Below are 57,671 nucleotides of genomic sequence, written 5' to 3'. Positions count from 1 at the left end.
CGACGCGGTCGAGCAGCAGCCAGCGCACGCGATCGAACTGGCGCTTCATCGGCTGCAGCATTTCCCACACGTGCGGCCGGCCCGCGAACGCGAACATCCGGCCGTGCATCGCCTCGTCGAGCTCGAAGAACGCCTCGACGTCGCCGGCGGCCACCGCCTCGCGCTGCGCGTCGATGATCCGCGACAGCTCCGCGAGTTGCGCCGGCGTGATCTTCTGCGCGAGCTCGACGTGGTTCGCGCATTCCAGCGTGCTGCGCGCGAAGCGCCCTTCCTCGAGGATCGACACCGGAATCGGCGCGACCAGCGTGCCGACCTTGCGGATGATCTGCACGAGCCGCTCGTCGGCAAGCTGCGCGAACGCCTCGCGCACCGGCGTGCGGCTGACCTTGATCGTCGTGGAGATCACCGCCTCCGACAACGCGGTGCGCGGCGGCAGCGCGCCACGCACGATCGCGTGGCGCAGCAGCGCATGCACCTGCTCCGTATATGACCGGCTCTCGTCCAGCGAGAACCCCTGCAACGCCGTGACCACGACGTCCGCTTCTTCCAGTGCTGCCGTTTCGCTCATGGTTGCGATGAATCCGACTTGATATCGATAATTACCATGGTACATAAGCGGTCAAATTCAGGCGATCTAGCGTTTACACCGATAACTTCGCCGTCTTACTCGAAATAACCTGCATGCATTCCGCCATCTACCATGGTACAAACCGTTACCTATCGTCATGCCATCCGCCCCCGATTTCCTGCGCACCGCACCGCCCGGCACGCGCCACCCCGGTTATGACCGGCAGGCGGTCCGCACGGGCATCGTCCATCTCGGCCTCGGCGCGTTCCATCGCGCGCACCAGGCGCTGCACACCGAAACGGTGCTCGAACAGGGCGACCTCCGCTGGGGGATCGTGGGAGTCGAACTGCGGCGGCGCCATACCGTCGACCTGCTCGCCGCGCAGGATCATCTGTACACGGTGACCGAGCGCGACGGCCACGGCGCGCGCACGCGGATCGTCGGCGCGGTGCACGGCGCGCTGTTCGCGCCCGAATCGCTGCCCGCGCTGCTGGCGCTGATCGCCGATCCGGCCGTGTCGATCGTCAGCCTGACCGTCACCGAGAAAGGCTATTGCCGCCGCCCCGGCGGCGGGCTCGACGCCGACGATCCCGCGATTCGCCAGGATCTCGCGACGCCCGACACGCCGCGCACCGCGCTTGGCGTGATCGCGGCCGGCCTGCGCCTGCGGCCGGCCCATGCGCCGCTGACCGTCGTGTGCTGCGACAACATGACGTCGAACGGCGACACGCTGCGCGCGCTGCTGATCGACTACGCGGAACGCATCGACGGCGCGCTCGCGCGCCGCATCCGCGACGACGTCGCGTTTCCGAACAGCATGGTCGACCGGATCGTGCCGGCCGCGACGCCCGAATCGCTCGACTGGGCGCACACGCATCTCGGCGCGCCCGACGCGGCTGCGATCGTCTGCGAGCCGTTCTCGCAATGGGTGATCGAGGATCGCTTCGCCGGCCCGCGTCCGCGCTGGGAAGACGCCGGCGCGCACCTCGTCGGCGACGTGCGGCCCTATGAAACGATGAAGCTGCGGCTGCTGAACGGCTCGCATTCGGCGATCGCGTATGCGGGGCAGTTGCGCGGCCGCGCGACCGTGTCCGATGCGATGGCCGATCCGGCGATCGCGGCGCTCGTCGATGGCGTGATGACGCACGACCTGCTCGCGACCGTCGACGTGCCGTCCGGTTACGACGCGCGCGGCTATTGCGCGACGCTCGTGCAGCGCTTCCGCAATCCGACGCTCGCGCATCGCACCGAACAGATCGCGATGGACGGCACGCAGAAGGTGCCGCTGCGCTGGCTGCCGGCGCTCGGCGAAAGCGTGGCGGCCGGCGTCGAACGTCCGTATCTGGAACGCGCGCTCGCGCTGTGGCTGCACTACCTCGCGACCGCGCATGACGAATCGGGCCGGCCGCTCGCGATCAGCGATCCGCGCGCGGCCTCGCTCGGCGCGACGCTGTCGGCGGCCGGCGATGCCACCGGCGCGGTTCGTGCCGCACTCGGTAGCACCGCGCTCGCCGGTTCGATTGCATGGCCCGACGCGTTGATCGCGCGCGTCGGTGCGCATCTGTCGACGCTGCGCTCAAGCGGCACCGATGCGCTGCTCGCGCGATTGCACGCGCGCTGAACGACCGCTTACCCCGGTTCGCAGGAACCCTAAGCGAACCGCGCAATGCCCCTGCCCGCCGCGCTCCGTCACGACGCGGCGAACGATCGACAAGACAAGACATGACGGCCGGCTCACCGGCACGAAGGAGACAGACATGAAGCAGAAGTCGCAGGCGTGGTTCACGGTATTCCTGCTGTTCCTGGTGTACGGCATCAACTATCTCGATCGCGTCGCGCTGTCGATCGTCGCGCCGATCGTGCAGACCGATCTCGGCATCGACGCCGCGCGGATGGGCCTCGTGTTCAGCACGTTCTTCATCGGCTACGCGCTGTTCAATTTCATCGGCGGGCTCGCGTCCGACCGGCTCGGGCCGAAGCTCGTGTACGTGCTGTCGGTCGGGCTGTGGTCGATATTCTGCGGGATGACCGCGCTCACCGTCGGCTTCGTGAGCCTGCTGATCGTGCGGCTGCTGTTCGGCATGGCCGAAGGGCCGCTGTGCTCGGCCGCGAACAAGATGGTCAACAACTGGCTGCCGCGCGACGGCGCCGCGACCGCGATGGGCCTGCTCAGTGCCGGCTCGCCGCTCGGCGGCGCGATCGCCGGGCCGATCGTCGGCCTGCTGGCCGCGCAGTTCGGCTGGCGGCCGGCGTTCTGGATCGTGTGCGCGATCGGGCTCGCGTGGGCCGTCGTGTGGATGATGTCGACGTCGGACCGTCCGGCCACGCCGGCCGGCGATACAGCGGCCGCGGCCGCATCGCCCGCCGACGCGCCTGCCGCCATCGGCGCGGCAACGCCCGCGCACACGCTGTCGCACTATGTACGCCAGCCGCGCATCCTCGCGACGGCCGCCGCGTTCTTCAGCTACAACTACGTGCTGTTCTTCTTCCTGAGCTGGTTCCCGAGCTACCTCGTGCGTGCGCACCATCTGAACATCAAGGAGATGAGCATCGCGACCGTCGTGCCCTGGCTCGTCGGCACGGTCGGCCTCGCGTGCGGCGGCGCGATCTCGGATGCGCTGTACCGGCTCACCGGCAACCTGCTGCTGTCGCGCCAGATCGTGCTCGTCACCTGCCTGCTCGGCGCCGGCGCGTGCGTGGCCGTCGCGGGTGCCGTGCAGTCGACGCAAGGCGCGGTCGCGCTGATGTCGGTATCGCTGTTCTTCCTGTACGTGACGGGCGCGATCTACTGGGCGATCGTGCAGGACGTCGTGCATCCGGCGCGCGTCGGCGGCGTCAGCGGCTTCCTGCATTGCATGGGCAGCCTGTCGGGCGTGATCGGGCCGGCGGTTACCGGCTTCATCGTCGAGCGCAGCGGCTCGTTCGCGTCCGCGTTCGTGCTGGCCGGCGCGATCGCCCTCGCGGGCGCGGTGCTCGCCGGTGTGTTCGTGCGTAACGCGCGGCCGTCGGAGGTGCTGCGCGAGCGCACCGCGCACTGATCCTTTTCGGCTGGCGAAGGCCGCGCGGCGCCGCAGGAGTCGGCGCCGCGCGGCGTTTTTGTTTTGGCCAATCATCGGACCCTCGAATATCTCCCATCCGATATCGCGATTTCCGGGATCGATCGCGCGCCTCTAGACTGGCTACGCGATGGCGACGCATCGCCACGGCACGGCGATGCGGCACGCCCCCCACGAAAACGATATGGGAGAGTTCGATGTCCGACCGGCATGCGCGCCGCGGCGCGCTCAAGACACTCGGCCTCGCGGCCGGCACCGCGCTGCTCGGCGCCGCGCGCGCCGCCCAGGCGGCGACACCCGAAACCGGCACGCTGCTGGCCGGCGGCGCGACGCGCCTCGCCGACCTCACCCGCCGTCTCGCGGCCATACCGAGACGGCGCGACTTCAAGACGGTGCCGATGATCGTCGAGCATTCCGATCAATGGGACCACGCGGCGCTGATGGAAGTGCTCGGCTATCGCGGCGGCCCGAAGCAGGTGTGGGACAACACCGAGCTCGGCGGCCCGTGGCTGAACCTGATGCGCAATGCGCTGAACGCGCAGATCTGGGCGTTCGGTCATCCTGACTTCCTCGTCGTGTCGGCCACGCATGGCGCCGCGCATCTCGCGCTGTTCGACCAGGCCGCGTGGGACAAATACGGCCTCGCAAAATTCGCCGGCGCCGCATTCGCGACCAACACGCTGCTGGCCGCGAAACCCGCGCAATCGAAGGACGCGAACGATCACGAACTGCCCGACGGCGCGTTCTCGTCGCACGACAACAGCATCGCCGCGCTGCAGCAGCGCGGCGTCGTGTTCCTGTCGTGTCACAACGCGATCTGGGAGCTCGCGGAACGGCTCGACCGCGCGAACGCGAACCCGGACAAGCTGCCGCTCGACGCGCTCGCCGCCGACCTGACCAACCACGTGATGCCGTCGGCGATCGTCACGCCGGGCGCGGTCGGCACGCTGCCCGAGCTGCAGCACGCCGGTTTCACTTACGCGAAGTGAGGCGCGCCATGACACCGATCCGCACGCGTTCTCCATTGCGACGCCGCTGGCGCACGGCGCTGCATGCCGCGCTGGCCGCGCTTTGCTGCACGTCGGCGCTGTCGCTCGCCGCGCCCGGCGACACTTCAACCGGCGTCTTTCCGCCGTGGCAGGACGGCCGCAACAACGACGCGACCCACCACGGCCTCGAATTCACGGTGCCGCAGGTCGACGTGCTCGCCGATTTCCACGGCGACCTCACCGCGCCGAAGCTCGTGCTGTACGTCGGCGGCAACTACTTCTTCGCGATGGCGCCGCTCGTCGCGAAGTTCGAGGCCGACCATCCCGAATACCGCGGCCGCATCTACTGGGAAACGATCCCGCCCGGCCTGCTCGTGAAGCAGATTCACGCGGGCGGCACGATCACCGTCGGCAACATGACGTGGACGGTCAAGCCCGACGCGTATTTCGCGGGGCTCGGCAAGATCAACGACCTGGTCGCGGACGGCACGCTCGAAGGCCCGGCAGTACCCTACGTGACCAACCAGCTGACGATCATGGTGCGCGCCGGTAATCCGAAGCACATCGCGTCGCTGAGCGATCTCGCACGGCCCGACGTGAAGCTCGCGATGCCGAACCCGGCATTCGAAGGCGTCGCGCGGCAGATCCGCGCGTCGCTCGTGAAGGCCGGCGGCGATGCGCTCGCGCGCACCGTCTACGACGACAAGGTGCGTGCCGGCACGACCGAACTCACGCACATCCATCATCGGGAAACCGCGTTGTTCCTGATGCAGGGCCGTGCGGACGCCGGTGTGCTGTGGCAATCGGAAGCGGCGTTCCAGGAACAGGTCGGGCATCCGCTGATGCACATCGACATTCCGGCCGCGCACAATACGACGGCGATCTATGCGGGCGCGACGGTGAAGCACGCACCGCATCCGGAGGCCGCTCGCGCGTGGCTTGCGTTCATCCGGTCGCCGGATGCATTCCGGATTTTCGCGCGCTACGGCTTCGGGCAATACGACGCGACGGCCCCGGCGACGCAGCTTGCGCCACGGCAAGACCAGCCCGACGCGGGCTGACCGCACGGGTGCGCACACCACAAGACAGACAGCCAGGAGGGGACACGTGAACGATTCGGTCGACAACCCGCGACGCCGGTTCGCGCCACTGCTGCTCGCCGCGGCGGCACTGCTGACCGGCAATGCCCACGCGGACGACATCGCGCTCGGCAAGGCCATCGCCACCCAGGGCACGACGACGGGCGTGGCCGCCTGCATCGGCTGCCACGGCGCGCAGGGCGAAGGCAACGCGGCCGCCGGCTTCCCGCGCCTCGCCGGCACGCATGCCGCCTATCTTTCTGCTCAACTCGCCGCGTTCGCCGATGGCAGCCGCCAGAACCCGGTCATGCAGCCGCTCGCGAAACTGCTGTCGCCGCACGATCGCGACGTGGTCTCCGCGTACTTCGCGAGCCTGCCCGCGCCGCCCGCCATTGCCGCTTCCGACGCCGGGTCGATCGACCCGACGAACACCGGCGCGTGGCTCGCGACGCGCGGACGCTGGTCGCAAGGCCTGCCCGCGTGCGCGCAATGCCACGGTGCTGGCGGCCTTGGCGTGGGCACCGCGTTTCCGCCGCTCGCCGGCCAGCCGGCCGCGTACATCGCGGGCCAGCTGAACGGCTGGAAGCACGGCACGCGGGCGCCGGGCCCGATGGCACTGATGCCGATGATCGCCGGCAAGCTGTCCGACGCCGATATCGACGCGGTGGCCGCCTACTATGCGCGCGGCGGCGCCGCGAACGGAGAAAAGCAATGATCGACCGCACGAAGCTGATCCGCGGCGCGCGTGCCGCGCTGCTCGGCGCGGCCTGGATGCCCGCGCTCGCCGGCGCGGCCGCGCCGCAGGACGCACCGGCAGCCGCTTCCGCGTCCGCTGCGGGGGCCGCCCTTCCCGCTGCGACGGCGAAGCCGTTCGCGCCGCCCGCCGAATCCGCGATACCCGCCGACGAGTTCGGCAAGACCGTGAAGCTCGGCGAGCAGATCTTTCTGCACACGCCCGCGTACGCGGGCAAGTACGTCGGCAACAAGCTGACCTGCGCGAGCTGCCACCTCGACGCGGGCCGCCGGCCCGATTCGGGCCCGATGTGGGCCGCGTACCTGCTGTACCCGGCCTACCGCAGCAAGAACGGCCACGTGAACACGTTCGCCGAACGCCTGCAGGGTTGCTTCAAATACAGCATGAACGGCAAGGCGCCGCTGGCCGGCGACCCGATCCTCGTTGCGCTCGAAACCTATTCGTACTGGCTCGCGAAGGGCGCGCCGGTCGGCACGAAGCTGCCCGGGCAGGGTTTCCCGAAACTGCCGCCGCCCGCGCAGAAGGCGGACTACGCGCGCGGCGCCGCCGTCTACACGCAGCATTGCGCGCTGTGTCACGGCACGGATGGGCAGGGGCAGTCGAGCGGCGGCAAGCCGGTCTTTCCGGCGCTCTGGGGCGCGCGCTCGTTCAACTGGGGCGCGGGGATGGGCGACATCCGCAACGCGGCCGGCTTCGTGAAGGCCAACATGCCGCTCGGGCTCGGCGGCACGCTGACCGATCAGGAAGCGTGGGACGTCGCGACCTTCATGGACAGCCACGAACGTCCGCAGGACCCGCGTTTCACCGGCTCGGTGAAGGACACGCGCGCGAAATTCCACGACTCGCCCGACTCGATGTACGGGCGCGAGGTGAACGGCCGCGTGCTCGGCGCGCCATGACACCTGGCCAGCCCGAGCGGCGCGGCCCGCGCGATCACGGATGCCAGCGATACACGACGAGGCTCGACCCGTTGTAGTTGTCCTTCGTGATCACGTACTCGCCGGTCGAGCGCAGGTAAGCGCGAATGCCGTACATCGAGTCGACGTCGTTGCCGACGTCCATGGCCGGCGTGTTCGAGTTCGTCAGCGTGGTGACGAGGCTGCCGGTGTTCAGGTCGAACACGTCGACGTTCGGCACCGTGTGCACGTAGCCGACGAACAGATAGTGGCCGGCCGCCGCCATCGATTTCGGATTCGCGCTCGTCAGGTTGATCGCGACGTTGGGCGTGGTCGTGTTGCCGGCCTTCCAGCCGCGATACACCTCGATGTGCCCGTTCATCGCGGTCCAGTCCCAGCTGCCCGAGATGCCCTGCGCGAGAATCATCGTGTCGCTGTCGGCCTGGTAGATGATCCGCGTGAGCGGCAGCACGGTGCGCGGAATCGGAATCTGCACCGGCTTGCCCCACGTCGGTTTTCCGCTCGCGTCGAAACCCGTCATCGGATAGTGCGAGATGTTGTTGGTGCGATCGAGCCCGGCCCACACGTCGCCGTTGTCGTCGAGCGAGAAGCCGGCCGTCACCTGCAGCGTCGTGTTGAACGGCTTGCCGGGTATCGAGCCGTCCGGAATCGCGATATAGCCGCTCGCGTTGCTGAAGTGATAGACGTTGTAGTTACCCGGGTTCTGCCCGGTCGCGACGAGCATCCGGGTGCCCTTTACCAGCGCGAGCTGGCCGAAATGCTGGCCGCGCTGGTAGTCGTTCATGTCGAGGCGCGGATCCTTTGGATAGGTGAACGGATCGATCGTGTTCGCGACGAACGTGCCGCCCGCCGTGCCGGTGTACACGTTGTTGCCGCTGTAGAAGAACGCGCCGTCGGTCGCCGGATCGGGCGCGGCGGCGGCCTCGAAGTTCAGCGCCTGCAGCTTCCATTGCAGCATGCCCGTCGGGCTGTACGAATGGAGGTCGGTGCTGCCGTTGCGCCCGAGATCCCAGCCGCCGCCCCACGCGTTGTTCAGCACGTACAGGTTGCCGGCCGCGTCCTTGCCGATGCCCGCGACGCGCGTGAAGCGCTTGTCGCCGACCTGCCCCTTGATGCCCGACGTCGTGTCGAGATAGCCGCCCTGCACGCCGAACGTGCCGACCTGCACGGGCTGGCCCACGAGCGTGTAGATCTTGACGTTCATGTCGGGGCCTTCGTCGCCCACCAGCAACTGCCCGCTCAACGCATCGAAATACAGCGACGCCGGCCGCGCGCGGGCCGCCATCTGGATCGTGTTCATCGCCGTGCCCGTCGGGCTGAACTGCGCGACGACGCCCGCGCTCTTGCGCGCGACCCACAGGTTGCCTGCCGCGTCGAGCGTCAGCGCGCCGGGCCCCGATACGCCGATGTCGCGCTGCCACACGCCGTCCGTCGTATAGACGCGCACGCGGTTGCCGTAGAAGTCGCTCACGTACAGCAGGTTGCCGGTCGTCGCGAGGCCGGTGATCACGTCCGCGTACTGGATGCCCGTCCACGTGCTGACCGGAATGCGCAAGTCGCGCTGGTTCGTGCTGCGGTTGTAGCGGCCGACCGAGCCGCTGCCGAACGTGCGGTTGTAGCCGAGCGCGACGAACAGCGAGTTCGCGTTGCCGGTGATCGCGCCGCCCTGGAACTCGTCATGGATGCCGATCGTGCCGAGCGTCTGCCCGTTCTGGTAGATCGCGACGCCGCCCGCGTTCTCGTCCCAGCGCGACGACGTGTAGATCACGCCCTCCGGGGCCACCCACAGCGAGCGGGCGCCGTTGCCGACGTGCGCGGCGAGCGTGCCGAACGTGTTCGCGAGCCAGTCCGTCGTGTATTGCGCTTGTGCGTGACTGACCGGTGCCAGCATTGTCATGCACAATCCAAGCAATGCCGCGCGAATTTGTTTCGATAACATGAATGATGCTCCCGGACGATCGTTTTTCGACACTCTAATTCGCCGCGTATGAAATATTGGTGATTTTTTCAAAAGCCGGTTCAATTCCACTGCGAATGATTCATTACATTCCCTTACCGGGAAAAACGGATTGGACGGCGCCGCGACATGCCGGGACCAGCACCGCAAATCCCCCGTCAGACAGCGCTGTCGCGATCCGTCATTGCCGGTACTTTGTTCCGAGTTTCCCAATGCAAGCACGTCATTTTTTCTGATGCGCATGCATTGATTTTCATTACCGGCAACTCGATTCAATGATTACAAATCGAAATTGAAATGAAAGAGAAAAAATATTATCCGGCTCATGCTGCATTGCCGGGGAAATCCTGAAGATCTGAAATAAGGCGATGCACGACGAAACGCCGTTGCCGATGAGGAAGGAGATAAAGACGAGCCGGGCGTGCGGCGAAGGATGATGCGGGCCGTGGCAAACGAAGAAGGTCGCACACCGGCCGGGTATGCGGCCGGCGGCCCGCATCGCGCACGGCCGCCGGTCACATGCGTGACGTCAGAACTTCTGGCGCAGGCCGAGGCTGACGATCGCCTGCGATCGCGAGTCGGACGAGTGGCCGTTCGCCTTGTCCGACACCGATGCTGTCGCGGCCACCGGCCGGCCCAGCGCGTCGAGCGTCGTGCCGGACGCATGCTGATACGCGCCGAGCAGGTACACGCTGGTGCGCTTCGACAGGTCGTAGACCGCGCCGAGCGTGACGTTGTGATATTGCGCACGGTTGTCGATGCCGTCCACGTCGCTGCCTCGCGTATAGCTGTAGCCCGCGAACAGCTGCGTCTGCGGCTGCACGTTCCAGCGCGTGAACACACCCGCGACATTGAAGGTCGCATGGCCGCTGAACAGCGACTGGGCACCGCTGCGGTACTGCACGTTGCTGTAGTTCACGCCGACCACGGCCGGGCCGAAATCGTACGTCGCGCCGGTCGCGATGACCTGCTGCGACTGCGCGCTCGCATAGCCCTCGTTGATCGACGAGTTGAACAGGCCGTCGTCGGTGCTCCGCCACTTGCCCGTCGTCGGGTCGGTCGCGCCCGTCTTGCTGTTGTCCGAGCGCTCGTAGCCGACGCCCACGCGCAGCGGCCCCGCCGCGTATGCCGCGCCGACGCTCCACGTGTTGCGCTGCTTCATGCTGCCCGGCTGGCCGCCAAAGCCGTACAGCGCACCGAACGTGAAGCCCGAGTAGTTCGCGCTCGTGTACTTGATCGCGCTGTCGACGCGCGCGGTCTGGTCGAGATCGTCGATGTCGCCCGGGTGCGCGCCGAAGCCGCCGATGAACGACGACGGGCCGACCGGGCTCACGAAGTCGTCGAGCGACGTGTACTGGCGGCCGAGCGTGATCGTGCCGTAGCGGTCGCTGCCGACGCCGACGAACGCCTGACGGCCGAACTGGCGACCGCCCTGGCCCGACGTGCCGTTGGTGATGTCGAACCCGTTCTCGAGCACGAACAGCGCGCGCATCCCGCCGCCGAGATCCTCGGAACCCTTGATGCCCCAGCGGCTGCCGGACAGGTTGCCGGTCGTCAGGCCGACGTCCGATTGCCCGGTATAGGCACCCGGCGAGCCGACCCGTTCGTTGCTGCGATAGGTCACGCCCGCGTCGACGATGCCGTACAGCGTGACGGAGCTTTGCGCGAATGCGATGCCCGCGAGCGAGAGCAGCAGCGGTGCTGCGATCAGTTGCTTGTTCATGGTTTCAGCGTCTCCGGGTGGTGAACCCGTTGTTCTATGCGAGTAGCACGTGCGGTCGGCGAGATCCGCCGGCATTGCGAGGCCGGCGGCGCCCGCACGCGGGAACGCACGCGCGACACGCGCGCGCGACGTCGCGGCCAGCATGCCCGCCGCGGCCGCCATGGTAGTTGGAACCGGTTCCGGTCGATAGCGCAATAATGAAAACAGCTTCTTGCCAATATCGAGATAATCGGGCGAATCGGGCGGGCGGCGAACCTCCCTGTACAGCCCGGGGCCGCGCGCCCGATAATCGAGCGCGCACCTGCCACCGGGAGCCTCCGTCATGCATGAAATGCCCCTGCTGATCTTCGCCGCCGTCGCGTTCGTCGGGATCGCGACGCCCGGCCCGGCCGTGCTGCTCGCGCTGCACCGGCGTGATGCCGCGTTGGGGGCATCGGCATGCGCGCCGCATCGTTCGCGACGACTACCCGATGAGAATCGCCGCGCCACCCCGCTCCGGCTTCCCCGGCCTGTCTCTCCGGCAGCTCGACCGCACGGACCTCGACGCGTGGTACGCATACCTGTCGAACCCCGACGTCGTCCGGCACACGAGCTGGAACCTGCATTCGCGCGACGATCTGCTGCCGCTGTTCGACGGCATCGAATCGGTCCAGCAGGATTCGATTCGGCGTCTCGCGATCGTCGATGACGCATCGGGCGCGCTCGCCGGGACGATCGGACTGCATACGGTGTCCACCGCGAACCGGTCGGCCGAGATCGCATACGACCTCGCGCCGTCGCACTGGGGGCGCGGCATCGCGAGCGCGCTGTGCGCGAGCGTCACCGCGTGGGCGTTCGCCGAAGGCGGCTTCGTGCGCATCCAGGGCATCGTGCTGACCAGCAACGCCGGCTCCGCGCGCGTGCTGCAAAAATGCGGCTACCGCTTCGAAGGGTTGCTGCGCGCATACCGGATCGTGCGCGGCGTGCCGGGTGATTTCGCGATGTACGCGCGCCTCGCGACCGACTGACGCGCAGGCCGGCTGACGAGCCGACACTCGACACGCGCCATGCGTGCGCCGTCGTCGATGCGATTGGACGATCCGCGCCGAATTCGCGACAATCGCCATTCCCCGCATCGACTTCTTCACCATGAAAATCGCCGCGCTGTCCGACATCCACGGCAACCTCGCCGCGCTCGACGCGGTGCTCGACGACGTGCGCCGCCGCGGCGCCGACGTGATCGTCAACCTCGGCGACATCGTGTCGGGCGCGCTCCATCCGGCCGAAACGGCCGACCGCCTGATCGCGCTCGACCTGCCGACCATCAAGGGCAATCACGAGCGGCAACTGCTGACCGGCGATCGCGAAGCGATGCGGCTGTCCGACCGCTGGGCGCACGACACGCTGCGCGACGGCCACCGCACGTGGATCGCCGCGCTGCCCGAACGCCTGACGCTCTGCGACGACGTGCTGATGGTGCACGGCACGCCCGCCAACGACCTCGTCTATTTCCTCGAAACGGTGACGCCCGACGGCTGCCGCGCGGCGACGCCCGATGAAATCGCGCAGCGCGCGGGCGACGAGCCGGCGTCGCTGATCCTGTGCGGCCATACGCATGTGCCGCGCATCGCGAAGCTCGACGACGGCCGGCTGATCGTCAACCCGGGCAGCGTCGGACTGCAGGCGTACACCGACGATCAACCGCATCCGCACCGGATCGAAACGGGTTCGCCGCATGCGCGCTATGCGATGGTGTCGCGCACGCCGGCCGGCTGGCACGCCGAGTTCCATGCGGTCGAATACGACTGGCATACGGCCGCCGCCACCGCGGCAGCGCGCGGCCGCGACGACTGGACCGTCGCGCTGCGCACCGGCCGGTGCTGACGCAGCATCGCGCCTCGTTCAACCTGCTTCGTTCACCCGAGAACCTCCCCGTCATGCCCGTTCCGTCACAACTGCTCTTCCTGCCTGGTGCGTCGGGCAGCACCGCGTTCTGGCAACCGCTCGCGAGCCACCTCGCGCATCCGGCCGAGCGACGGATCGTCGGCTATCCGGGCTTCGGCGACACACCGCGCGATCCGGCCGTCGACGACTTCGACGGCCTCGTGCGCCAAGTGCTGAGCGCGATCGACCGGCCGACCGCCGTGATCGCGCAATCGATGGGCGGCGTGATCGCGATGCGCGCGGCACTCGAACGTGCGGCGCTCGTCACACACCTGGTGCTGACGGTCACGTCGGGCGGTCTCGACATGGAAGGGCTCGGCGCGCAGGACTGGCGCGCCGGCTTCGCGGAAGCGAACCCGCAGTTGCCCGACTGGTTCCTGACGTTTCGCGCCGACCTGTCGCAGGACATCGGCCGCATCGCGCAGCCAACGCTGCTGCTGTGGGGTGACGACGATCCGATCAGCCCCGTCGCGGCCGGCCGGCGCCTGCTCGAACGGCTGCCCGATGCACAGCTGCATGTGGTACCGGGCGGCCGTCACGATCTCGCGGCAGTGCATGCGGAAACGCTCGCGCCGCTCGTCGACGCGCATTTGCAGCGCGTGTGACGCGGCCTGCTTCAACGCGAAGCCCGCGACACGCCTGACGGTGCCGCGCGCGGCATCGCGTCACTCGTCATGCCGCATTCACCAGCGTCAACCGCGCTTCGAGGCCGCCGCCATCCGGCCGGTTGCGCAACGTGAGCGTGCCGCCCATCGCGAGCGCAAGCTGCCGCGCGATCGCAAGGCCGAGCCCCGTGCCGCCCGTCTCGCGATTGCGCGACGTCTCCACGCGCCGGAACGGTTCGAACACCGCGTCGAGTTGATCCTCCGGAATGCCCGGCCCGCGGTCGCGCACCGCAATGACCGCGCCGCCTCCCGGCGCCGCCTGCACGTCGATCTCGGCCGCGCCCGCGAACTTCAGCGCGTTGTCGACGAGGTTGCCGACGATCCGGCGCAGCGCCTTCGGCCGCGTGACGAGCGCGAGCGGCCCGCCGCCATGCAGCGCGACATCCTGCCCCGCATCCGTGTAATCGCACACGATGCTGTCGAGCAGCGCATCGAGATCGATGCGGCGCGCGGCCTCTTCCGTGCCGTGCAGCGTGCGCGCATACGCGACGCCTTCCTTCACCAGATGCTCCATCTCGAGCAGGTCCTGGCGCAGCTTCGCGCCCTGCACGTCGTCGTCCATCGTGTCGACCCGCAGCCGCATCCGCGTGATCGGCGTCTGCAGGTCGTGCGAGATCGACGCGAGGATCTGCATGCGTTCGGCCATGTACTGCGCGATGCGGTCCTGCATCGCATTGAACGCCCGCGCGGCGCGCGCGACTTCGGACGGCCCGTCCTCGTTCAGGCGTTCGCCCTTCAGGTCGGGGCCGAGCGCGTCCGCCGCCTGCGCGAGCTGGTTCAGCGGCCGCGTCGCGAGCCGCACCGCGAGCCAGCAGCATGCGGCCAGCACCGCGAGCTGCAGCGCGAGGACGTAAGGCAGCCAGCCCGACAGCGGCACTGTCGACATCGGGTGGATGTCGATCGTCAGCGGCGAGCCGTCGGTCAGGCGCAGATGCACCTGCAGATGCTCGCGATCGCCGGGGAGCGCGTTCGCGGTCAGCGGGTAGTCGCCGCCGATGCCGTCCGAGATCGACCGCTCGACACGCGCCGACAGCCGCGCCTCCGGCGGCGTGCCCGTCTCGCCGGGCCCGAGGATGAACGCGTAGCTGCGCCGTGCGAGACGCGGCAGCCACGCGGCGCGCTGGTCGGGCGGCAGGTGGTCGAGCAGCGCGACCGAACTCGCGACCTCGCGCTCGATGTAGCCCATCATCAGGTTGGTGGTCGCCTGGTCGCGCTCGGTCACCGTGAGCCAGAACGACAGTGTCTGGGCGAGCGCGAGGCCCACGCACAGGATCAGCGCGAGCCGTGCGAACAGCGAGCGCGGCCAGTGCCACAAGGTGCGCGCGCTCATGCGTCGCCTTCGACGGCGGTGACGGCCGACGAGAACACGTAGCCCTCGTTGCGCAGCGTCTTGATGTAGCGCGGCTCGCGCGCGCCGTCGCGCAGCCGCTGCCGCAGCCGGCTCACGAGCAGGTCGATCGACCGGTCGAACGGATCGGACTGCCGGCCCTGCGTAAGGTTGAGCAGCTGGTCGCGCGTCAGCACGCGCTGCGGATTGTCGAGGAACACGCGCAGCAGCCGGTACTCGGCGCCGCTCAGCGCGACCAGCGTGCCCTCGGTGTCGAGCAGGTGACGCCCCGTCGTGTCGAGCCGCCATTCGCCGAACGCGAGCATCGCGGCCGTCTCCGACACCTGCATGCCGGGCGGCAGCATGCGCGCGCGGCGCAGCACCGAGCGGATCCGCGCGAGCAGCTCGCGCACCGCGAACGGTTTCGCGAGATAGTCGTCGGCACCCATCTCGAGGCCGATGATGCGGTCGGTTTCCTCGCCGCGCGCGGTCAGCATCAACACCGGCACCGTGCGGAACTTGCCGGCGCGCAGATCGCGGCACAGCGTGAGGCCGTCCTCGCCGGGCAGCATCAGGTCGAGCACAATCAGGTCGGGCGCGCCGTCGTCGAGCACGTTGCGCATCTCGCGGCCGTTCGCGGCGAGCGACACGCGCATGCCGTTCTTCTCCAGATAGTCCGCGATCAGTTCGCGGATCGCGCGATCGTCGTCGACGATCAGTACGTGGTCGATCTTGTCCATGAGGCGGTGTCGTTGGCGTGAGGTTCCGGCTGGCGATGCCCGCATTTATACCGCACCGCGGGCGCGCGCTTGTATCCCAATGTATCGCGTCGCCGTGACGACACACAACATTGCACACGCGCGGCTTGCCGGACACATCGCAGATACGTCGGCGCGGCCCAATGAGGGCTGTCGAAACCTGTCCGGCCGACGCACGCGCGCGGCGGCCGACCGAACTGGAGAACCGCCATGCCGACCAGACTCAAGACCGCCGCCCTCGTGATCGCCCTCGCCGCCACGGCCGGGCTCGCCGCGTTCGCCGGCACCCGCGACGACGCGGGCATGACCGCCTCGCTGGCCGGCACGCCGGCACCCGACTTCACCGGCATCGAGCGCTGGCACAACAGCGCGCCGCTCAAGCTCGACCAGCTGCGCGGCAAGGTCGTGCTGGTCGATTTCTGGACGTATTCGTGCATCAACTGCATTCACACGATTCCGTACGTGAACGACTGGTACCGGAAGTACCGCGACCAGGGGCTCGTCGTGGTGGGCGTGCATACGCCCGAGTATCCGTTCGAACGCGATGCGAAGAACGTCGCCGATGCGGTCAAGCGCTTCGGCATCCAGTATCCGGTCGCGCAGGACAACCGCTACGATACGTGGCGCGCGTACGGCAACCAGTACTGGCCCGCGCTTTATCTGATCGACGCGAACGGGAAGGTCGTGTATACGCGGTACGGCGAGGGCGGGTATGACAAGACGGAAGCGGCGATCCGCGGGGCGCTGGCGCAGGCGGGGGAAGGCGGAAAACGAACGCAATAGATCGCCAGATCAGCACTGGGGAAACAGCGAAAACTCCTCGGATTCATATCCCGCAACATGTGGTTTTCCCCACGACAGTTGCTGATTCGAACATGTCGTTTCAAGGAGCCCTATCAATATCGAGATGCGCTATCGCGCCATGCGGCTACGATGACGGCTTTCCGAGAGGGCCGATCAATGAAATGAAGAATTGCAGTCGTTGGCGATAGTCTTTCGAGTGGCGGGAACGTTAACCCATACGACGGTCCGCCGTTCGTTGTACATGGGCACCAAGCGGCCCTGATTGGGGGTAACGCATTCTGCACCGCGTGCCAAAGCGTCGGCACCATCGCGAAGACAGGGGGCCCATACCGAATCAAGTTCCGGGGTGAGGTCGCGCTGGATAACGATGTCGTCATGTGCGGCTGCGCAACTCCGCCGCACATCGTTGCACTGCTTGCCGGCGAAGCCTGGTGCAATGATGGAATAAAGGGTCTCGGGGAAGTCGTTTCGAGCCGCACGCTAACGGGTGAGATCGTATCGGTCAGGAAAGGCACTTTCGACGAGCGGGTGAGGGCGACCAAGGAGGTAACGGAAGGGTTGCCCTACTATATCGAAACCGCTGACGGTCGTATGCATTTTGGGCGTCTTGACGCAAGCGGCAAACTACCCCGTATCCATACCGGAGACGAGGCAAGCGATTACACCGTCTACTGGGGCGATGACGCGCTCTCGAAGCAAACGGGGAGTATTTGATGCCACATACCGGCCCCACAAAAGTTCGCACTACCAACACCAAAGGTTCAGAGAAATAGGTGCCATTGGCCGGCGTCACCTTCAAAGAGCTTTGGGACAACTACCCGTCCGGCAATCCGTACGACAACCCAGCGTATACCAATCAATGCGCCATTCGCGTCAGCGTTACTCTGCACCGCGTCGGTGTCGGAATGAAATCGTTCAATGCAAAGAACGTCAGACCGATGTCGGGCGCAAAGACGATCGGCCGTATCCTGCTTGACGGGAAACCCACGGCGACACGCGCTGATGAGCTGGGCGCATGGTTGCAGCTACAGCCGTTCGCAGGTCTTCCCAAAGCCGAAAACATTACCGGGGAGGATTGGGAGGCGAAGGTCAAAGGCCGCACCGGTATCATCCAGTTCTCTCGGTACTGGACACGCAGCGGCGAATCAACCGAGAACGCGAGTGGCGGCCACATTGATCTGTGGAACGGATCGCGCTTGACAGTCAGCGGATTTTGGAGCGGGTTCGCGACATGGGGGCGTTATTTAGGCGCCAGGTCTGTTCGTCAGGGGGCGACCATACTCGGCGACGCATCGTATTCTGATCTTGCCGGCTCGAAGCAAATCTTATTTTGGGAAATCAAGTGAAACGGCTTGCGATATCGCTCTGCGGCTTTTTGTTCGGGCTGCTGGTCGCATGGGTATTTGTCTATGCGCTCAGCCGCGTTCACTTGGTCAAACCTGACCATATCGCCACAGGCTGCCATGAACTGGACAAATGCCCGACGCCGTGGTGGATTGCACCGGTATTGATTTTGTATTTTTTTGGTCCCGCGATCGCTTTCGGCACGCTCAACGCCGTTGCCTGGAAGCGTTGGCGCACTAGAACATGGGCACTGTGGAGTGCCGCGATTCTCTTCGTGACCGCCGCCCTCTATATTGTCGATTACGTCATGAAATGAATCGCCTGACCTGTACGACACATGCCGGCTTCCTTCACCGGCATGTGTTCTGCCCTACAAGGTTCGGACGCGTCGAGGAGAACCCGTCTGCGCATAAGCGACATTTGCGCGGTGTTGTGGTCCAGGCGAGGAGCCCCTCACCGCGCGACCGCAAGATTATTCATTCTTGCGGTCCGCCTCCGCCAGCATCGCCTCGCCGATCGCGAGATTGCCGTCCGCGATCAGCGCATCGCCCGCGCCGCGAATATCCTCGACCGCCTTGTTCTGCCCGAGCTTGCGCTTGCCGATGAGCCGCGTGATCTCGATCTGCAGCCCGACGATCGATTGCAGCATCGTGTCGAGATACTCCTTCGGCGCGTCGGCCATCTTCCACGGCGCCGGCTGCGATGCCTCGTGCGTGCGCGTCAGCCGCGCGACCACGCCGCGCACGAACTTCTCGTCGTCGCGCACGGTGACGCGACCGTGCGCATGCACGACCACGTAGTTCCACGTCGGCACCTGCCGATGCGCGACGTGCTTGCTCGGGTACCAGTTCGGGGAGATGTACGCGTCGCCCGCGCGGAAGATCACGAGCACTTCGTCCCCGTTCGCGACCGCCTGCCAGACCGGATTCGCGCGCGCGACGTGCGCATGCAGCTCGCCGAGGCCGCCGTCGCCCGGCAGCAGTTCGAACGGGAGGTGATTCGCGTCGAGCCCGCCCTTCCCGTGCGTGACCAGGGTGCCGAACGGATGCTGGACGATCAGTTCGCGCAGCACGTCGGGACGGGATTCGGCGAAATCGGCGGGGACATACATTGCGGCTCCACGATCGGACAGGGTTCGGAAGGAACGGGCCGGAAACCGGCCCGCCATCTGCGGATTGTGATCGCTAACTGGTTTATGCTGTAGAGCCGGTTTAGAACAATTTAAGCAGACCAGAATCATGGCCAGAACCGCCCGGATCGTCGAAATCCCGTCGCTCGGCGCGCTCGACCGCGCAGCCGGCGACCTGAGCCGCCAGCTCGCGCAGGCGTTGCGCGACGCGGTGCGCCGCGGCGACATGCGGCCCGGCGACACGCTGCCGTCCACGCGGCTGCTCGCGGCATCGCTCCAGGTCGCGCGCGGCACCGTCGTCGACGCGTATGCGCAGCTCGGCGCCGAAGGCTTCCTGGAATCGCGCGGCGGCGCCGGCACGCGGGTCGCGAACGCGCTGGCGGAGCCGTCGCCGCCGGCTGGCGAACCACCCGCCGCCCGCCAGCGCGCCGCACACGCCGGCCTCCCCGAACCGGCCGCGACGTTCGCGCGGATCGCCCATGAATTCCGTCCGCTGCCGGCCGCACCGTTCGCGATCTCGGTGCCGGTCGGGCTCACCGCGCCCGACGACATCTGGCGCCGGCTCGGCAACCGCCTGCGCGCCCGCGGCGCCGGCGCGCCGTCCGGTTATGCGGATCCGCAAGGCGCGTTGCCGCTGCGCGAAGCGATCGCCGATTACGTGCGCCGCTCGCGCTCGGTGCGCTGCAGCGCCGATCAGGTCGTCATCACGAGCGGCACGCAACAGGGGCTGCACCTCGCGAGCCAGGTACTGCTCGGCCCGAACGATCGCGCGTGGGTCGAGAATCCCGCCTATCGCGGCATCACCGCGCTGCTCGAGAGCACCGGGCGGCGCGACGCGATGGTCCGCGTGCCGGTCGACGCGGACGGCATCGACGTCGAGGCCGGCATCCGTCTCGCACCGGACGCTCGCGCGGCGTTCGTCACGCCGTCGCACCAGTACCCGCTCGGCATGCCGATGAGCATGGCGCGGCGCAATGCGCTGCTCGGCTGGGCACGCACGCATCGCGCGTGGGTGGTCGAGGACGATTACGACAGCGAGCTGCGCTACGAAGGCTATCCGTTTCCGTCGCTGCAGGGGCTCGATCCCGACCGCGTGGTGTATCTCGGCACGTTCAGCAAGATCCTGTTCCCGTCGCTGCGGCTTGGCTACGTAATCGCGCCCGCCGACCTCGTACCCGCGATCTGCGGCGCGCGCGTGCTGATGGATCGCCACGCGCCGACCGCCGAGCAGCACGTGCTCGCCGCCTTCATCGCGGAAGGCCATCTCGATCGCCACATTCGCCGCGTGCGCGGCGTCTACGCGGAACAGCGCGCGCTGCTGATCGACACGCTCGGCGCGCGGCTGCCGCGCGAGCGCGCGTGGGTGCAGCCGGGCGATCAGGGGATGCACGTCGTGCTGTGGCTCGCGGCAGGGATCGACGATCTCGACGTGGTGGCGCGCGCCGCACAGGCGGGCGTGGCGGTGCGCGCGGTGTCGCCGATGTTCGCGCCGGGCACCGCGCGTCCGGGCCTCGTGCTCGGCTTCGGCGGGTTCGATCGCGCAAGGATGGAAGCGGCCGCGCAGCGGCTCGCGGATGTCGTGGGCGAAGCGGCCGGCGCCGATTCATCAGATGAATCGCGGCGGCGCATGCGACCAAAGGTTGTCCGCGGGCAACAAACGTAATCGTCTGTAACTCCTGCAAGAAAACGGGCTTTTTGGCCACAGGCAACGCCGCGCGGTTTGCTAGGATCGCGCCTTTTCCGATCGCGCTCCCGCCGCCGTGAACCGCTTCGTGCCGTTTCTTCACAACCTGTGGCTTCGCTGCCGTGACGGCGCCCGCGCGCTGGGCGCCGGCGCATTGCATCGCCTGCGCCATCCGACCCGCCGCGGCGTCGCGCTGACGCTTGCCGCGATACCGCTGCTCGGCCTGCTGGTCCTGCTCGCGTTCGTTCCGTTCACGCCCAGCATCGGCGACATCCGCAAGGCGCGCATCGACCGACCCGCGCGCGTGCTGTCGGCCGACGGGCAGCTGATCGCCGAGTTCCGGCCCGTCAACCGCGAATGGGTGCCGCTCAAGCAGATCTCGCCACACATGGTCGACGCGCTGATCGCGACCGAGGACCATCGCTTCTACGCGCATCACGGCATCGACTGGCGCCGCACGCTCGCGGCCGGGCTGCATACGTTCTCGGGCAGCCGCCAGGGCGGCTCGACGATCACGCAGCAGCTCGCGCGCAACCTGTATCCGGACGAAGTCGGCCGCGCGCCGACGCTCACGCGCAAGATGAAGGAGCTGATCACCGCGTTCAAGATCGAGACGGTGTACAGCAAGGACGAGATCCTCGAGACCTACCTGAACACCGTGCCGTTCCTGTACAACGCGTACGGCGTCGAAATGGCCGCGCGTACTTATTTCGGCAAATCGGCGGACCAGCTCGACATCGTCGAAAGCGCGACGCTCGTCGGGATGCTGAAGGGCAACAGCTACTACAACCCGGTGCTGAATCCGGAGCGCGCCGTCCAGCGCCGCAACATCGTGCTCGCGCGGATGGCCGCGATGGGCATGCTGTCGCCGCGGCAGCTCGCGCAATTGCAGCGCCGGCCGCTGCGTGTCGACTTCGAGCCGCAGGCCGCGCAGCCGGGCCCCGCCCCGCACTTCGCGGTGCAGTTGCGCAAGTGGCTGATCGCCTGGGCCGACCGCAACAACTACGATCTCTACTCGGACGGCCTCGTCGTGCGCACGACACTCGATGCGCAGTTGCAGGACATGGCGACGCAAGCGCTGACGCAGCAAACCGATCGCCTGCAGGCGATCGCCGACAGCGCGTGGCACAACCCGTCCGGCTGCGGGCTGCGCAACGACCTGTTCCGCGGCTTCATCCGGCAGACGCCCGACTATCGCGCCGCGCGCGACGCCGGGCTCGCCGACGTGGCGGCGCTGAAGCAGCTCGGTGCGGATCGCGCGTTCATGCGCGCGTTGTGCGAGCGCAAGACGCAGGTGCAGGCCGGCTTCGTCGCGATCGATCCGCGCAATGGCGCGATTCGCGCGTGGGTCGGCAGCCCCGATTTCGGCAGCGAGCCGTTCGATCACGTCGTTCAGGCGCGGCGCCAGCCGGGCTCGACGTTCAAGCCGTTCGTGTATGGCGCCGCGTTCGCGGACGGCATGCGGCCGGGCGATACGTTCGTCGATCGTCCGGTCGCCATCCCGATCGGCGCGCACGCGGTCTGGCACCCGACCGACGAGGAGCCGCCAACCGGCGAGCCGATGACACTGCGCGATGCGCTCGCGCTGTCGCGCAATCGCATCACCGCGCAGGTAATGCAGCGCGAAGGCGCGGCCAGGGTCGCGCAGCTCGCACGCGCGATGGGCGTGCGCGAAAGTCCGCTCGACGCGGTGCCGTCGCTCGCGCTCGGTACGAGCCCCGTCACGCTGAAGGAAATGGTGTCCGCGTACGGGACGATCGCGAACCGCGGCGTGTACGTCGCGCCGCAGATGATCACGCGCATCGAGGATCGCGACGGCAAGGTGCTCGCCGCATTCGGCAGCGCGCCACCCGAGCGCGCGTTGCCGGTGAATGCGGCACAGACGCTGGTCGACGTGATGCGCGGCGTCGTCGATTACGGGACCGGCGCCGACATCCGCTCGCGCTACGGGATTCGCATCGACGTCGCGGGCAAGACCGGCACGACGCAGGACAACACGGATGGCTGGTTCATCCTGATGCATCCGCAACTGGTGGCCGGCGCGTGGGTCGGCTTCGACGACGGCAGCGTGACGCTGCGCAGCGATTACTGGGGTGCGGGCGCGCATAGCGCGCTGCCGATCGTCGGCTCGTTCTACGATGCGGCGCTGCGAGCGCGTGCGATCGACCCGCAAGTGCAGTTCTCGCCCGACTTCCGGCCGCGCAGTGCACCGGTGCCGGCACCGCGGCGGCGTCCGCACCCCGGCCTGTTCGACTGGCTGAAGATTTTCCGCTGACCGCTGCACGGCAACGACGCTTCGTCCATCGGGACGAAGCGATCCCGGCACGCATCAATGGAACGGCTTCGTTCTCGTCCGCGTATTTCTCGGACCGGCCGCCGTCAGTCCGCCGTATCGCCGCCCTTCGGCAGCTTCGACCATGCGTGGCGTCCCGGCGCCGGCGACCAGGCCGGACGTGCCTTGCGCGCGCTGTCGATCACGACCAGGTAGCGGCCGGCGATCGGCGTGATGTCGCGGTCATGGCGCAGCACCCACAACGACTTGCCGGCCTCGACGCGCGCCTGGTAGTCGTCGTCGAGAATGCCGTGCTGGTCCAGGAACGTGTTCAGCGAAGCCGGGATGCGCACGCAGCCTTTCGAGTGCCGGATGCCGAGCAGCGGCTCGAGGCGATCGGGGTCGGTCGCGTGCATCTGGAAGCGCATCGGCGACTTGCCGCCCTTGCCCCAGCCGCGCTCGCCGTCCACCCAGCCGAAATCGTAGATGCGCATGTCGCGCTTGCCGTAGCCGCGAATGCCGTTGTCGTTCGTCGTGCCTTCCGCGCGGAAATCCATGTTGTCGGGCGAATGGTGGAACACGCCGAGCGGCGTCAGGAAGTGATCGTATTTGCCGGGCCAGCCGGTGCCGACCGGCGACGCGCCGATCAGCAGCCACGCATTGCTCGGCGTCGCGCGAAAGTAGATGAACAGCGCCTGCACGTTCGGCGCGCGGTCGACCATCGCGACGTATTCGCCGGCCAGGTCGCCGAGATTCTCATCGGCGAGCGCCTTCTGCAGGCGGTCGCCATACGCGCGCTGCTCGCTCGCGGGCACGTTCAGGCGTCGCGTGACTTCCTGCGTGAAGCGCTTGCGCATGTCGATCGCACGCGCGGTTGCGTTCCTCGCCTCATTGGCCGACAGCGGCGGATGCTGGCGCGGGGGCGTCGGTGCGGGGGCCTCGGCTTCGCTCGCCGGCGTGCCGGACGCCGCCGATGCAGGTGACGCCTCGGATGCCGGCGATGCCCCGCTGGCGGATGACGCATGGTTCACGGCGGATGCCGCGGATGCCGGCGCGACTCCCGACGACACGTGTGCCGGCGAAGCCGGATGCGCGGCCGAAGCCGTTGATGAGGATGACGTAGCAGTAGCCGGCGGCACGTCGGACGCGGCAAAGGCTGGCCGCGCGACAAGCACGAAGATCGGGAGAGCGGCCGCGAGCCACACATGCGTGGCGACTGCGAAGGTACGGCAACGCGGGTTGGGCAACTGCCGCGTCAGGTCGGAAAGCATCATGCGATCGAAGCCATCGGCCGATCCGGCCGCCGCACGTCGCGAACGGCGCATCTTCCGCACGAGCCATCGACACGCCGGGGGCATCGCTTGCGCCCGGCGCCGACGCCTCTTCGCGGTGGATCCGTTCGCAAGTACGACGCGTTCGGTCCGATGGCGGCTAATGAGTCGTCAGGTCTTTTATTCTACCCGGGCGGACAACGATCGGCAGGGCCGCGCCTCCGGTTCAGCAGCGCTTTTGCGCTTCGTCACGCTTTGTTTCAACTCGTTGCCGCCATCTTTGCCGCCGCATGGCAAGTTGGTTCGTTGGGCGTTTTCGCCAACCTGAAACCGCCGGAATGCACCCGCGTGCCGCACGCGACACACGACACGCGAACGCGCAACGTCTACTTCGAGATGGCTTCGAGCGCGATGCCTTTGGTGCGCGGCCCCATGAACCCGATCGCGGCCATCACGATCACCATCGCGCCGGCGATGAACGCGAACACGCCGAACGTGCCGAAGCCTTTCAGCACGGCCGCGATCACGAACGACGAGAAAATCGCCGAGAAGCGGCTCCACGAGTAGACGAAGCCCACCGCGCGCGCGCGGATCGACGTCGGGAACAGCTCGGCCTGATACGCGTGGAAGCTGTACGACATGATGTTGCTCGCGAGCGTGAGGCCGATGCCGAGCACGATCAGGAACGCGCCCACCGTCGTCTGGCTGAACAGCAGCCCACAGACGACGATCGCCGCCGCCATCGCGACGATCACCGACTTGCGCTCGAAGCGGTCGGCGATCACGAGGCCGATCAGCGGGCCGAGCGGCGCCGCGAGCGCGATCACGCTCGAATACATGAGGCTCGACGTGATCGTGATGCCCTGCTTGATCAGCAACGTCGGCACCCAGTTCGCGAAACCGTAGAAACCGACCGTCTGGAACACGTTGAAGATCGTCATCATGATCGTGCGGCTGCGATACGGCGGCACCCACATGTCGCGGAAGCTGCCGCGCGGCGGCACCGGCTCGGCCGGCGCGGGCGGCGGCAGCGGCCGGCCGTATTCGGCTTCGACCTTCGCCTCGAGCGCGCGCATGATGCGGTCGGCTTCGTCGACGCGGCCCTGCTGCGCAAGCCAGCGCGGGCTTTCCGGCAACGCGCGGCGAATCCACCACACGAACAGCGCGCCGTGCGCGCCGATCAGCACGACCCAACGCCAGCCATCGAGGCCGAACGGCGCGTGCGGCACCAGCAGGTACGCGAGGAACGCGACCACCGGCACCGCGACGAACCCGACCGCCTGCTCGCACGCGAACGCACGGCCGCGAATCTGCTTCGGCACGAGTTCGGAGATATACGTGCCGATCGTCACCATCTCGACGCCGAGGCCGAGACCGACGACGAAGCGCCAGAAGTTCAATCCGCCTGCCGTGTCCTGGAACGCCATCACGACGTTGGCGGCCGTGTACCACAGCAGCGACCACGTGAAGATCGCGCGGCGGCCGAAGCGGTCCGCGAGGAAGCCGCATGCGATCGTGCCGATGAAGAGGCCGGAGAACAGCGCGGCGATGAAGCTCGCGACGCCCGTGGTGCCGAACAGGCCGTGCGTCGTCGCGGACAGGATCCCGCTTTTCACGAGGCCCGGCGCGACGTAGCCGCTGTACAGCAGATCGTAGAGTTCGAAGAAGAAGCCGAGGCTCAGCAGCACGACGAGCTTCCAGACGCTGCGGGTCGGCGGCAGGCGGTCGAGGCGGGCTGAAATCGAGCCGGCGTCGATGGAAGAGGACGAAGCGGCTGCCTGTGGAAAGCTGTCCGTTGAGACCATCTTGGTCGTGTCTCCTGATCGTGTCGTGTGTTGTTGTCCGGCGGCCGGCGGGCCGCCGTCGGGCGTTTCGCTGCATTGTACCGGCACGCCGCGCGGGCCGCGTCGCGTGGCGAACCGGTTCGGACACCCCATTTTCACGCCGGGTAATGTGTAACTTGCGTAACCGTCTGTCGGATCTGTAAGGTTCGCCGGCATCGCGAGATACCGCCGTCCGACTGCGGTCGGAACCGGCACGGCCCCGTCGGCAAGGGCACACAGGCCATCGCGAGCCCGCGCGGGCGACTCTGTGCGCGACGGGTCGGGTACGCAATCGACGTCACTGCGGTCGCCATGCCCCGGTAACATGCTACCGGGCCAACTCCCGGCTTCCGGGCGCCTTTCGGCGCTCGGCATCGTCGGCAAAACGTAAGCATTCCATGTCCATACAACGACTATCCACGTACGTATGCCGAATCGCGCTGTTCGCACTGCTGCAGTTCGCGGCGCTCGCGACCGCTTCGGCGTTTCCGGTTGCCGCATCCGCGCCGACGGCGAGCGGCGTCGGCGTCCCGGTGCCGACCATCTCGCTGAGCGACGCGGTTGCGCGGCTCAAACTGACGCAGGTGCAACAGGACCGCATCAAGCAGCAGACGTCGAACGCGACCAACAGCAAGGAGCTCGACGAACTCGGCGACGCCACCCAGGAATTGAGCGCCGACGTCGAAAAGCTGCAGAGCCAGCTCGCGCCGCAGCGCACGCAAGTCCAGGCGCAGCTCGACGTGCTCGGCCCGCCGCCGGCTCCGGGCGCGTCCGCCGAAACGCCCGCGGTCGCGCAACAGCGGGCGACGCTGAACGCGCGCAAGACGCAAATCGAAGCGGCGCTGAAGCAGGCGGCCGACCAGAAAGCCAATCTCGCGAACCTGAACGACCAGTTCGCGAAGCTGCACCGCAGCCTGCTGAAGAACCAGCTCGCGTTCCGTTCGGGCAGCATCTTCGGCGCACAGTTCTGGCTGCCGCTGTTCCATCTGTCGCCGGACGACGTTCAGCGTCTCGAAGACTTCAACGACGAACTGCGCGACATGCTGCGCTCGTCGTGGACGCCGGGACAGCGCGCAATCACCACGCTGCTGCTGATCGCGGCGCTCGCTGCCTGGCTCGGCGGCCGCCGCGTCGTCGAACGCGGGCTCGCGTGGTTCTGCCTGAATCGCCTGCCGCCCACCCGGCTGCGACGCAGCGCGCTGGCGCTGGCGACGGCGTTCTCGACGCTGCTCGCGACCACGGTCGCCGTCCAGATCCTCTATCTCGCACTCGCCCGCCACTACGAGCTCACGCCGTCGATGAGCGACTTGTGGGACCAGTTCGCGAAGCTCGCCGTGACCTGCGCGCTGATCGCCGGCCTCGGCCGTGCGCTGCTCTGCACGAAGCATCCGTCGTGGCGGCTGCCGGCGCTCGCCGATCCCGTCGCGCTCGCGATGAGGCCGTTCCCCGGCGTGCTGGCCGCGCTGCTGCTGATGTCCGGCACGCTCGAATCGATCAACCGGATCGTCGATACCAGCCTGTCGGTCACGCTGTTCGGCCGCGGCATCGTCTCGCTGGTCGTCACGCTGACCGTCGGTGCATCGCTGCTGCGCGCGAACCGCGAGCGCGCCGCGCTCGCGGCCGCCGGCGAATCGCCCGAGCAACGCTCGACGCTCGCGGGTCTGATCCACGCCGGCGTCACGCTGGCGATCGTCGTGTCGCTGGTCGCGCTGCTGATCGGCTACATCACGGTCGCGCGCTTCATCACGTACGAGCTCGTGTGGTTCGAGATCGTGCTGTGCGGCGTCTACATCCTGACCCAGCTGACGCGCGACGCGAGCGAAAGCCTGTTCTCCGCGAACCTGTCGACCGGCAAGCAGATCAAGCATCTGTTCGCGCTCGACGACCGGCATCTCGAGCAGGCCCACACCGTCGTGTCCGGCCTCGGCACGAGCCTGCTGATGCTGGTCGCGGCGATCGCGCTGCTGACGGGCGGTTTCGGCACGACGCCGAGCGACCTGCTCGACAGCGCGGTCGCGATGATCGGCGGCCAGCGGCTGCAGAGCCTGAACATCATGCCCGACCGGATCATGAACGCGGGCATCGGGTTCGCTATCGGCTTCTACCTGCTGCGCTCGGTGCGCCGCTGGCTCGACAGCGAGTTCATGCCGGCGCTCGGCATGGATACGGGGATGCGCGTGTCGCTGATCACGCTGTTCACCAACGTCGGCTACGTGCTGCTCGTGCTGATGACGCTGGGGCTGCTCGGCGTCAGATGGAGCAACCTTGCGTGGATCGTCAGTGCGCTGTCGGTCGGTATCGGTTTCGGCCTGCAGGAGATCGTGAAGAACTTCGTGTCGGGGCTGATCCTGCTGACCGAACGGCCGGTGAAGGTGGGCGACATGGTCAGCATCGCGGGTGTCGAAGGCGACATCCGCCGCATCAACGTGCGCGCGACCGAGATCCAGCTCAGCGACCGCTCGACCGTGATCGTGCCGAACTCGCAGCTGATCTCGCAGAACGTGCGCAACGTGACGATGGGCAACAGCACGCAGGGCGTCGCGACGCTGATGCTGACGTTCCCGCTGAACACCGACCCCGAGCAGGTGCGCGACCTGCTGCTCGATGCGTATTGCGAGCACCCGGCGATACTCGACAAGCCGGCGCCGTCGGTCACGTTCAGCCAGCTGGCGCCGGACGGGATCACGCTGAGCGTCACGGGCTACGTGGCGAGCCCGCGGATCGCGAGCGCGACGAAGAGCGACCTGCTGTTCGAGATCCTGAAGCAGTTGCGTGCGGCAAAGATCACGCTGTCGACACCGCAGATGCTGGTCGTGCAGAACATGCCGGCGAGCGACGGTTCGGTGCGACATGAACCGTAAGTGAGTCATCGGGCGGGCGGTTCGCTCCGATCGAGCATCGCGGCGCCCGCATCGCCGGAAGCGACAAGGGCCGGTTACCGCTTTCGCGGCAACCGGCCCTTTTCATTCGATCGTCAAGGCGCCCTCCCGGGCGCCCCGCATCAACCCCGCATCACACGTCGAACTTCACGCCCTGCGCCAGCGGCAGCTGACGGCTGTAGTTGATCGTGTTCGTCGCGCGGCGCATATACGCCTTCCACGCATCCGAACCCGACTCACGGCCACCGCCCGTTTCCTTCTCGCCGCCGAACGCACCGCCGATTTCCGCGCCGCTCGTGCCGATGTTCACGTTGACGATCCCGCAATCGCTGCCCGCCGCCGACATGAACTGCTCGGCCTCGCGCATGTCGTTCGTGAAGATCGCCGACGACAGGCCCTGCGGCACCGCGTTGTGCACGTCGATCGCGTCTTCGAAGTTGTCGTACACCATCACGTAGAGAATCGGCGCGAACGTCTCGCGCTCGACCACCGCCGATTGCTTCGGCATCCGCACGATCGCCGGACGCACGTAGTACGCATCCGCGTGGCCGACGTCGATGCGCTCGCCGCCCTTCACTTCGCCGCCCTGCTCGCGCGCATCGGCCAGCGCCTTCTGCATCGCGTCGAACGATGCACGGTCGACCAGCGGACCGACGAGCGTGCCTTCCTCGAGCGGGCTGCCGACCTTCACCGACGCATAGGCCTTCTCGATGCGCGGCAGCAGCTGGTCGACGAGGCTGCGGTGCACGATCAGGCGACGCAGCGTCGTGCAGCGCTGGCCGGCCGTGCCGACCGCCGCGAACGTGACGGCGCGCACCACGAGGTCGAGGTCGGCGCTCGGCGCGACGATCATCCCGTTGTTGCCGCCGAGCTCGAGGATGCCGCGTGCGAGACGCTGGCTCAGCACCTTCGCGACTTCCTGGCCCATCCGCACACTGCCCGTCGCGCTGACGACCGGCACCTTCTTCGACGACGTCAGCACCTCGCCGACATCGCGCATGCCGAGCACCAGCTGGCTCAGGCCCTTCGGCGCGACGCCCGGATGGGTCTTCTCGAATTCGCGGATCGCCTTCTCGAGCAGCACGTGGCACGCAATCGCGGTGAGCGGCGTCTTCTCCGACGGCTTCCACACGACCGAATCGCCGCACACGAACGCGAGCGCCGCATTCCAGGCCCACACCGCGACCGGGAAGTTGAACGCCGAGATCACGCCGCACACGCCGATCGGGTGCCACGTCTCCATCATCCGGTGGCCCGGGCGCTCGGACGCGATCGTCAGGCCGTAAAGCTGGCGCGACAGGCCGACCGCGAAATCGCAGATGTCGATCATTTCCTGCACTTCGCCGAGCCCTTCCGACGTGATCTTGCCGGCCTCGAGCGTGACGAGGCGGCCGAGTTCGGCCTTGTGCTCGCGCAGCACGTTGCCGAACACGCGCACGAGTTCGCCGCGCACCGGCGCCGGAACCGTGCGCCACTTGAGGAATGCGTCGTGCGCGGCGTCGATCTTGCGCTCGGCGTCGGCAGGCGAGTCGACCGCCAGCGTCGCGAGCGTCGCGCCGTCGAGCGGCGAACGCGCGGTCAGCGCATTGCCTTTCCACTGGGCGAGATCGATGTCGAGCGCAGCAAGAATGTCGTTGAATTGCATCACTTCCTCTTCAGGGACAGATTGATCGGTGCGGCGGCGACGCCGCCCGCGTGATTCGATTGGAGCGCGTTCGCGCGCCCTGTGCAAGCGGATGCGCAGCTCGGCAGGCCCGGTGCGCCGCACGGCGCATCGCGCGGCGCCGCCGCCGGAAATCCGGCCGGACGGCGCGCCCCCGCCTCGCGAGGCACGATCCATGAGACACATTGTCGGCGGCCACAAGTCGGGCCGCTATTGATATTAACTCACGACTTCATTCCCAAAACGCAACACCCCGGCCGGACGAATCCGCCCGTTTCGGCACGGGTATGGGACGCGTCCAAGGCCGGTGTCCGGGCCGCCGCGCCGGTTGCGACGCGTCGCAACTTGATGACAAAGTTGCATCACCCAGTGCGGAAATATCGTTTGCGGCGCGTGCGGCGGGCACACACAATCGGAGCGGCGTCGAGGTGCACCGCACCCGGCGCGCCGACGGCCGCCCAACGGCGGCCGGACGACAGACGAAGGCGACCCGCGTCGCGGCCCGGTGAACCCGGTCGATCCGGACCGGGCCCGCGCAGCAGCGCCGCTGCCCGGCCGGCGGCCGGCAACGCGTCGCACTTCGTAGCCAAAAAACAATCCCGGAGACAGCGCCCAGCACCCGCCATGCATTCAGATGCCCGCCCCGACTCACCCCGTCCGTCCGGCTCGCCACCCGCGAAGCCGTCCCTCCACCGCAGCCTGCAGGCGCGCCATCTGCGGATGATCGCGATCGGCGGCTCGATCGGCACGGGCCTGTTCGTCGCGTCCGGCGCGTCGATCTCGCAGGCCGGCCCCGGCGGCGCGATGGTCGCGTACATGCTGATCGGCCTGATGGTCTACTTCCTGATGACGAGCCTCGGCGAGATGGCCGCGTTCATGCCGGTGTCGGGCTCGTTCGCGACCTACGGCTCCAAGTTCGTCGACGAAGGCTTCGGCTTCGCACTCGGCTGGAACTACTGGTACAGCTGGGCCGTGACGCTCGCGGTGGAGCTCGTCGCCGCGCAGCTCGTGATGAACTACTGGTTTCCGCACGTGCCGGGCGTCTGGTGGAGCGCGATCTTCCTCACGCTGATCTTCGCGCTCAACGCGTTGTCGGTGCGCGGGTTCGGCGAGGCCGAATACTGGTTCGCGCTGATCAAGGTGCTGACGGTGCTCGCATTCGTGGGCATCGGCCTGCTGATGATCTTCGGGATCATGCAGGGCGGCCCGAGCGCGGGCTGGGGCAACTTCACGATCGGCGACGCGCCGTTCGCGGGCGGCTGGGCCACGATGCTCGGCGTCGCGATGATTGCAGGCTTCTCGTTCCAGGGCACCGAAATGATCGGCGTCGCGGCCGGCGAATCGGAGAACCCGCGCACGACGATCCCGCGCGCGGTCAGCCAGATCTTCTGGCGCATCCTGCTGTTCTACGTGTTCGCGATCTTCGTGATCGGCGTGCTGATTCCGTACACCGATCCCAGCCTGCTGAAGAGCGACGTGACCGACATCGGCGTGAGCCCGTTCACGCTCGTGTTCCGCCACGCGGGCCTCGCGTTCGCGGCCGGCGTGATGAACGCGGTGATCCTGACCGCCGTGCTGTCGGCCGGCAACTCGGGCATGTACGCGTCGACGCGGATGCTCTACAACCTCGCGGTCGAAGGCCGCGCGCCGAAGCTGTTCGCGAGGCTGTCGCCCGGCGGCGTGCCGCGCAACGCGCTCTATGCGACGACCGCCGTCGGCGCGCTGTGCTTCCTCACGTCGCTGTATGGCGATAAAACCGTCTACCTGTGGCTGCTGAACACGTCCGGCATGGCCGGCTTCATCACGTGGCTCGGCATCGCGGTCAGCCACTACCGGTTCCGCAAGGGTTTCCTGAAGCAGGGCTATCGGCTCGACCAGCTGCCGTACCGGTCGAAGTGGTTCCCGTTCGGTCCGCTGTTCGCGTTCGCGTTGTGCGCGATCGTCGCGCTCGGCCAGGACTACCAGGCGTTCGTCGCCGACAAGATCGACTGGGCCGGCATCGCCGCGACCTACATCGGCCTGCCGTTCTTCCTCGTGATCTGGCTCGGCTACGCGCTGGTGCGCAAATGCCGCCTCGTGCGCTACGAGGACATGGAGATCGCGCCGTGGATCGAGCGCAACGCGGCGCCCGACGCCAAGGCGGATGCCGATGCCGGCTATCCGGCCTACGTCGGCACCCCGGCCAACCCGACGCCGGGCGCCTGATGTCCGGTCGTGCGGCGGCCGCCGCCCGACCGTGGCGGCCGCTGCACTGAAAACCCCATTCGACGCGGCGCGCGCGTTCAGGCAAGATCGACGCGCGCCGTCCGCTTTTCCGCCGTTACGAGTCACCGAAAACGCATGCAGAACTTCTACGAAGCCACCGTTACCCGCCAGCCCTACCCGCAACTGACCGGCACGATCGACACGCAGGTCTGCATCGTCGGCGGCGGCCTCGCCGGCCTGTGCACGGCGCTCGGCCTCGTCGAGCGCGGCGTGCGGGATGTCGTCGTGCTCGACGGCGAGCGGGTCGGCTTTGGCGCCTCGGGCCGCAACGGCGGCTTCGTGTTCGGCGGCTACAGCCTCGACAACGCGGACCTGCTGCGCGCGCTCGGCCGCGACGAGGGCCGCCGCCTGTACCGGCTCACCGTCGATGCGGTCGACCTGATCCGCGCGCGGATCGCCCGCTACGGGATCGACTGCGACATCGTCGATGAAGGTGTGATGCTCGCGAACTGGTTCGACGATCCGTCGCGGCTCGACGGCGTGCGCACGCTGATGAAGCAGGAATTCAACGTCGACTGGGAGCCCGTCTCGACAGATGCGCTGCGCGCGCGGCTGAAGTCGCCGCGCTATTACGGCGGCCTGTTCGAGCCGAACGCGTTCCACTTCCATCCGCTCAAGTACGTGCTCGGCGTCGCGGCGGCCGCCTCGCGAGGCGGCGCACGCGTGTACGAACGCTCGGCCGCGCTCGGCATCGCGCGCGAAGGCGCCGGCTACGTCGTGCGCACGGTGCAGGGTTCGGTGCGCGCGAAGGACGTCGTGTTCGCGGGCGGCGGCTATGCGCGCGGCGTGTCGCCGCGCATCGAACGCGCGGTGCTGCCGATCGCAACCTACGTGATCGCGACCGAGCCGCTCGGCACGCGCCTGCCGGACGCGATCGACGCGCCGTACGCGATCTACGACACGCGTTTCGCGTTCGACTACTACCGTCCGCTGAAGGACACGCGGATTCTGTGGGGCGGCCGGATCTCCGTGCTCGACCGCGGCCCCGACGCGATCGCGCGGCTGCTGCGACGCGACCTGCTGCGCGTGTATCCGCAGCTCGACGGCGTGAAGGTCGAATACGCATGGGGCGGGTTGATGAGCTACGCGCGGCACAAGATGCCGCAGATCGGGCGCGACGCGGACGGCGTGTGGCACGCGATCGCATTCGGCGGCCACGGGATGGCGCCCACCACCGTCGCCGGCGAAGCGCTCGCCGCCGCGCTAGCCGGTGAGCAGCCCGTGCCGGAAGGGTTCGCCGCGTTCGGGCTCACGCGCACGTTCGGGCTCGCGGGCCTCGCCGCCGCGCAGCTCACGTACACCGCGTACCAGGCCCGCGACGCGCTCGCGTCGTGCCGGCGCTGAACGCCGCCGGCGGCGGCCGAAGCCCCGTGGCCGATTAGAGCGGAAGGTCGGCCGGGCGGGGATTTCCCGCATGCTAGAATGGTTTTTTCATGCCGCCGCCAACCCACAACAAAGTCACATGAAAGCTGGAAGCAAGGCCGCCACGTCCGAAAGCCGCGCGCTTGCGACCGATGCGCGGCGCAAATACGATCCCGAGCAGACCAAGCGCAACATCCTCGACGTCGCCACGCAGGAATTTTCCGCGATGGGCCTCGCCGGGGCGCGCGTCGACGCGATCGCCGAGCGTACGAACACGACCAAGCGGATGCTCTACTACTACTTCGAAAGCAAGGAAGGCCTGTACGAGGCCGTGCTGGAGAAGGTGTACGGCGACATCCGCGCGCTCGAGCAGGAACTGCACGTCGGCGACATGGAGCCGCGCGAAGGCATGCGCCGGCTCGTCGAATTCACGTTCGACTATCACGACAAGCACCGCGACTTCGTCCGCCTCGTGTCGATCGAGAACATCCACGGCGCGAAGTATCTCGAGCAGCTGAAGTCGTTCAAGAACCGCAACGTCAGCATCATCAAGACGCTCGAGGAACTGCTCGAGCGCGGCGCGGCGAGCGGCGCGTTCCGCAAGGACATCGACGCGTTCGACCTGCACCTGCTGATCAGCTCGTTCTGCTTCCACCGCGTGTCGAACCGCTACACGTTCGGCGCCGCGTTCGGCCGCGATCCGTCGGCACCGCGGCTGCGCGCGCGGCATCGCGAAACGATCGCCGACTCCGTGCTGCGCTACGTCGCCGCGTAGGCACCCGGGCGCGTCAGTCCGTCGGCGCGGTCGACGCCAGCGCGATCCGCGCCTTCTCTTCCGGGCTTCCCGCCACGTAATACTTCTTCGCCCAGCGCGCATCCGGCGCGAGCGCGAGCGGCCGATGCGCACCCGCGCCCTGCTGTTTCGTTTCGATCGACAGCGCCCGCGCGCGGTAGTGCTCGTAGAGCCGCAGGAATTCCGCGAGATAGATCGCCGCGATCCGTGAGTCGCGAATCTCGAGCAGGTTCTCGTCGTTGAACTGCTCGGAATTGCGGCTCATGTTCGCCGAGCCCGTATAGACGATCGGGTTCGCGCCTTCCGCATCGATCACGATGAACTTGTGGTGGATCACGACCGGCGGATAGGCCGGTGCCGGCTCGCCCGGAAAGAGGCGCAGTTCCGGCTCGAAACCCTGCGGCACCGTCGCCGGCGAAAAATACGCGGCATCGATCACGTCGCGACGATCGCGCTGGCGATGGTACAGCTCGAGGTTCGCGAGCGTCGCCGCATCGAGCGGCTGGCCGTCGTGCTGCGCGGCATCGGCCTTCGTCGCGCTGCCGACGTTGATGCGGTTCACCAGGCCGAACATCATCAGGCCGCGGTCGCCGGCGGCAAAGCATGCGTCGCGCAGCGCCGCGTCGGTCGGCATGAACAGGCAGAACGACACCGAATGCTTCGCGGCCGCGATCGCGGCGACGATCGTATCGATCTCGGTGCGCTGCCCCGCCGGCTCCGGCGAAAACGCGACGCGCACCTGCGCGCTGCCGATCGTCATCGGCTCGGACCAGCCCGGCGACAACTTCGCCGTCTCCGCGATCGGCGGATTCGCGGCCAGCGCATGCGCACGCGCGTTGTACAGCGCGGCCAGCGCCGGCGAATCGAATGCGTGCAGCACGTTCGCCTGCTCCGTCAGTCCTTCGGTCGTGAAGTTCGCGGAACCGGTCAGCACGCGTGCGGGCGCCGCCGCAGTAGCCGCCGCAGTTGTCCCGCTCGCCGGCGCGTCCGTCACGATGAACTTGTCGTGCAAGATGTGCGTCTTGTCGCGCGGCGCGAGCGTCGCGAGGCCCTGCAGCGCGTCGACGGCCGGCTGGTTCGGCGACGGCAGCGGCGGCTTGCCCTTGCGCCCGGTCGTGTGCGCGTCGTAGACGATCGCGAGCGATGCTTCGCCATGCTGACGGCCGAATGCCTCGAATGCGGGCAGTGCCCACAGCGTGTCCGTCAGGTGATAGACGGCCGACGCCGCACGCGACGCGGGGTCGAGCATCGCCGCGAACACCTGTTCCATGTCGTTCGCCAGCCACGTGCGCAACTTCAGCGCCTGGTCTGCGCCCGGCGCCGCATTCGGCGCGAGACCCAGCGCCGCCACCTGCTTCGCGAACGCCTGCGAGCTGACCACCGCGCGATTGAACCATGTGCCGACACCGTCCACGATGTGCGCGGGCAGCACGACATCGCACACGCCGGCCTCCGCATCGAGCACCTGCAGGTTCTCCGGCGTGCCGACGACCGGATAGACGTCATAGCGGAACGACGCATCGCGATCCTGCGGATCGATGCGCGCGTCCCACCACATGAATTTCTGGATCGGTGCCTGGTCGGTCGGCGCGTCGCCCTGCGTGTCGGCGGCCGGGCCGTCGAACGTCAGCCGGTTCGGCAGCCAGCTGTTCGGCGCCCGCGTCTTGCCGTCGGCCGACCAGAAACCCGGCGTGCGCCGGATCGCGAAGCCGAGGAAGTCGGTGCACGACGCCGCGTCGGGCCAGTCGAAGGCCAGCAGGACCAGGGTCGGGGAAAGATAGCTGCGTACGCTGACGGTCATTCGTTGCTCCTGGCGTTCCGGCCAATAGAGATGAATGAGTCAGTCTTGACTGCAGGTCTTCCAGTGCGATGACCGTTCGATGAACCTTGTATGTCGGCGCCGCGTCAGTCGCACACGAGCAGCTCGATGCCGCGTGCGGTCAGCGCGCGGCGCACGGTCTTGTCCGGCGCGCGCTCGGTGACGAGGTAGCGCGCGGCCGACGTGCCGTTGATCCGCACCGGCGTCACGCGGCCGAACTTCGAATGGTCGGCGACGATGATCGCCGTGCCGGCCGCCGCGATCATCCGGCTGCGCACTTCGGCTGCGAGCCGCGAGTAGTCGGTGCAGTCGCCGTCGGCCGTGATGCCGCCCGCGCCGACGAACGCGAAATCGACGTGGTATTGCGCGAGCTGCTGGATCGTATCGAGCCCGAACGTCGCGTCCTCGTCGTCGGACAGCTCGCCGCCGAGCAGCGTCACGCGATTGCCGTTGCGCCGCGCGAGCACGAACGCGGTGCGCCAGTCGTTCGTGTAGATCGACAGCCGGTGCCGGTCGGTCAGCGCGAGCGCGACCGCGTGCGGCGTGCTGCCCGAGTCGATCAGCACCGACGCATCGTCGGGCACGAATTCGGCCGCGCGTCGCCCGATCGTGCGCTTCGCGTCGGCGTTCGCCGCTTCACGTTCGGACAGGCTCGGCTCGCGGCGGTCTGCCGCCAGCGCGCCGCCGTGCGTCATCACGAGCAGGCCACGCGCCGCGAGCGCGTTCAGGTCGCGCCGCACGGTCTCGCGCGATACGTCGAGCGAGCGCACGAGTTCGGCGACCGACAGCGCGCCCGATCGTCCGAGCTCCGACAGAATGTATTGATGACGTTGTTCCGCCAGCATCGCAATGCGCCCGAGGCGACTGGTAATGGGTAAGCCAGTCATTGTATTACGGCCGTTTGACCGCCATTTGACGGCGGCGCGTCCGGCGGCGGCCGCGTTTCACGAAAGCGAAATTCTGTATTGCCCGATGCGCGCGAATCGGCACGGCATGCGATTGTTACACTCTGCGCTTCGCCGAACGACAGACCATCAAGGGGCTTGCGCCATGTACCGCAAAGGCAATGTGCTCGAAATTCAGTTTTCGCCGGAACGACTCAACGACGGGGCCGGCGATCCGTACTGGATCGACCTGACGCTCGACGAGGCCCGCCGGCTGTACGAACAGCTCGCCGCGCGCTTCGCGACCGACGCGCGCGCGAACCAGCCGCTCGACACGTTCTCGTTGGACTGATCTCCCCTCCTCCGCACGCGCCACGGCGCGCATTCATGCCGCGGCGCCTTCATCCGGCCGGCCGATAACCGAACGGCCGATGCGTTGCCGCGCTTGCGGCGCTTCGCGTCCGTTGCCACCACTCGAAGCCACGCGCCGCGCACGGCCGCACGCACGCGCCCCGCACGCGCGACGAACGAGTGCAGAATCCGACAAGACGGCAGCACCGCTTCGCCCGATACTGGCCGACTTCACGATTCGTCCGGCCGTATCGCGGCCCGCCCCGCATGCTTACCTCGCTTGTCGCCGCGGCCTTCGTCGCGCTGTGGTCCACCGGCTTCATCGTCGCCCGGGCAATCAAGCCCTACGCCGATCCGAACCTGTTCCTGCTCGCGCGTTTCGCGGGCACGGCCGTGCTGTTCGGCGCGGTGGCGCTCGCCGCGCGCGCGCCGTGGCCGGCCCGCCGCGAATGGCCGCGCCACCTGATCGCGGGCGCGCTGCTGCAGGGCGTCTATCTCGGCGCCAGCTACTGGGCCGTCGCACAAGGGCTGAGCGCGGGCGTGATGGCGCTGCTCGGCGCACTGCAGCCGCTCGCCACCGCCGTGCTCGCGGTGCCGCTGTTCAACGAGCGGCTGCCCGCGCGCGGCTGGCTCGGGATGGCGCTCGGGCTCGCCGGCGTCGCACTCGTGCTCGCACCGAAGGTCGCGGGCGGCGTCGCGCCGCCGCCGGGTGCCGCGCCCGCGTGGTTCGTCGTGGCCGTGTCGATCCTGTCGGTCGGCTCGATCACCGCGGGCTCGCTGTACCAGAAGGGCAAGCTCGCGCGGAACGACCTGCGCACGGCCGTCGCCGTGCAGAACCTCGGCGCGGCGATCGTCGCGGCCGTCTTCGTCGTGCTGCTGCACGAAACGCGCTGGATCGGCGCGCCGGCGCTGTGGATCTCGCTCGTGTGGGGCATCGTGTTCCTGTCCGGCGGCGCGGTCACGATGCTGATGTGGATGCTGCGACGCGGCAACGCCGCGCGCGCGACGTCGTTGCTGTTCCTCGCGCCGCCGCTCGCCGCACTGCAGGGCTACCTGCTGTTCGGCGAAACGCTCGCGACCGTCCAGCTCGCCGGCTTCGCGCTCGCGCTGGCGGGTGTCGTGCTCGCGCGGCGCTGACGCGAACGCAAACGGAAGCGGAAGGGGGAAGCCCCCGTCACGGCGCCCCTTCATGCATCGAAACGAAGCATGCACGCGCGCGCCACGACGCGCCGCCCCGCGCGCCGCACCATGACGATGCATCGCGTCTCGCCGATGCAACGCGCGGCCGCCGGATCGCACGCCCGGCGCGGCGCCGGGCCGCGATTGCGCTTATGATGGGCGCCTCGCATTTCGTTCCGGAACCACCCTCATGACATCCGCCGATTACGCCAGCCGCCAACGCGCGATCATTGCCGAACTGAACGTCGCCCCGCATTTCGACGTCGACGCCGAGATCGCCCGCCGCGTCGATTTCCTCGCGCAGTACCTTCGTTCGACCGGCCTGCGGACCTACGTGCTCGGCATCAGCGGCGGCGTCGATTCGTCGACGGCCGGGCGGCTCGCGCAGCTGGCGGTCGAACAGCTGCGCGCCGGCGGCTACGACGCCCGCTTCATCGCGATGCGCTTGCCGAACGGCGTTCAGAACGACGAAGCCGACGCGCAGCGCGCGCTCGCGTTCGTGCGCGCGGACGAAACATTCACGGTCGACGTGAAGCCCGCCGCCGACGCGATGCTCGCATCGCTGGTCGCGTCCGGCCACGCGTTCGACAACCCGGCACAGCAGGACTTCGTGCACGGCAACATCAAGGCGCGCGAGCGCATGATCGCGCAGTACGCGGTCGCCGGTGCGCGGCGCGGCATCGTGATCGGCACCGACCACGCAGCCGAATCGCTGATGGGCTTCTTCACGAAGTTCGGCGACGGCGGCGCGGACGTGCTGCCGCTCGCCGGCCTGAGCAAGCGTCGCGTGCGTGCGGTCGCCCGCGCGCTCGGCGGCGACGAACTGATCGTGATGAAGGTGCCGACGGCCGACCTCGAGGAACTGCGTCCGCTGCGCCCCGACGAGCACGCGTACGGCGTCACCTACGACGAGATCGACGATTTCCTCGAAGGCAAGCCCGTCGCCGACAGCGTGTACGAAACGGTGCTGCGCTTCTACGACGGTTCGCGCCACAAGCGCGCGCTGCCGTACACGCCGTTCGACTGGCCGACCGCGTAAGCCGGCCGCTCCGGCCAAAACACCGCGCCGCGCGAACCATGGCGGTTGCGCGCGGCACGGGCACGACGGGCAGCGCTATGCGTGCCCGCCCGTCTTCTTCGCCTGCAGGGCGCGAATCCGCATCCGCGCGCCCGTATCGCTGACCGTCGCGTCGTACATCGTCGCGAGATCGCGCTTGAGCGCGGTGCGCGACCCGCCGTCGAGATACACCATGTGCCCCGACGGATAGAAGCGCGCGGACAGGTTCTGCCGCACCTTCTGATCCTCGAGCGGCATCTGCTGCAGGTCGATCACGGTCTGGTAGAACGGCGTGACGAAATCGTAGAGGCCGTTCGCCGACAGCACCTTCAGGTCGACGTTCAGCGCCATCACCGCGGCGAGATCGCCCGCCGTATAGAGAATCACGTTCCCCTTCGCATCGATGCCCTGCTGCGCGCCGGTCGGGTCGATGTGGCTGAAGTCCCAGTTCTGGAACGCCTGGTCGTTCAGGTCCGTGAACGCGGAGTTCGACGTGAACTTCAGCTGCTCGTTCAGGTAGCTGTTCCACATTGCCGTATAGACGCCCGTCACGGCCGTCATCGTCGGATCGTTGCCGCCCGAGTTCGGATCGATCTTGCCGGCGATGCCCGACGAGATCCCGGTCACGCGGCCGTCGTACGATCCGAGCGCGAGCCCCTGCGCCTGCAGCAGCGTCGTCAGGAACAGCGAATTGCCGCGCGCGTCGTAACCCGCGATGTCGAGCCCCCAAGTCTGCAGCGTCGCCGTGTCGATGCCCGTGTAGTCCGACAGCTTCTGCACGGCGGCCGGGTCGGCATGCGGCACGTTGCGCAATGCGGTCAGGTAGTCGGTGCGCGCGAACTGCGCGACTTCCTCGACGAACGCGCCGAGATCGGTCGGCGCGGGCTTGACGCCGAGCTTCTTGTGATACCACGCGTCGGCCGCCGCGGTCGGCAGCGCGCCGACCGGATTGCCGGCCTGCCGGTAGTCGAGGATCGACGACTGCAGCGTGACACCGTTCAGGTCGACGCCGTCCTCGTGCAGCTTGTACGCGAGCACGCAGCTGCGCGCGGTGCCGTACGATTCGCCGAACAGGTATTTCGGCGAATTCCAGCGGTTGTTCTTCGTCAGGTAGCGCTTGATGAACTGCTTCAGCGAGTCCGCATCCTGGTCGACGCCCCAGAAATTGCGGTTCTTCTTCGGCGCGACGGCCGCCGAATAGCCGGTGCCGACCGGGTTGATGAACACCAGGTCGCTGTGGTCGATCATGCTGTCCGGGTTGTCTTCCATCTGGTACGGCGCGGGCGGCGTGAACCCCGGCATCGACGTCTTGATGCGCTTCGGCGCGAACGAGCCGAGCAGCACGAACACCGAAGACGACCCGGGGCCGCCGTTGTAGAAGAACGTGACGGGCCGCGTTTCCTCCTTCGCGCCGTCGGCCGTGAACGCGACGTAGAAGAGCTTCGCGGCCGGCTGCGAGCTGCTCGGGTCGACCGTCACGAGATGGCCGGCCGTCGCCGTGTACGCGATCCGCTTGCCGTCGATCAGGATCGTGTGGTGCGTGATCGCGGCCGCTTCGGTCGTGTCGGTCACCGAGTCGTCGGGGCCGTTGCCATACGCGACCGGATCGAAGAACGGCTGGTCGCGGCCGTGACTCAGCGCGACCGGACTGATGGTCGGCGGCACGCCATGCGAATTGTGGTCGCCGTGATGCAGCGGATACACGCCGCCGGAGGATGCGGAATCGATGCCCATCGTGCTGCTCCTGGAGGTGAAAAAAGACGCGGGCAGAAGACCCGCGTCGCATGGAAACGCCGGTGCCGACGCGTCAGCTCGACGGCTTGCGCGCGAGGATCGCCGCGAGTTTCGCGCCGTCGGGACTGCCGAGGCCCGTGCACGCATCCCAGCCGGACGCGGCTGCATAGCTGCCGTTCGAGCCTTTCGTGATGTCGCGCAGCGCGCCCGGATTCTTGTACAGCGCCGGATTGATCCAGCCGGCCGATGCGCCGGCCGCCGCACTCGCCGCCGCGTTGATCCGTGCGATCAGCGCGGCCCACAGCGGCGCGACCGCGCTCGTGCCGCCCATCACCGCGGCCGTACCGGCGATCGACACCTCGTAGCCCGTTTGCGGCGATGCATCGCCGGCGACATCCGGCACGCCGCGCTTCACGAGCGGTGTGGTGCTGCCGTCGGCGAGCGCGACGGTCAACCCCTGCTGCCAGGCCGGCAGGTCGAACAGCGTGCTGACGCCACCGCCGCCCGCGCCGCCGCCGGCCGCCTCGTCGTTCCACGTGACCTCGCTGCGAATGCCCTGTCCGGGCAGCGCATCGAGCTGCGTGCCGCCGCAGCCGAGCACGTAGGGGCTCGACGCCGGGAAGTCGACGTGATCCGTGCCGTCCTGCAACCCGTCACCCGAGCCGCTGTCGCCCGACGCCGCGCACACCGTGATCCCCTGCGCGGCGGCCGCCTGCAGCACGCGGTTGAACGCCTGCGCCGACTGCGCCTGCCAGATCGCTTCCGGCCCGCCCCAGCTGATCGAGATCACCGACGGCCGGTTGGTCTTGTCGGTGACGGCCGCGTTGACGGCCTGGATGAAGCCTGCGTCGCTGTTCGGCGCGAAGTAGACGGCGATCCTCGCGGCGGGCGCGATCGCGCCGGCGATCTCGATGTCGAGCGCGACTTCGCCGTCCGGGCCGTTCGCCTCGCCGGTCGGCGCATTGCGGCCGGTGCCGACGTTCACGTCGACGAGCGTCGGCGGCGTACCGATGCCGAGCCCGCGGAAATACTGCTGGATATCGGCCGCGCGATAACCGCCGCCGAGTTCGACGATCGCGATGCATTGCCCGGCACCGTCGCCGGCCGGAAAGCCGTACAGCGACGCGAGCTGGATCGGCGTGAACGTGACGGCGGCGGCGCCGCGCGCGGGCTGGAACGGCGGCCTCAGCCGAAAGTGCGGCCGCGCCTGCGGACGGCTGTCCAGGCCAAGCACGGCCGTGACGGCATCGCCGAGCTCGTCCGGCAGCGCGATCGGGCCCGAGCGGCCGCGATACTGGCCGATCGCGCGATGCTCGAAACGCTCGAGCTTCACGCTGAATGCCGCTTCGAACTGCTGGATCGAGCCGGACAGCACGACGACGCTTTCGACCGGATCGACGCGATCGACCGTCAGCTGGTGACGATGTGCGAAGTCCTCGGTCTTGCGGATGTCATCGGGATTGGCGGAGAAACGCTGCGCGAACGCTTCGCGCGACAGCGGTTTCGCCTGTGCGTCGCCGGTGGCGAGCTGGTGGACCAACGTATCGAGTTGCCCTTCTTCCTGCCGCCGCAACATGATCGTGACGTGGATGCGTTCTGCCGGATCGCACGGGCCGAGGCACTTGGACTCGGCGACGATTCGGGGTTCACGGTCGGCGTGAAGATGCCTTGCCATGTTCAGACCCTCCTTGGTACCGCGTTGCACGGAACAGCCAGGAAATCGGACATAGCCGGCGGAAGTCGGTTCCGTTCGGTCAGTCGGTTCGCGAAAGCGCGAGGTTAAAGGGAGTTTAGATCAGTCAGACGATTCGCGCGCACGCCCTTCTGCGGCGGGGCATGCGCGCGAAGACCGGCCTTGCACGCGGTCCGTACCGATCGGCGCAGCGCCACCGTGCGGCCTGTCGACCCGCGCGGCGGCGATGCGATGAAGCGAGTCAGTCCATCGACAGGCGCAGCGCGAACCCGATCAGCGCGGCGGAAAACGTCCAGCGCTGGACGGTCTGCGCGAGCGGATGCGCGCGCATCCACGCCGCGATGCGCGACGCGCCGAACACGCAGGCGAGGTCGAAACACACGCCGGCCGCGACGAGCAGCGCACCGAGCTCGAACATCTGCCACACGACCGGCCCGGCCTCGGGTCGCACGAATTGCGGCAGCAGCACCGAGCAGAACAGCAGCGCCTTCGGATTCAGCAGGTTCGTCAGCAGCCCCTTGAAGAACGACTGCCGCAACTCGCCTGCCGCCGCGTCGCCGTCGCCCAGCGCGAACACGGGCGAACGGAACACCTGGATCGCGACGTACGCGAGATAGAGCGCGCCGCCGTAGCGGATCACCTCGTACAGCCACGGCGCGCTGCGGATCAGCGCCGCGACGCCGCAGGCGGACAGCGTCACGTGCGCGGTGCGCGACAGCGACAGGCCGGCCGCCGCCGCCATGCCCGGGCGCACGCCGCGGCCGATGCTGGTCTGCAGCACGAGCGCCATGTCGGGCCCGGGCACCGCGTAGATGGCCGCCAGCGCGGCGAGATAAATCAACAGCAAATGCGTGGAAATCATGGTCTGCCCCCCTCCTTCAATGACGATATGTTGCCGCTGAAGGGAGAGGGATTATTGGCCATCTTTGGCTCAGGATTGGCGATTCATAGCGGAATCCGCCACAATCGCGGAGTCAAGAAAAGGATTCCCCCAACATGACCGAACTCGACAAAACCGATCGCGCGATCCTCGCCGCGGTGCAGCGCGACGGCCGCCTGCCGATCGCGCGCCTCGCCGATTCCGTCGGCCTGTCCGAAACGCCGTGCGCACGGCGCCTGAAACGTCTCGAAAACGACGGCTACATCGAGCGCTACCGCGCGCAGCTGTCGCGCCAGGCGCTCGGGTTCGGCGTGGTCGCGTTCGTGCTCGTGCGGTTCGCGACGCACGACCGCAAGGTCGCCGACCGGTTCGAACGGGAAGTGCTCGGCATCGAGCGGATCCTCGCGTGCCACAACGTCGCGGGCACGGCCGACTACCTGCTGCAGGTGGTCGCGCGCGATCTGGACGACTACGGCACGTTCATTCGCGACTCGCTGCGGATGCTGCCGGGCGTCACGTCGATCGAATCGGCGCTGTCGTTGCGAGAGGTGAAGCACGACGCCGGGTTGCCGGTGCCGTGATGCGGGCGGCCCCGGACGGAAAGCCGCGCCCGACGGACACTCGACCCGTCACTTCGACGCGTATCGATGCGGGCCATGACGCGGCACGCCGGCGTAACGCTTGTTCACATTGTTGACGTCGTCGGCCTACACGACGATGTTGTCGTGCAGCTGGTGTGCGCGCCGAGATGCGTCCACCTACACGACGACGTCGGGCGACTGGTGCGCACGCTCGAGATCCTCGAGAAACGCTTCGACGAGCGGATCGCCGCGCCCGTCGCGCGCCACGACCATGTGGAACGTGACGTCGTAGCGCAGTTGCTCCGGATTGAGCGGCGCGAGCAATCCCTGCGCGACATACGGCGCCGCGAAATGCTGCGGCAGGTAGCCGAGGTGATGGCCGGACAGGATCAGCAGCGCCACGGCCTCCATGTTGTCGGCGGTCGCGGTCACGCGATCGGGCGTCGTCGACATCTGCGCCTCAGGCAGCGGATACGAGCGCCACGCCCACTCGAATCCGGCGACGTCGGCCGGCGTCAGCGCGCCGGCGCGTTCGAACAGCGGATGGCCGCGGCCGCAGTAGGCGACCTGCCGCTCGATGAACAGCGGCGTGTAGTGCAGCGACGGCACACGATGCCAGAAGTAGCCGACCGCGATCTGGATCTCGTCGCTCAGCAGTTTTTCCTCGAGATCGCCCGGTGCGCGCACCGAGATCGAGAAGCGCACGGCCTCGTCGCGCGTGCGGAACGCGGCGATCGCCTCGGCGATCCGCGCGTTCTGGCTGACCGGCGTGTGGCCGATCAGGCCGATATGCAGCGTGCCGACCAGCTGGCGGTCCATGTGTCGCGCCGCCATCCCGAATTCGTCGAGCGCGGCGAGCAGCTTGCGGCTCATCGCGTGGAACCGCTCGCCTTTCGGCGTGAGCCGGAATCCGCTGCGGCCGCGCTCGCAGAGCCGGTAGCCGAGCCGCGTCTCGAGCGACGACAGCTGCGCGCTGATCGTCGACTGGCCGACGTTCAGCATCGCCTGTGCGGCCGACACGCCGCCCGCGTCGGTGACCGCGAGAAACACGCGGATCAACCGCAGATCGAGGGTCGACAGATTCCCCAGCACGTTATCCCCCTTCCATACATCGATGGAAATCGATGTTTACGTCGATATCTTCGCATTCTTCTTTCCGGCGTGACGCGTAAAACTATGTGCCAGGCCGCGTCGCATGATACGGCAACCCCACATCGGAAGAGACAAGCCCATGAACGACCACACCCATTTCCAGCCGCTCGGCGGCAATGAAATGCCGCGCTGCGGCGGCATCGCGACGATGATGCGCCTGCCGCACGTGGCGAGCGCCGAAGGCCTCGACGCCTGTTTCGTCGGCGTGCCGTTCGACCTCGGCACCTCCAACCGCACCGGCGCGCGCTTCGGCCCGCGCCAGATCCGCACGGAATCCGTGCTGCTGCGCCCGTACAACATGGCCACGCGCGCGGCGCCGTTCGATTCGCTGCAGGTCGCCGATATCGGCGACGTCGCGATCAACCCGTACAACCTGCACGATTCCATCGCGCGCATCGAGGCTGCATACGACGCGATTCTCGAGCACGACTGCAAGCCGATCACGCTCGGCGGCGACCATACGATCGCGCTGCCGATCCTGCGCGCGATCCACCGCAAGCACGGCAAGGTTGCATTGATCCACGTCGATGCACACGCCGACGTGAACGATACGATGATGGGCGAAAAGATCGCGCACGGCACGCCGTTCCGCCGCGCGGTCGAGGAAGGCCTGCTGCACGGCGACAAGGTCACGCAGATCGGCCTGCGCGGCACCGGCTATGCCGCCGAGGATTTCGACTGGTGCCGCGAGCAGGGCTTCCGCGTGGTCCAGGCCGAGGAATGCTGGAACAAGTCGCTCGCGCCGCTGATGGAAGAAGTGCGCGCGCGCATCGGCGACACGCCCGTCTACATCACGTTCGACATCGACGGCATCGACCCGGCCTACGCGCCCGGCACCGGCACGCCGGAAATCGCGGGCCTCACGGTGCCGCAGGCGCTCGAGATCATCCGCGGCGCGAAGGGGTTGAACATCGTCGGCTGCGATCTCGTCGAAGTCGCGCCGCCGTACGACCCGTTCGGCACCACGGCACTGCTCGGCGCGAACCTCGCCTACGAGCTGCTGTGCGTGCTGCCCGGCGTCGCCTATCGCGACTGATCCCGGCACACGACCTATTCCAGATCAGAGAATTCCAGAGGAGAACATAACAGATGGGGACTTCCGTCAAGCAACCGAAGCGGGCGGCGCTCGCTTCGTTCGTCGGCACCACGATCGAGTGGTACGACTTCTATAGCTACGCGACCGCCGCCGCCATCGTGTTCGGGCCGTTGTTCTTCCCCGGTGAAAGCCGTTTCGTCAGCCTGCTCGCGTCGTTCGGCTCGTTCGCGGTCGGCTTCTTCGCGCGGCCGCTCGGCGGCGTGATGTTCGGCTATCTCGGCGACCGCTTCGGCCGCAAGCGCTCGCTGCTCGCGACGCTGATGCTGATGGCCGTGTCGACGGTCGCGATCGGCCTGCTGCCGACCCATGCGCAGGCCGGTGTGATCGCACCGATCCTGCTGGTGCTGATGCGCGTGCTGCAAGGCATCGCGGTCGGCGGTGAATGGGGCGGCGCGGTGCTGCTCGCCGGCGAGCATGCGCCCGAAGGCAAGCGCACGTTCTTCGCGTCGTTCGCGCAGCTCGGCAGCGCGAGCGGCCTGATCCTGTCGATGCTCGCGTTCGGCGCGATCAGCACGCTGTCGAAGGACGACATGATGAGCTGGGGCTGGCGCGTGCCGTTCCTCGCGAGCGCCGTGCTGCTGGCGGTCGGTTTCGTGATCCGCGCGAGCGTGTCCGAATCGCCCGAGTTCGAGGAAGTCAGGAAAAGCGGCAACACCGCGCAAAACCCGGTGCGCGAAGCGCTCAAGTACTGGCCGCTGCTGTTGCTCGCGATTGGCGCGAACGTCTACGGGATCGCCGGCGTGTATTTCAGCAACATCTTCATGATCAGCTACGCGACGCAGTTCCTGTCGCTCGACCGGTCGATGGTGCTGCATTGCATGACGATCGTCGCCGTGCTGCAGTTCGTCGTGCAGCTGGCGGCCGCGTTCCTCGCGCAGCGCTTCGGCACGACGCGCGTGCTGCTGATCACCGGCGCCTGGGCCGCGATCGTGCCGTTCGTGATGCTGCCGCTCGTGCACATGGGCACCCCATTGTCGATCACGGTCGGCGTCGGCCTCGCGACACTCGCGGAATCGGGCTACTACTCGGTGGTCGCGGGTTTCGTCAGCGGCATCTTCATCGCGCGCATCCGCTACACGGCGATCTCGATCGCGTACCAGGTGTGCGGCGCGATCGCCGGCGGTCTCACGCCGCTGGTCGCCACGCTGATCGCACAGAATACCGCGCCGCAATGGTGGCCGCTCGCGATCCAGTACATGAGCGCCGCCATGCTGTCGTCGGTGTGCGTGTGGCTGATCTCGCGCCGCGTCAGCATCGACGATGCGGGCGCGCCCGGCAAGGCGGACGATGCGCTGCCGCACGGCACACGTACCGCGTAACGTCACCTCGCGCAACGGGCAGGCAACATCGCCTGCCCGTTTGCATTGGGCGTCCGGCGGTGCGGCGCAATGCCCCCGCCGCCCCGATCATTCATTACGACACGCGGCCCGCACATGCGGGCCGCAAGCGTGCCATCCGATCGTCGATCGCGACGGCAGCCGCGCAGCGTTCGCGCGTTATTGCACCTGGCTGCGCAGCGTCTTCGCGGCAGCGACCATGTTCGTCAGCGCCGGAATCACTTCCGCCCACTGGCGCGTCTTCAGCCCGCAGTCCGGGTTCACCCACAGGCGTTCCGCCGGGATCCGTCCGGCCGCCTTCTTCATCAGGCCGACGATGTGATCCTGCGTCGGGATGTTCGGCGAGTGGATGTCGTACACGCCCGGCCCGATCTCGTTCGGATACCTGAAGCTGTCGAACGCGTCGAGCAGTTCCATGTCCGAGCGCGACGTCTCGATCGTGATCACGTCCGCGTCCATGTCGGCGATCGACGCGATGATGTCGTTGAACTCCGAATAGCACATGTGCGTATGGATCTGCGTATCGTCCTGCACGCCGTTCGCCGTGATGCGGAACGATTCGACCGCCCACTTCAGGTACTCGCCCCATTGCGCGCGGCGCAGCGGCAGCCCTTCGCGCAGCGCGGCCTCGTCGATCTGGATCACGCGCACGCCGGCCTTCTCGAGATCGAGCACTTCGTCGCGGATCGCGAGCGCAAGCTGGTAGCACGACACCGAACGCGGCTGGTCGTCGCGCACGAACGACCAGTTCAGGATCGTCACCGGGCCGGTCAGCATGCCCTTCATCGGCTTGTTCGTCAGCGACTGCGCGTACGTGATCCATTCGATCGTCATCGCCTTCGGGCGGCTGATGTCGCCGAACAGGATCGGCGGCTTCACGCAGCGCGAACCGTACGACTGCACCCAGCCGAACTGGCTGAATGCGTAGCCGTCGAGCTGCTCGCCGAAGTATTCGACCATGTCGTTGCGTTCGGCTTCACCGTGCACCAGCACGTCGAGCTCGAGCGATTCCTGTTCGCGCACGCTGCGCTCGATTTCCGCCTGCATCGCCGTGCGGTAGCCGGTTTCATCGAGCGCGCCGGCCTTGAACCGGCTGCGCGCCTCACGGATCTCGGCGGTCTGCGGGAACGAGCCGATCGTCGTCGTCGGGAACGCCGGCAGATTCAGTCGTGCCGACTGCTTCGGCGCGCGCTGCGCGTACGGGCTCGCGCGGTTGCCGAGCCGCGCGTCGATGCGCGCGATCGCGGCCTTCACCGCCGGGTTGTTCACGCGCGGCGAGCGGCGGCGCGAGTCGATCGCGGCCGCGTTCGCGGCGAGCACGTCGGCCACCTCGTCGCGGCCTTCGTTCAGTGCGGTCGCGAGCACTTTCAGTTCATCGAGCTTCTGCAGCGCGAACGCGAGCCACGAGCGGATCTCCGCGTCGAGCTTCTCCTCGCTCGCGAGATCGACCGGCACGTGCAGCAGCGAGCACGATGGTGCGAGCCACAGGCGCTCGCCCAGTTGCTTCGCGAGCGGTTCGAGCCAGTCGAGCGTCGCGCTCAGGTCTGTCTTCCAGATATTGCGGCCGTTGATCGCGCCCACCGACAGCACGCGGTCGGCCGGCAGTTCGCGCACGAGTGCATCGAGTTCATCGCGGGCGTTGATCACATCGAGATGCAGGCCGTCGACCGGCAGCGAGGCGGCGAGTGTCAGGTTGTCCTGAAGCGGGCCGAAGTACGTCGCGAGCAGCAGCTTGATGCGGCGCGTCTCGAGCGCGTCGTACGCAGTGCGCAGCGCCTGGCGCCATTCGGCGTCGAGCTCGGTCACGAGGATCGGTTCGTCGATCTGCACCCATTCGACGCCTTGCACGGTCAGCGTGTCGAGCAGCGCGCCATATACCGGCAGCAGCTTCGGCAGCAGCGCGAGGCGATCGGAATCGTCCTTCGCCTTGCCGAGCCACAGATACGTGACGGGGCCGAGGATCACCGGCTTCGCGGCGACACCCTGCGCCTGTGCTTCCGCCAGTTGCTGGAGCAGACGCGACGGATCGAGCGAGAAGTTCGTATCCGCATGGAATTCCGGCACGATGTAGTGATAGTTCGTATCGAACCACTTCGTCATTTCACCGGCCGCGACACCGCCGCAGCATGCCGCGTGTTCTTCCGCCGACTGCGCCGAGCGGCCGCGCGCGACGCGGAAATAGTTGTCGAGCGCATCGCCGTGGAAGCCCCGCACGCGCTTCGGCAGGTTGCCGAGCGTGAAGCTCATGTCGAGCACCTGATCGTAGAACGCGAAATCGCCGATCGGCACGAGATCGAGGTCGCGCTGGTCGTTCCAGTGGCGCTGGCGGAGCTCGGCGCCGAGCGCCTCCAGTGCGTCGCGCGACGATTCGCCCTTCCAGTAGCGTTCGAGAGCGAACTTGAGTTCGCGCTTCGCGCCAATGCGCGGAAAACCGAGGTTGTGTGTCGTAACCATGAAGCTGCCGTCCAGAAGAAATAGTCGATCCGGCAGCCATCATAGGGATTTCATCCCATGAAATAAAATGGCATTATTTCATTCATCCATTAAATTTGTTCATGTGTTTGTTGGGTGAGCGATAGCCATGCTGGAACGATTCCATCTCGTCGTGATCCGCGAAGTCGAGCGCCAGGGCTCACTGACCGCGGCCGCCAACGCGCTGCATCTCACGCAATCGGCGCTCAGCCATACCGTCCGGAAAATCGAGCAGCAGCTCGGCACGCCGATCTGGGACCGGGAAGGACGCGGCCTGCGGCTCACGCAGGGCGGGCAGTATCTGCTGAAGCTGGCGAACCGGCTGCTGCCGCAGTTCGAACTCGCGGAGGAGCGGATGAAGCAGTACGCGAAGGGCGAGCGTGGCACGCTACGCATCGGGATGGAGTGCCACCCGTGCTACCAGTGGCTGCTGAAGGTCGTGTCGCCGTACCTGTCGCGCTGGCCGGACGTCGACGTCGACGTGAAGCAGCGCTTCCAGTTCGGCGGCATCGGCGCGCTGTTCGGCCATGACATCGACGTGCTCGTGACGCCCGACCCGCTGAACAAGCCGGGGCTGCGCTTCGATCCCGTGTTCGACTACGAGCAGGTGCTGGTGGTCGCGGATGCGCACCGGTTCGCGAACGCCGACTACGTGACGCCCGAGCAGCTGACCGACGAGGTCCTGATCACCTACCCGGTCGAGACCGACCGGCTCGACATCTACAACCAGTTCCTGACGCCGGCCGGCATCGTGCCGCGGCGCCACAAGTCGATCGAGACGACCGACATCATGCTGCAGATGGTGGCGAGCGGGCGCGGCGTGGCCGCGCTGCCGAGATGGCTTGCCGACGAGTATGCAGACCGGATGGCGGTCGTGCCGGTCAAGCTCGGCAAGAAGGGGATCGCGAAGCAGATCTTCCTCGGCATCCGCGAAGCGGACGCATCGATCGACTATCTGGCCGCGTTCGTCGCGCTGGCGCGCGAATCGACGGGGAGCGCGCCGCGCATGCTGCGCTAGGCGCGCTCGCGCCGTGCGCGCTTCCGGCGGTCCGCATGTCGATGCGCAGGCCGTTGTTCACTATATGGATGACGACGCGAGCCGGCACGACATGTCGCGTCGCGACGTAACGGCACCATCCCCTTACACACCTGTAAAGCAATGATTCGCCCTCCCGACTGTCATCAAACTGACTGGTAGCGAAAGCTAGGATCGGACGCGGTTCCCTTACGAGATGCCGTCATGAATCAACCTGCTTCGTCCGCACCGAACAATTCGGGCTCCGTCGAACGCACCAGGCAGGTCGGCTATGCCGTCTTCCTGCTGGTGCTCGCGCTCGGCGCGATCTATATCGCCACGCACCTGATCGACGATCTGTCGCCGGTCCGCGAAGGGAAGCTGTTCCCGTACCTGCTGCTTGGCGCCGCGCTGCTGATCGCGCTCGGCTTCGAATTCGTCAACGGCTTCCACGACACCGCCAACGCGGTCGCCACCGTGATCTATACGCACTCGCTGACGCCCAACGTCGCGGTAATCTGGTCCGGCATGTGGAACTTCCTCGGCGTGATGGTTTCGAGCGGCGCCGTTGCGTTCGGCATCCTGCAGTTGCTGCCGGTCGAACTGATCCTGCAGGTCGGCAGCGGCGCAGGCTTCGCGATGGTGTTCGCGCTGCTGATCGCCGCGATCGTGTGGAACCTCGCGACCTGGTATTTCGGGTTGCCGTCGTCGAGCTCGCATACGCTGATCGGGTCGATCATCGGCGTCGGTCTGATGAACCAGCTGATGCACGGGCCGTCGGGCACGAGTGGCGTCGACTGGGGCCAGGCGCTCGGCGTCGGCAAGTCGCTGCTGTTCTCGCCGATCGTCGGCTTCCTGTGCGCGGCACTGCTGCTGCTCGTGCTGAAGGCGCTCGTGCGGATTCCGGAGCTGTACAAGGAGCCGCCGAAGGATCAGCCGCCGCCGTTCTGGATTCGCTGCCTGCTGATCCTGACCTGCACGGGCGTGTCGTTCGCGCACGGGTCGAACGACGGGCAGAAAGGGATGGGCCTCATCATGCTGATCCTGATCGGCACGGTACCGACCGCGTATGCGCTGAACAAGGCCGTCACGCCGGCCGAAACGCAGACCTTCGTCGCCGTCGCGAACCAGGCTGCCGCGACGCTCGGGAAGTACACGAACGGTGTCGCGCCGTCCGCGAACCCGCGTGCCGACGTCGAACACTACGTGCAGCATCGTGACCTGACGCCCGCCGTGCTGCCGGCCGTGCAGCAGCTGTCCACGTCGCTCGCGACCGCGGTCGGCGCGTCGGGGTCGATGGCGGCGGTGCCGCAACGCGACGTCGACAACGTGCGCAATACGATGTATCTGGTGTCCGAAGCCATTCGCCTGATCGAGAAGTCGGGGCAGCCCGCGTTCGCCACCGACGACAAGCTCGCGATCGACAACTATCGCAAGCAGCTCGACCACGCGACCAAGTTCATTCCGACGTGGGTAAAGGTGGCCGTAGCGATCGCGCTGGGCCTCGGCACGATGGTCGGCTGGAAGCGGATCGTCGTGACCGTCGGCGAGAAAATCGGCAAGCAGCATTTGACGTATGGGCAGGGTGCGTCGGCCGAACTCGTCGCGATGCTGACGATCGGCGCCGCCGACGTGTACGGCCTGCCCGTGTCGACGACGCACGTGCTGTCGTCGGGTGTGGCGGGCACGATGGCGGCGAATGGATCCGGGTTGCAGTGGAGCACGGTGCGCAGCCTCGTGCTCGCGTGGGTGCTGACGCTGCCCGCGTCGATCGTGCTGGCAGGCGGGCTTTACTGGTTGTTCCGGGCGGTCGCTTGATGGGTGGCCGGTGAAAGCCGGCCACCCGCCGAAGAAGGTTCCGCCGCCGCTTCTCCGCGTCTCCGCTCCGGCACATCGCGGCATTCGATGTATCCGTGCCGCGCCCCTCCCCTTTCCGAATTGGAGCGCAAGATCTGGAGCGCGCCGGCACACGGACGCCGCTAGACTGGGTTCATCAACTTTCATCGTGGCTTCAACCGTGCACGCGACGCTTGCGAGTATCCCGCGACCGTACGGCGCCACTCTGCTGACGAACCGAGGTATGCCCGTGAATATCGCCGATCTGCAACCTGCCGTCGAATCGCCGGACATCGCACAACGCGTCGACGCAGTCGACTGGCCGACCGTCGATGTCGAACTCGACCGCTACGGATGTGCGCATGTACCGGGCCTGATCTCCGCAAGCGAGTGCGATGCGCTCGCCTCGCTCTATCCGCAGGATGCGCTCTATCGTTCACGCGTCGTGATGGCACGGCACGGGTTCGGGCGCGGTGAATACAAGTACTTCGCGTACCCGCTGCCTGCGGTCGTCGCCGAGCTGCGCACGACGCTCTACCCGCATCTCGCGCCGATCGCGAATCGCTGGAACCAGGCACTCGGGATCGACGTCCGCTATCCGAAAGACCACACGACATTCCTCGATCGCTGCCACGCGGCAGGACAGACACGACCGACGCCGCTGATCCTGCAATACGGCCCGGACGACTACAACTGTCTCCATCAAGACCTGTATGGCGAGCATGTCTTTCCACTCCAGGTCGCGATCCTGCTGTCGGCACCCGGGCGGGATTTCACGGGCGGCGAGTTCGTGCTGACGGAACAGCGGCCACGCATGCAGTCACGCGCGGAAGTGGTGCCGCTGACACAAGGCGACGCGGTGATCTTCGCCGTGCACGGCAGGCCCGTGCAGGGAACGCGCGGCGTCTACTGCGTCAATTTGCGCCATGGTGTGAGCAGAATTCGAAGCGGCCACCGCCACACGATCGGCATCATCTTCCATGATGCACAGTGACGGCCCGCGGAGCGAGCATGACGCTATCGTGCCATTCGGCAAGCGGATGGGTTTACTCGAGTGACCGCCCATCATCGCGCGAGGCGCGTTGTACCGCGGCATCGGCGCACGGTCAGCTCGGCGCCCGCGGTGACGGATGACGGGGGGCGCCATCCGTCGCATCATCGTCGCCATGATGGATCGACGTTTCCGGTGAGCAACGAAAAGCCGCAGCCCTCACCTGCCGCGGCGCCAATGCAACAAGAGATCCGGTCTACCCGCGGGCCACATTTGCCCGCAGGCGATCGCCAGCATTGGAAGCCAGTCGCGCATAGCCCGGCAACGTCAGCAGCGCGAGCACGCCCGCCGCAACGAACGCCCAGCGAAAGTCGTCCAGTACGTAGTGCATGCCGGCCGCGTCGCCACGCACCAACGCCGCGAACCGCAGCGACAACGCACCGAATGCGATCCCCATCCCGATCGCCATCTGCTGCGCGGCACTCCATAGCGTGCTGGCCGCGCTCGTCTGCCGGGCCGGGATATCCGCATATGCCAGCGTCGCGAGCGTCGTGAACTGCATCGACCGCGTGAGTCCGTAGACGAAGACGACGAACAGCGTGATCATCAGCGGCGTCGACGCGGTCAGCCAGCCGCACGCGATCGTGAAGATGCCGACGATCGTCACGTCGACGAGCGCGACGCGCCGGAAACCGAAGCGGTCGAGAATCCACGAGGTTCCCGCCTTCATCCCGAGATTGCCGAGCGCGCTCGCGAGCAGCAGCAGGCCGGACTGGAACGGCGACAGCCCGAAGCCGATCTGGAACAGCAGCGGCAGCAGATACGGCACGGCGTTGATCGCCATCCGCGTGATCGAGCCAGTGATCACCGTCACCGAGAACGTCGGCACCTGCAGCGTCGTGAAATCGAGCAGTGGATGCGCGTAGCGTTGCGCGTGCATCCACGCGGCGATGCCGAACAACACGCTCGCGCCCACCAGAATGCCCGCGCGCGTGAAGTCGACATCCTGCTGGCCAGCCGCTTCGGTACCGATCAGCAGACAGGTCAGCGCACCGCCGGCCAGCACGAAGCCGACCCAGTCGAGCGGCCGTTGTTCGTCGGCCCGCGTGTTCCGGACGATCAGCCAGGTACAGACGAGCGCAGCAACACCGAACGGCACATTCAACAGGAAGATCCATCGCCATGACGCGTAGGTCGTGATGAAGCCTCCGATCGGCGGCCCGACGACCGGCGCGACGATGCCCGGCCACGTGATCGTCGCGATCGCTCGCATCAGCCGGGCCTTCTCCGTGCTGCGCACGACGATCATCCGTCCGACCGGCACCATCATCGCCCCGCCGACACCCTGCCGCAGGCGCGCGGCCGTGAACGTCACCCCCCCCTCGGACAGCCCGCACAGCACTGACGCGCCGGTAAAGACGAAGATGGCGGTGGCGAACACCGTGCGCGAGCCATAGCGATCCGCGATCCAGCCGCTGATCGGGATGAACACCGCGAGTGCCAGCATGTACGCCGTCATCCCGAGGCTCAGCGCGTTCGGCCCGACGCCGAACGAACGCGCCATCTGCGGCAGCGCGGTTGCGATCACGGTCGTGTCGAGGTACTCCATGAAGAACGTTGCGGCGACGAGATACGGCAAGAAGTCGGTCGTCCGACCACTTTGGACAGGGCTATCAGTCATGAATGGTGCAGGAGACGGAATGCGAAGGACGCCGAGTGCCGGCAGATGCAGATGCGCGCCGGGAATCGGGACGAATGGCGATATTACGCTGAAGGGCGGGTTGTTTGCTCTGTCGGGCATGTCGCGCGAATGGACTTTATGCGCATAGATTTTTATGACGATATCGGGCTGCGTTCGCTGGACGGCGCACACGGTCAGGTCGACGCGACACGTCGAAGGAGGGGTATTTTTCGCGGAATAATGGCATTTTCCGACAATCGTCGATCAACGCCGCACATCGTCGGCCATCACATCACCATCGCCATCACCAGATTCGCCGACATTGGTCGGGCGCTGACTGAAGGTGGATTGGTCTGATCTGGAGAGAAGGATGTGCCGGGAGAGCTCGGTGGTACAAAGTGACGAATTGCTCGAGAACCGTGGGTACCTGAAATCAACACCATCGGTGCCCCAGTTCCATCCGCATTGCACTTTTTCACGCACATTTCCGTCGCGCCAATGCAAAAACCCCCGCCTTTCGGACGGGGGTTTCTGGCTTAGGGAGCCTGACGATTACCTACTTTCACACGGGAATCCGCACTATCATCGGCGTAGAGTCGTTTCACGGTCCTGTTCGGGATGGGAAGGGGTGGGACCGACTCGCTATGGTCATCAGGCAAAGAGGGTTGTTGTGCTGGCGTGGCCAACAGAACCAATCTGGGAAGAAGCAGTAATTTAGTTGGGTTGTGAGCTGTATCTCACACGTACGCGGTACTTCAACCGTCGTACGTCGAGTGCCCTGCACTCGACGCTCGATGTCCGTAAGCGCTAAAGCGCTAACGGGCATCGAGACAGACTTGTTATAGGATCAAGCCTTACGGGCAATTAGTATCAGTTAGCTGAACGCATTACTGCGCTTACACACCTGA

The 57,671-nt window shown here is 67.3% G+C and carries 46 protein-coding genes and 1 rRNA gene (1 of these 47 running past the window's edge); 29 read left to right on the top strand and 18 right to left on the bottom strand.

Annotation, left to right across the window (positions count from 1 at the left end; translation table 11 throughout):
* On the bottom strand, window positions 1-568 hold the 5' portion of the coding sequence (locus DIE06_RS29355) for a GntR family transcriptional regulator (protein WP_124664409.1). 164 nt of this gene lie to the left of the window's left edge; the window shows 568 of its 732 coding nt (coding positions 1-568); the start codon lies at window positions 566-568; its stop codon lies beyond the left edge, outside the window.
* A gap of 157 nt (window positions 569-725) precedes the next feature.
* Here DIE06_RS29355 and DIE06_RS29350 point away from each other — a divergent pair, with 157 nt between their 5' ends.
* From DIE06_RS29350 to DIE06_RS29325, 6 genes are all read left to right on the top strand, one after another.
* Complete coding sequence (locus tag DIE06_RS29350) at window positions 726-2,189, top strand: mannitol dehydrogenase family protein (RefSeq protein WP_124664408.1); 1,464 nt, start codon at window positions 726-728, stop codon at window positions 2,187-2,189.
* 136 nt (window positions 2,190-2,325) lie between these two features.
* Window positions 2,326-3,606, top strand: a complete 1,281-nt coding sequence (locus DIE06_RS29345; protein WP_124664407.1) for an MFS transporter — start codon at window positions 2,326-2,328, stop codon at window positions 3,604-3,606.
* Between the two features lie 215 nt (window positions 3,607-3,821).
* On the top strand, window positions 3,822-4,613 hold the full coding sequence (locus DIE06_RS29340) for a transcriptional initiation protein Tat (protein ID WP_124664406.1): 792 nt from the start codon (window positions 3,822-3,824) through the stop codon (window positions 4,611-4,613).
* An 8-nt stretch (window positions 4,614-4,621) separates the two neighbouring features.
* Complete coding sequence (locus tag DIE06_RS29335) at window positions 4,622-5,674, top strand: substrate-binding domain-containing protein (RefSeq protein ID WP_124664405.1); 1,053 nt, start codon at window positions 4,622-4,624, stop codon at window positions 5,672-5,674.
* 46 nt (window positions 5,675-5,720) lie between these two features.
* Window positions 5,721-6,407: a c-type cytochrome gene (locus DIE06_RS29330; RefSeq protein WP_124664404.1), complete on the top strand. Its 687-nt coding sequence runs from the start codon at window positions 5,721-5,723 to the stop codon at window positions 6,405-6,407.
* On the top strand, window positions 6,404-7,345 hold the full coding sequence (locus tag DIE06_RS29325; RefSeq protein ID WP_124664403.1) for a c-type cytochrome: 942 nt from the start codon (window positions 6,404-6,406) through the stop codon (window positions 7,343-7,345). The genes DIE06_RS29330 and DIE06_RS29325 overlap by 4 nt, the downstream gene beginning before the upstream one ends.
* A gap of 34 nt (window positions 7,346-7,379) precedes the next feature.
* Here the strand turns inward: DIE06_RS29325 and DIE06_RS29320 are convergent, their stop codons facing one another.
* The gene (locus tag DIE06_RS29320; RefSeq protein ID WP_124664402.1) at window positions 7,380-9,302 is read right to left on the bottom strand and encodes an SMP-30/gluconolactonase/LRE family protein; all 1,923 of its coding nucleotides are present in this window, start codon (window positions 9,300-9,302) and stop codon (window positions 7,380-7,382) included.
* A 547-nt stretch (window positions 9,303-9,849) separates the two neighbouring features.
* Window positions 9,850-11,043, bottom strand: coding sequence for a porin (locus DIE06_RS29315; protein WP_124664401.1), 1,194 nt, complete (start codon window positions 11,041-11,043; stop codon window positions 9,850-9,852).
* Window positions 11,044-11,513: 470 nt separating this feature from the next.
* On the opposite strand from DIE06_RS29315, the gene DIE06_RS29300 reads away from it, so the two are divergent.
* The 3 genes from DIE06_RS29300 (at window position 11,514) to DIE06_RS29290 (ending at window position 13,571) form a co-directional block, all read left to right on the top strand.
* The gene (locus DIE06_RS29300; RefSeq protein ID WP_124664400.1) at window positions 11,514-12,050 is read left to right on the top strand and encodes a GNAT family N-acetyltransferase; all 537 of its coding nucleotides are present in this window, start codon (window positions 11,514-11,516) and stop codon (window positions 12,048-12,050) included.
* A gap of 121 nt (window positions 12,051-12,171) precedes the next feature.
* On the top strand, window positions 12,172-12,906 hold the full coding sequence (locus DIE06_RS29295) for a metallophosphoesterase (RefSeq protein WP_124664399.1): 735 nt from the start codon (window positions 12,172-12,174) through the stop codon (window positions 12,904-12,906).
* 53 nt (window positions 12,907-12,959) lie between these two features.
* Window positions 12,960-13,571, top strand: coding sequence for an alpha/beta fold hydrolase (locus DIE06_RS29290; RefSeq protein WP_124664398.1), 612 nt, complete (start codon window positions 12,960-12,962; stop codon window positions 13,569-13,571).
* Window positions 13,572-13,638: 67 nt separating this feature from the next.
* Here DIE06_RS29290 and DIE06_RS29285 read toward each other — a convergent pair whose 3' ends face one another.
* Both DIE06_RS29285 and DIE06_RS29280 read right to left on the bottom strand, forming a co-directional pair.
* Window positions 13,639-14,961, bottom strand: coding sequence for an ATP-binding protein (locus DIE06_RS29285; protein ID WP_124664397.1), 1,323 nt, complete (start codon window positions 14,959-14,961; stop codon window positions 13,639-13,641).
* Entirely contained in the window at window positions 14,958-15,698 is a 741-nt protein-coding gene (locus DIE06_RS29280) for a response regulator (protein WP_124664396.1), read from the bottom strand. Before DIE06_RS29280 ends, DIE06_RS29285 begins: the two co-directional genes overlap by 4 nt.
* Window positions 15,699-15,926: 228 nt before the next feature.
* Here DIE06_RS29280 and DIE06_RS29270 point away from each other — a divergent pair, with 228 nt between their 5' ends.
* The 4 genes from DIE06_RS29270 (at window position 15,927) to DIE06_RS29255 (ending at window position 18,180) form a co-directional block, all read left to right on the top strand.
* Entirely contained in the window at window positions 15,927-16,499 is a 573-nt protein-coding gene (locus tag DIE06_RS29270) for a thioredoxin family protein (RefSeq protein WP_124664394.1), read from the top strand.
* A gap of 189 nt (window positions 16,500-16,688) precedes the next feature.
* The gene (locus tag DIE06_RS29265) at window positions 16,689-17,234 is read left to right on the top strand and encodes a PAAR domain-containing protein (protein WP_260433807.1); all 546 of its coding nucleotides are present in this window, start codon (window positions 16,689-16,691) and stop codon (window positions 17,232-17,234) included.
* Between the two features lie 59 nt (window positions 17,235-17,293).
* The gene (locus DIE06_RS29260) at window positions 17,294-17,866 is read left to right on the top strand and encodes a type VI secretion system amidase effector protein Tae4 (RefSeq protein WP_260433804.1); all 573 of its coding nucleotides are present in this window, start codon (window positions 17,294-17,296) and stop codon (window positions 17,864-17,866) included.
* Window positions 17,863-18,180: a hypothetical protein gene (locus DIE06_RS29255; protein WP_124664393.1), complete on the top strand. Its 318-nt coding sequence runs from the start codon at window positions 17,863-17,865 to the stop codon at window positions 18,178-18,180. The genes DIE06_RS29260 and DIE06_RS29255 overlap by 4 nt, the downstream gene beginning before the upstream one ends.
* 156 nt (window positions 18,181-18,336) lie before the next feature.
* Here the strand turns inward: DIE06_RS29255 and DIE06_RS29250 are convergent, their stop codons facing one another.
* Entirely contained in the window at window positions 18,337-18,975 is a 639-nt protein-coding gene (locus tag DIE06_RS29250; protein ID WP_124664392.1) for an FMN-binding negative transcriptional regulator, read from the bottom strand.
* Between the two features lie 127 nt (window positions 18,976-19,102).
* Between DIE06_RS29250 and DIE06_RS29245 the strand changes: the two genes are divergently transcribed.
* Both DIE06_RS29245 and DIE06_RS29240 read left to right on the top strand, forming a co-directional pair.
* On the top strand, window positions 19,103-20,656 hold the full coding sequence (locus DIE06_RS29245; RefSeq protein ID WP_124664391.1) for a PLP-dependent aminotransferase family protein: 1,554 nt from the start codon (window positions 19,103-19,105) through the stop codon (window positions 20,654-20,656).
* 97 nt (window positions 20,657-20,753) lie between these two features.
* Window positions 20,754-22,952, top strand: coding sequence for a penicillin-binding protein 1A (locus DIE06_RS29240; RefSeq protein WP_124664390.1), 2,199 nt, complete (start codon window positions 20,754-20,756; stop codon window positions 22,950-22,952).
* A 104-nt stretch (window positions 22,953-23,056) separates the two neighbouring features.
* Here the strand turns inward: DIE06_RS29240 and DIE06_RS29235 are convergent, their stop codons facing one another.
* Together DIE06_RS29235 and DIE06_RS29230 are read right to left on the bottom strand one after the other, a co-directional pair.
* Entirely contained in the window at window positions 23,057-24,307 is a 1,251-nt protein-coding gene (locus DIE06_RS29235) for a hypothetical protein (RefSeq protein ID WP_124664389.1), read from the bottom strand.
* Window positions 24,308-24,606: 299 nt separating this feature from the next.
* Complete coding sequence (locus DIE06_RS29230; RefSeq protein WP_124664388.1) at window positions 24,607-26,025, bottom strand: MFS transporter; 1,419 nt, start codon at window positions 26,023-26,025, stop codon at window positions 24,607-24,609.
* 416 nt (window positions 26,026-26,441) lie between these two features.
* Between DIE06_RS29230 and DIE06_RS29220 the strand changes: the two genes are divergently transcribed.
* The gene (locus DIE06_RS29220) at window positions 26,442-28,904 is read left to right on the top strand and encodes a DUF3772 domain-containing protein (RefSeq protein WP_124664386.1); all 2,463 of its coding nucleotides are present in this window, start codon (window positions 26,442-26,444) and stop codon (window positions 28,902-28,904) included.
* Window positions 28,905-29,055: 151 nt separating this feature from the next.
* Here DIE06_RS29220 and DIE06_RS29215 read toward each other — a convergent pair whose 3' ends face one another.
* Window positions 29,056-30,567 carry an aldehyde dehydrogenase family protein gene (locus DIE06_RS29215; RefSeq protein WP_124614681.1) on the bottom strand — a complete coding sequence of 504 codons (1,512 nt, stop codon included), beginning with the start codon at window positions 30,565-30,567 and terminating at the stop codon, window positions 29,056-29,058.
* 642 nt (window positions 30,568-31,209) lie between these two features.
* Between DIE06_RS29215 and DIE06_RS29210 the strand changes: the two genes are divergently transcribed.
* The 3 genes from DIE06_RS29210 to DIE06_RS29200 all read left to right on the top strand — a co-directional run bounded on the left by DIE06_RS29210 (window position 31,210) and on the right by DIE06_RS29200 (window position 34,987).
* A complete protein-coding gene (locus DIE06_RS29210; RefSeq protein WP_124664385.1) occupies window positions 31,210-32,790 on the top strand; it encodes an amino acid permease in 1,581 nt (526 codons plus the stop codon).
* Between the two features lie 135 nt (window positions 32,791-32,925).
* Entirely contained in the window at window positions 32,926-34,194 is a 1,269-nt protein-coding gene (locus DIE06_RS29205; protein WP_124664384.1) for an FAD-binding oxidoreductase, read from the top strand.
* A gap of 118 nt (window positions 34,195-34,312) precedes the next feature.
* Window positions 34,313-34,987, top strand: coding sequence for a TetR family transcriptional regulator (locus tag DIE06_RS29200; RefSeq protein ID WP_044848780.1), 675 nt, complete (start codon window positions 34,313-34,315; stop codon window positions 34,985-34,987).
* A 13-nt stretch (window positions 34,988-35,000) separates the two neighbouring features.
* On the opposite strand, the gene DIE06_RS29195 is transcribed toward DIE06_RS29200, so the two are convergent.
* Both DIE06_RS29195 and DIE06_RS29190 read right to left on the bottom strand, forming a co-directional pair.
* The gene (locus tag DIE06_RS29195) at window positions 35,001-36,806 is read right to left on the bottom strand and encodes a phospholipase D-like domain-containing protein (protein WP_124664383.1); all 1,806 of its coding nucleotides are present in this window, start codon (window positions 36,804-36,806) and stop codon (window positions 35,001-35,003) included.
* Window positions 36,807-36,910: 104 nt separating this feature from the next.
* Entirely contained in the window at window positions 36,911-37,669 is a 759-nt protein-coding gene (locus tag DIE06_RS29190; RefSeq protein ID WP_124664382.1) for a DeoR/GlpR family DNA-binding transcription regulator, read from the bottom strand.
* A gap of 205 nt (window positions 37,670-37,874) precedes the next feature.
* Between DIE06_RS29190 and DIE06_RS29180 the strand changes: the two genes are divergently transcribed.
* From DIE06_RS29180 to nadE, 3 genes are all read left to right on the top strand, one after another.
* Complete coding sequence (locus DIE06_RS29180; protein WP_124664381.1) at window positions 37,875-38,060, top strand: hypothetical protein; 186 nt, start codon at window positions 37,875-37,877, stop codon at window positions 38,058-38,060.
* A 266-nt stretch (window positions 38,061-38,326) separates the two neighbouring features.
* The gene (locus DIE06_RS29175; RefSeq protein WP_124664380.1) at window positions 38,327-39,196 is read left to right on the top strand and encodes a DMT family transporter; all 870 of its coding nucleotides are present in this window, start codon (window positions 38,327-38,329) and stop codon (window positions 39,194-39,196) included.
* 232 nt (window positions 39,197-39,428) lie between these two features.
* Entirely contained in the window at window positions 39,429-40,277 is an 849-nt protein-coding gene (gene nadE, locus DIE06_RS29170) for an ammonia-dependent NAD(+) synthetase (protein WP_124664379.1), read from the top strand.
* A 75-nt stretch (window positions 40,278-40,352) separates the two neighbouring features.
* On the opposite strand, the gene DIE06_RS29165 is transcribed toward nadE, so the two are convergent.
* From DIE06_RS29165 to DIE06_RS29155, 3 genes are all read right to left on the bottom strand, one after another.
* Window positions 40,353-42,029 carry a S10 family peptidase gene (locus tag DIE06_RS29165; RefSeq protein WP_124664378.1) on the bottom strand — a complete coding sequence of 559 codons (1,677 nt, stop codon included), beginning with the start codon at window positions 42,027-42,029 and terminating at the stop codon, window positions 40,353-40,355.
* 73 nt (window positions 42,030-42,102) lie between these two features.
* On the bottom strand, window positions 42,103-43,704 hold the full coding sequence (locus tag DIE06_RS29160) for a protease pro-enzyme activation domain-containing protein (protein ID WP_124664377.1): 1,602 nt from the start codon (window positions 43,702-43,704) through the stop codon (window positions 42,103-42,105).
* 259 nt (window positions 43,705-43,963) lie between these two features.
* Window positions 43,964-44,584, bottom strand: coding sequence for a LysE family translocator (locus DIE06_RS29155; protein WP_124614672.1), 621 nt, complete (start codon window positions 44,582-44,584; stop codon window positions 43,964-43,966).
* Window positions 44,585-44,718: 134 nt separating this feature from the next.
* Between DIE06_RS29155 and DIE06_RS29150 the strand changes: the two genes are divergently transcribed.
* Complete coding sequence (locus DIE06_RS29150; protein WP_124664376.1) at window positions 44,719-45,183, top strand: Lrp/AsnC family transcriptional regulator; 465 nt, start codon at window positions 44,719-44,721, stop codon at window positions 45,181-45,183.
* A 177-nt stretch (window positions 45,184-45,360) separates the two neighbouring features.
* Here DIE06_RS29150 and DIE06_RS29145 read toward each other — a convergent pair whose 3' ends face one another.
* On the bottom strand, window positions 45,361-46,275 hold the full coding sequence (locus tag DIE06_RS29145; protein ID WP_124664375.1) for a LysR family transcriptional regulator: 915 nt from the start codon (window positions 46,273-46,275) through the stop codon (window positions 45,361-45,363).
* 139 nt (window positions 46,276-46,414) lie between these two features.
* Between DIE06_RS29145 and speB the strand changes: the two genes are divergently transcribed.
* Together speB and DIE06_RS29135 are read left to right on the top strand one after the other, a co-directional pair.
* The gene (gene speB, locus DIE06_RS29140) at window positions 46,415-47,371 is read left to right on the top strand and encodes an agmatinase (RefSeq protein ID WP_124664374.1); all 957 of its coding nucleotides are present in this window, start codon (window positions 46,415-46,417) and stop codon (window positions 47,369-47,371) included.
* A gap of 53 nt (window positions 47,372-47,424) precedes the next feature.
* A complete protein-coding gene (locus DIE06_RS29135) occupies window positions 47,425-48,750 on the top strand; it encodes an MFS transporter (RefSeq protein WP_124664373.1) in 1,326 nt (441 codons plus the stop codon).
* 177 nt (window positions 48,751-48,927) lie between these two features.
* Here DIE06_RS29135 and metE read toward each other — a convergent pair whose 3' ends face one another.
* Window positions 48,928-51,222, bottom strand: a complete 2,295-nt coding sequence (metE, locus tag DIE06_RS29130; RefSeq protein ID WP_124664372.1) for a 5-methyltetrahydropteroyltriglutamate--homocysteine S-methyltransferase — start codon at window positions 51,220-51,222, stop codon at window positions 48,928-48,930.
* Window positions 51,223-51,349: 127 nt separating this feature from the next.
* Here metE and DIE06_RS29125 point away from each other — a divergent pair, with 127 nt between their 5' ends.
* From DIE06_RS29125 to DIE06_RS29115, 3 genes are all read left to right on the top strand, one after another.
* Window positions 51,350-52,258 carry a LysR family transcriptional regulator gene (locus DIE06_RS29125; protein WP_124664371.1) on the top strand — a complete coding sequence of 303 codons (909 nt, stop codon included), beginning with the start codon at window positions 51,350-51,352 and terminating at the stop codon, window positions 52,256-52,258.
* Window positions 52,259-52,480: 222 nt separating this feature from the next.
* Entirely contained in the window at window positions 52,481-54,073 is a 1,593-nt protein-coding gene (locus DIE06_RS29120; protein ID WP_124664370.1) for an inorganic phosphate transporter, read from the top strand.
* 268 nt (window positions 54,074-54,341) lie between these two features.
* The gene (locus tag DIE06_RS29115; protein ID WP_185733501.1) at window positions 54,342-55,085 is read left to right on the top strand and encodes a 2OG-Fe(II) oxygenase; all 744 of its coding nucleotides are present in this window, start codon (window positions 54,342-54,344) and stop codon (window positions 55,083-55,085) included.
* A gap of 253 nt (window positions 55,086-55,338) precedes the next feature.
* Here DIE06_RS29115 and DIE06_RS29110 read toward each other — a convergent pair whose 3' ends face one another.
* Window positions 55,339-56,763, bottom strand: coding sequence for a DHA2 family efflux MFS transporter permease subunit (locus DIE06_RS29110; protein ID WP_124664368.1), 1,425 nt, complete (start codon window positions 56,761-56,763; stop codon window positions 55,339-55,341).
* Between the two features lie 45 nt (window positions 56,764-56,808).
* Between DIE06_RS29110 and DIE06_RS29105 the strand changes: the two genes are divergently transcribed.
* A complete protein-coding gene (locus DIE06_RS29105) occupies window positions 56,809-57,120 on the top strand; it encodes a hypothetical protein (protein WP_124664367.1) in 312 nt (103 codons plus the stop codon).
* Window positions 57,121-57,306: 186 nt separating this feature from the next.
* Here the strand turns inward: DIE06_RS29105 and rrf are convergent.
* Window positions 57,307-57,419 (bottom strand): 5S ribosomal RNA (gene rrf, locus DIE06_RS29100).
* Window positions 57,420-57,671 lie beyond the last annotated feature (252 nt).

The organism is Burkholderia sp. Bp8998 (assembly GCF_003854235.1).
In the GTDB taxonomy this organism is placed as follows: Bacteria; Pseudomonadota; Gammaproteobacteria; order Burkholderiales; family Burkholderiaceae; genus Burkholderia.
Note: the sequence above shows the minus strand (reverse complement) of the source record. Positions and strands in the feature narration are given on the sequence as shown.

Bases quoted from the DNA above. Each gene is read 5' to 3' on its own strand.
- DIE06_RS29230 (WP_124664388.1), bottom strand. From the start codon at position 26,025: ATGGTCTCAACGGACAGCTTTCCACAGGCAGCCGCTTCGTCCTCTTCC.
- DIE06_RS29205 (WP_124664384.1), top strand. From the start codon at position 32,926: ATGCAGAACTTCTACGAAGCCACCGTTACCCGCCAGCCCTACCCGCAA.
- DIE06_RS29120 (WP_124664370.1), top strand. From the start codon at position 52,481: ATGAATCAACCTGCTTCGTCCGCACCGAACAATTCGGGCTCCGTCGAA.
- DIE06_RS29280 (WP_124664396.1), bottom strand. From the start codon at position 15,698: ATGGACAAGATCGACCACGTACTGATCGTCGACGACGATCGCGCGATC.
- DIE06_RS29270 (WP_124664394.1), top strand. From the start codon at position 15,927: ATGCCGACCAGACTCAAGACCGCCGCCCTCGTGATCGCCCTCGCCGCC.
- DIE06_RS29325 (WP_124664403.1), top strand. From the start codon at position 6,404: ATGATCGACCGCACGAAGCTGATCCGCGGCGCGCGTGCCGCGCTGCTC.
- DIE06_RS29110 (WP_124664368.1), bottom strand. From the start codon at position 56,763: ATGACTGATAGCCCTGTCCAAAGTGGTCGGACGACCGACTTCTTGCCG.
- DIE06_RS29210 (WP_124664385.1), top strand. From the start codon at position 31,210: ATGCATTCAGATGCCCGCCCCGACTCACCCCGTCCGTCCGGCTCGCCA.
- DIE06_RS29105 (WP_124664367.1), top strand. From the start codon at position 56,809: ATGCAGATGCGCGCCGGGAATCGGGACGAATGGCGATATTACGCTGAA.
- DIE06_RS29245 (WP_124664391.1), top strand. From the start codon at position 19,103: ATGGCCAGAACCGCCCGGATCGTCGAAATCCCGTCGCTCGGCGCGCTC.
- nadE (WP_124664379.1), top strand. From the start codon at position 39,429: ATGACATCCGCCGATTACGCCAGCCGCCAACGCGCGATCATTGCCGAA.
- DIE06_RS29125 (WP_124664371.1), top strand. From the start codon at position 51,350: ATGCTGGAACGATTCCATCTCGTCGTGATCCGCGAAGTCGAGCGCCAG.
- DIE06_RS29350 (WP_124664408.1), top strand. From the start codon at position 726: ATGCCATCCGCCCCCGATTTCCTGCGCACCGCACCGCCCGGCACGCGC.
- DIE06_RS29285 (WP_124664397.1), bottom strand. From the start codon at position 14,961: ATGAGCGCGCGCACCTTGTGGCACTGGCCGCGCTCGCTGTTCGCACGG.
- DIE06_RS29300 (WP_124664400.1), top strand. From the start codon at position 11,514: ATGAGAATCGCCGCGCCACCCCGCTCCGGCTTCCCCGGCCTGTCTCTC.
- DIE06_RS29175 (WP_124664380.1), top strand. From the start codon at position 38,327: ATGCTTACCTCGCTTGTCGCCGCGGCCTTCGTCGCGCTGTGGTCCACC.
- DIE06_RS29180 (WP_124664381.1), top strand. From the start codon at position 37,875: ATGTACCGCAAAGGCAATGTGCTCGAAATTCAGTTTTCGCCGGAACGA.
- DIE06_RS29165 (WP_124664378.1), bottom strand. From the start codon at position 42,029: ATGGGCATCGATTCCGCATCCTCCGGCGGCGTGTATCCGCTGCATCAC.
- DIE06_RS29150 (WP_124664376.1), top strand. From the start codon at position 44,719: ATGACCGAACTCGACAAAACCGATCGCGCGATCCTCGCCGCGGTGCAG.
- DIE06_RS29345 (WP_124664407.1), top strand. From the start codon at position 2,326: ATGAAGCAGAAGTCGCAGGCGTGGTTCACGGTATTCCTGCTGTTCCTG.
- DIE06_RS29315 (WP_124664401.1), bottom strand. From the start codon at position 11,043: ATGAACAAGCAACTGATCGCAGCACCGCTGCTGCTCTCGCTCGCGGGC.
- DIE06_RS29200 (WP_044848780.1), top strand. From the start codon at position 34,313: ATGAAAGCTGGAAGCAAGGCCGCCACGTCCGAAAGCCGCGCGCTTGCG.
- DIE06_RS29335 (WP_124664405.1), top strand. From the start codon at position 4,622: ATGACACCGATCCGCACGCGTTCTCCATTGCGACGCCGCTGGCGCACG.
- DIE06_RS29195 (WP_124664383.1), bottom strand. From the start codon at position 36,806: ATGACCGTCAGCGTACGCAGCTATCTTTCCCCGACCCTGGTCCTGCTG.
- DIE06_RS29215 (WP_124614681.1), bottom strand. From the start codon at position 30,567: ATGCAATTCAACGACATTCTTGCTGCGCTCGACATCGATCTCGCCCAG.
- DIE06_RS29320 (WP_124664402.1), bottom strand. From the start codon at position 9,302: ATGTTATCGAAACAAATTCGCGCGGCATTGCTTGGATTGTGCATGACA.
- DIE06_RS29190 (WP_124664382.1), bottom strand. From the start codon at position 37,669: ATGCTGGCGGAACAACGTCATCAATACATTCTGTCGGAGCTCGGACGA.
- DIE06_RS29340 (WP_124664406.1), top strand. From the start codon at position 3,822: ATGTCCGACCGGCATGCGCGCCGCGGCGCGCTCAAGACACTCGGCCTC.
- DIE06_RS29220 (WP_124664386.1), top strand. From the start codon at position 26,442: ATGTCCATACAACGACTATCCACGTACGTATGCCGAATCGCGCTGTTC.
- speB (WP_124664374.1), top strand. From the start codon at position 46,415: ATGAACGACCACACCCATTTCCAGCCGCTCGGCGGCAATGAAATGCCG.
- DIE06_RS29295 (WP_124664399.1), top strand. From the start codon at position 12,172: ATGAAAATCGCCGCGCTGTCCGACATCCACGGCAACCTCGCCGCGCTC.
- metE (WP_124664372.1), bottom strand. From the start codon at position 51,222: ATGGTTACGACACACAACCTCGGTTTTCCGCGCATTGGCGCGAAGCGC.
- DIE06_RS29135 (WP_124664373.1), top strand. From the start codon at position 47,425: ATGGGGACTTCCGTCAAGCAACCGAAGCGGGCGGCGCTCGCTTCGTTC.
- DIE06_RS29160 (WP_124664377.1), bottom strand. From the start codon at position 43,704: ATGGCAAGGCATCTTCACGCCGACCGTGAACCCCGAATCGTCGCCGAG.
- DIE06_RS29290 (WP_124664398.1), top strand. From the start codon at position 12,960: ATGCCCGTTCCGTCACAACTGCTCTTCCTGCCTGGTGCGTCGGGCAGC.
- DIE06_RS29155 (WP_124614672.1), bottom strand. From the start codon at position 44,584: ATGATTTCCACGCATTTGCTGTTGATTTATCTCGCCGCGCTGGCGGCC.
- DIE06_RS29250 (WP_124664392.1), bottom strand. From the start codon at position 18,975: ATGTATGTCCCCGCCGATTTCGCCGAATCCCGTCCCGACGTGCTGCGC.
- DIE06_RS29235 (WP_124664389.1), bottom strand. From the start codon at position 24,307: ATGCCCCCGGCGTGTCGATGGCTCGTGCGGAAGATGCGCCGTTCGCGA.